Genomic DNA, 57671 nt, shown 5'->3' on the forward strand with positions numbered 1-57671 from the left:
GCGCCGCTCGCCGCGGCCCGGGCGGGGCTTGCGTGGGTGCCCCGCGGGGGTGGTGCCCCCGGCGCGCGCGGGGCCCCGCCCCCCCCCCGCCCCCCCCACGACCGGGTGCTGCGCGCCGAACGCCGCCGAGCACCAGAACCAGTCGGTGTCCCAGCGCCACAGATAGTCGTACGCGGTCAGCACGTCGCGGGTGCGCTGACGCAGCGACCGGTAGTAGATCGCCTGGCCGGTGTAGTCGCTGGGCGGATCGGCGGTGTCGGTGAAGGTCCCCAGCACCAGGTACGCCTCACCGGGGCTGAACATCACGCCGTCCAGCACGTCGACCGGCTGGCCGGCCCACGACCGGGTGGCGCTCACCTCGGCGATCGCGTCGGTGAGCGCCTCCAGTTGGGTGAACCGGATGTTGCGCAACGCCACGTACCGGCCGATCGGCTGCAACTCGATGCGCAGCCTCGTCGCGTAGCCGAGGCTGCCCAGCGAGTTGGGGAACGCGCGGAACAGGTCGGCGTGCTCGGAGTCCGGACGGGCGGTGACGATCGCGCCGGAGCCGGTGAGGATGTCCATCTCGCGTACCGACTCGTGGGGCAGTCCGTTGCGGAAGGACGTCGACTCGATCCCGAGGCCGGTCACCGCGCCGCCCAGGGTGATGGTGCGCAGTTGCGGCACCACCAGCGGCATCAGCCCGTGCGGCAGCGTCGCGTCGACCAGGTCCTCGTACGTGCACATGCCCTGCACGTCGGCCGTACGCCCGGCCGGATCGACCGAGAGCACCCCGTTCAGGCCACTCACGTCGAGGCCCGGGGTGCGGGGAGCGGATCGGGGGCGGAACAGGTTGGAGGTGCGTTTGGCCAGCCGGACAGGCTCGCCCGTGGGCACCGCGGCGTACGACCGCCGCAACGTGTCCACCGCTTGATCATGGTCAATTGGGTGATCCACACGCTCAGCGCGCATGTGATCACCTTACGCCTGCACCCGGGAAATCGTGGGATGTCCTCGCCTGCCGTTTCCCGTCCGACAGCAGGCCGGGCGGTTACCGTGGCGGACATGCCGTCGCCCGCGATCGCCGCCCTGGACTCCGCCGGACTGCCGTACCGGTTGGTCAGTCACGGCGCGGTCGGCAGCCTCGCGGAGGCCGCCGCCGCCCGTGGTGTGGCCATCCCGGACGTGGTCAAGACGATCGTCGTCCGCCGTGGCGCGGACGACCACCTGTTCGTGCTCACCCCTGGTGACCGGGTCATCTCCTGGCCCAAGCTGCGCGCCCTGCTCGGGGTGCAGCGGATCTCCATGCCGGACGCGGCGGGCGCGCTGACCGCCACCGGGTACGAGCGCGGCACCATCACCCCGTTCGGCGCGAGCACGGCCTGGCCGGTGATCGCCGACGAGCGGCTACGGGGCCGGCAGATCACCCTGGGCGCGGGCGAGCGGGGTCTCGCCGTGGCGGTCGACGCCGACGCCGCGATCGCCGCCCTCGACGCCACTGTGGCCGACGTCACCGACCCGCAGCCCACCCGCTGAAACTCCGCCGCTGCCGTCGTCCGGCTGGCTCCGGCCCGCCGCCGTGGGTGAGGATGGCGGCTATGCCCGCCCCCGAGGAACGCCCCGACCCCGTCGGCACCGTCTACGGCGGCCGACGCCGAGCCAACTCGGGCCCGCTGGCCGACCCGCTGCTGCGGGTGGCGTTGGCGGTCGGGCTGGTGGGCGTACTCCTCGGTGTGGTCTTCGCCACCGGTCTGCTCGACGGGGACGACGAGCCGGTGGTGCCGGCGGCCGTCGGCACGCCGTCCAGCGCCGCCGAGCCGACCACCCCGGCGGCCGAGCCGACCCCGACGCCCTCGGTCGAGCCGTCGCCGACCCCGTCGGCCACCCCGGCCGTTCCCACCAGCGGCGCCCACGTGCTGCGGTCGCCCACCGGGCTCTGCCTCGGGCTCGACGGCGACGACGAGAAGGCCGAGGCCGAACTGGCCGCCTGCACCGGCGGCCCGGAGCAGCAGTGGATGGTCAACCCGGTAGCGACGGGAGCGGTGACGATGACCAACGCCGCCCACGGGCAGTGCCTCGATGTCGAGGGCGGCAGCGGTGACGACGGCGCGCGGTTGCAACAGTTCCCGTGCCACGGTCAGGCCAACCAGCAGTGGCGGCTGACCCCCACCGGCGCCGGCCCCGTGCTGCTGGTCGCGGTGCACAGCGGTAAGTGCGCGCAGGCCGACGACGACGGCGTCGAGGCCGGCAACGACATCCGGCAGCGGCCCTGCGACGGCCGGCCCGCCCAACAGTGGACGGTCGGCTAACCGCGGTAGCTCCAGGCGCGGGGTGCGGTCGCGGCGACGAGGACGGCCTCCGGCACCGGTCGACCCGGCCGTCGGCGCAGCAGCAGCGACAGCCCTGCCGCGCCGATCGACAGCGCACCGGCCACGTACCAGGCCACCGCGTAGTCGCCGAGTCGGTCGCGGACCAGCCCCGCGCCGGTGGCCGCGAGCGCCGCCCCGAACTGGTGGGCGGCGAACACCCAGCCGAACACGACCGCGCCCGCGCCACCGAAGTACTCCCGGCACAGCGCAACGGTCGGCGGCACGGTGGCCACCCAGTCCAGGCCGTAGAAGACGATGAACACCAGCATGCTCGGCTCGGCGGTACCCGCGAACAGGCTGGGCAGCACCAGCAGCGACAGCCCGCGCAGCGCGTAGTAGGCACCGAGCAGCAGCCGGCTGTCCACCCGGTCGGTCAGCCAGCCGGAGGCGATCGTGCCGACGATGTCGAAGAGCCCCACCAGCGCGAGCAGTCCCGCCGCCGTGGTCTCGGCCATGCCGTGGTCGTGCGCGGCCGGCACGAAGTGCGTACCGACGAGGCCGTTCGTGGTCGCTCCGCAGATCGCGAACCCGCCGGCCAGCAGCCAGAACGGCCGCGTCCGGGCCGCGGCGGCCAACGCGCCGAGCGCCCGCGTCGCCGCGCCGCCGGCCGGCGGCGGCGCCGCGACGACCTCGGTCGCGCCGTAGGCGGGCAGGTCGAGATCCGCCGGGTGTTCGCGCAGCAGCCACACCACCAGGGGTACGACAGCCAGGGCGGCACCGGCCACGACGAGTGCCGCCGTGCGCCAGCCGTGGTCGCGTACCAGCACGGCGATCAGCGGCAGGAAGATCAGTTGCCCGGCGGCCCCGCCCGCGGTCAGCACGCCGGTGACCAGGCCCCGACGACGGACGAACCAGCGCCCGGTGACGGTCGCCACGAAGGCGAGCGCCATCGAGCCGGTGCCCAGGCCGACGAGGACGCCCCAGCACAGCAGTAACTGCCAGCTCGCGGTCATGAACACCGTCAGACCGCTGCCGGCGGCGACCAGCAGCAGCGCCACCGAGACGACCCGGCGGATGCCGAACCGGTCCATCAGCGCAGCGGCGAACGGCGCGGTGAGCCCGTAGAGGAGCAGGTTGACCGAGACGGCCGCGGAGATGGTGGCCAGCGGCCAGCCGAACTCCGCGTGCAGCGGGTGCAGCAGCACCGACGGCGTGGCGCGGAACCCGGCCGCGCCGACGAGCGCCACGAAGGCGACACCGGCCACGAGCCAGGCGGGGTGCAGGCGACGATTCTTGCTCACGCGACCAGTCTGGGCCGCGCCTCCGGCTAGGACGAGTGGCCGGAAAGCCATCGTACGCAATAATCGGGCCATGAGTAGTGGCCCGCACCGGATCGCCGTCCTCGCCCTCGACCAGGTCGTCGGCCTCGACCTCGGCACCCCGTCCCAGGTCTTCAGCACCGCCCGGGGCGCCGACGACGCGTACCGCTACGACGTCCGGGTGTGCACCCCGGGCGGCCGGCCGGTCCGCAGCACCGCCGGCTTCCAGGTGCTCCCGGACCACGGGTTGGAGCTGCTCGACACCGCCGACACGGTGATCGTCCCGGGCATCCACGCCGGCGCGGCGCTCACCTCGGGCACCGTCGAGCCGGAGGTGGCCGAGGCGCTGCGGTCGGCGTACCAACGGGGCGCCCGGATCATGTCGATCTGCACCGGCGCGTTCGTGCTGGCCGCGGCCGGCCTGCTGGACGGACGCCGGGCGACGACCCACTGGGCGTACGCCGAGCGGTTCCGCCGCCTGCACCCCCGGGTGGACCTCGACCCGGACGTGCTCTTCATCGTCGACGACCGGGTGCTCACCTCGGCCGGAGTGGCCGCCGGCATCGATCTCTGCCTGCACGTCATCCGCCTCGACCACGGCAGCGACATCGCCAACCGGGCGGCCCGACGCTGTGTCATGCCGCCGTGGCGCGACGGCGGGCAGGCGCAGTACATCGAACAGCCGGTCCCCCGGGCCACCGATGCGAGCACCGCCGCCACCCGCGAGTGGGCCCGACAGCGCCTGCACGAGCCGATCGCCCTGCGCGACCTCGCCGAGCAGGCCCGGATGAGCGTCCGCACCTTCACCCGACGTTTCCGGCTGGAGACGGGACTGAGCCCCGCGCAGTGGCTACTGCGGCAACGGACCGACCACGCCCGACTCCTCCTGGAGACGACCGACCTCACCGTCGACCAGATCGCCCGCCGCTGCGGCTTCGGCACGACGGCAGCCCTACGTCAACAACTGCACCAACGCATCGGCGTGGCCCCGTCCACCTACCGCCGCACCTTCCACCCCCGCGAGGAGCTGACCCGCGCCTAACCCCCCGCGATCTTGCACTTGCTGTCGTCGAGATGCCCGTTACACATGCCTTTGTCGCCGCAGAAAGTGCAAGATCGACGAGGGTCGTGGGGGGCGGTCAGGTCCGGAGCAGGTGGAGCTGGGCCTGGTGTTTGGGGAGGTGGACCCTCGCGTGCAGGTCCAGCGTGCGGGACCAGGGCAGCGGCTCGTCGACGATCAGGTCGAAGCCCTCGCGGAGGTGGGTCTCCACCGGCGCCTCCGCCGCCAGGCCGAGTTGGTCGACCAGTCCGCACAGCCGTTCGCTGGTGCCGTGCAGCAACGCCGCCAGGCCGCGCAGACCGCCCTGCTCGGCGACCAACGCGTCGAGCTGCGGACGGTGGATGTCCTCCTCCAGCTCGTAGTAGGCGAACGGCGACCCCGCGAGCAACGCCTCGCTGGCCTGGATCATCAGTTCGTCGTTCGCCACCAGGTGCGCCACGATCTGCTCGGCGCTCAACTGCCCCCGAGGGGCAGCCCCAAAAGAAACCCCGTCGATCTCGGCAAACACCGAGTCATAAGCCCGCCGCAACCCGCCACTCGCCACCACCACACCCCCACCCCACCGCCCCACCCCGTCGATCATGGCGTTGTGGTGCCCGATTCACCCGGACGAGCGGCATTTGCCACCCACCACAACTCCATGATCGACGGGGTGGTCCGTTCAGCGGCGGGACTGGCGGGAGCGGAGGTAGTCCGACACCACGTACTCGCCCAGGTCGTCGGTGTCGGGGGTGAACATGCGGCCACGGCTGCGTCTCGCCACCGCGTCGATGAAGCGGCGCAGGCCCTCGTCATCGCCGAGCATGAACAGGTTGAGGGTCGCACCGTAGCGGCTGAGCCGGTCCACCTCGCGGACCGTCGCCTCGATCGTCTCCGGCAGCGGCGGCCAGTGGAACAGCGCCTCCCCGTCGTCCGGGTCGAGGTGGGCGGTCGGCTCCCCGTCGGTGACCACCAGCACCACCGGCTCGGCATCCGGATGGCGGCGCAGGTGCCGAGCGGCCAACCGCAGCGCGTGTTGCAGGTTCGTCCCCTGTTGCAGGTCCGGCTCCACGGCCGCCAACTCCTGCTGGGTGAGCGTCGTCGCCTCCCGACCGAAGCCCACGATCTGCAGGGCGTCCTGTGGAAAACGGGTCTCCATCAGGTGCGCCAACGCCAGCGCCGTCTGCTTCATCGGCCCCCAACGACCCTGCGAGATCATCGAGTACGACAGGTCCACGCAGAGCACCACCGCCGCCGAGGCACGCTTCTCGGTCTCCACCACCTCGAAGTCGTCCGCTTCGAGTTGCAGCGGAACCGTCGGCCCGGCCCGGCGCACCGCCCGGGTGAGCGTACGAACCACGTCCAGCGGTTGCTCGTCGCCGTACTCCCACGGGCGGGACGCCCCGCTGACCTCGCCGGCCGCACCCGCCGAACGCAGGTCGTGCTGACCGCGCGGACCGGCCGTCAGGTCGGCGAAGACCCGCCGCAGCGCCGTGCCGCCGAGCCGGCGCAGGGCCTTCGGGCTGAGCGTGAGCCCGTCCGCGTCCCGGCCCACCCAGCCCTGCCGGCGCAGCTCGCGTTCCAGCTCGCGCAGCCGGCGGACGTCGTCGGCCGCGTCCCGGCCCAGCGTCCGGGCCACCGCGTCGACGTCCACGTCGTCAAGCGTGGCCCCGGGGTGTTCCTGGTCGAGCTGATCCAGCAGGTCGTCCAGCTCGCCGATCTCGCCGAGCGCGCCGGCCGCGTCGGCGTAGTCCAACGGCTGGTCGCCCCGGACCCGCTCGCCGCGCCCCCAGCGCAGATCCGGCCGCAGCGCCCGCAGGTTCGCGTCGAGCGCCGACAGCTCACCGGCGAGCCGGTCGCCGAGGGACTGCTGCATCAGACCGGCCAGCTCGGCGCGCTGCCGCTCGGACAGCGAGTTCATCAGCCGCTCACCGGCCGCCGAACGGCGGGCCAGCACGTCGATCAGCTCGTCGACCGTCTCCGGCTGCTCCGGGAAGAAGTCGCCGTGCCGGCGCATGAACTCGGCGAACGCGTCGGTGGTGTCCTCCGCGCGGCCGTGCCGGGCCAGCAGGTCGTTCAGGTCCCGCATCATCTCGGCGAGCCGCTGCTGCGCGGCCGGATCGGCGGACGCGCGCACCGCGTCCCGCAGGCCCGCGAACCGCTGACCGAGCACGTCGTCCCGGAGCTGGTCGAGAATCTGCTGGTACGAACGACGGGCGTCCTCGCTGGCCCACTGGTAGCCGGCCAGCTCCTCGACCGCACGGGCCGTGGAGCGGGGCAGATTGTCCAGCACCGACTCGGCGAACCGCGCGTCGTCGTCGTCGCGGCTCCGCAGCTCGTCACGTTCGGCGGCGAGAGCCTGGTCGAGCAGGGCCTGTGCGCGGGTCACCGCGCCGTCGAGGTCGCCGCGACGAAGCGCCTCGCGGCGCAGCCGTCGCGCCCGAGCCGCCAGGTCGTCCAGCCCGCCCCGCCCCTGCGGGCCACGGCGCAGCAGATCGCGCAGCGCCTGCCGCAGGCTGCCGCCGGCCAGCACCTCGGCGCCGACCGCGTCCACCGCCTCACGCACGTCGTACGGGGGTGCCAGCGGATCGGGCCCGCCGTTCCACTGGCCGTACCGGAACCGGTTGCCGGCCACAGTCAGCCCCGGCCGCCGTAGACGGTGCGCCCGGACTCGGTGACGTCCTTGCCGAGCCGGCGGGTCAGGTGCAGCCCCTCCAGCACGAACTCCACGGCCGCGGCGGCCTCCTCCGGGGTGGGCGCGTCGCCCAGGCCGAGCCGGTCGAGCACCTTGGCCAGACCGGGCACCGTGCCCACCTGGCGCAGCAGCTCGGCGGAGCCGACCAGCTCGCCGGTCTCGATCGCCGTCCCGTCCTCGACGAGAGCGGTGAACCCGGACAGGTCGAGGCCGGCCAGGTGGGCGCGGAACGTCTCGGCGGTCGCGGTCCGCAGCAGGTGCGCCAGGATCTCGACCTCCCGTCCCTCCTCGCCGCTCTCGAACTCCACCTTGCCGCGCAGCGTGCTGGTCACCGACACCGCGTCACCAACGCGGGCCACCGCCGCCTCCGGTGCAAGGAAGGGCACCTTGTTATCGCTTGCGGTTGTAGAGGGGGCCCCTCCTAACACGTCGGCGGAGGCGGCGAGCAAGCCGGCACGACGCAGCGCGGCACCGGCCACCGTCTCGGCGGCGGCGATCGCGAACCGGGCGGAGACTCCGGAGCGCGGGTCCACCGACGGGGATTCCCGCACCGCGCGGGCGAAGCGGGCCAGCACTTCCAGCACGTGCTCGGGGACGGCCGCGACCAGATCCGCCTCCTGGCGGATCAACGCCAGCTCCAACTCCAGGTCGACCGGGTAGTGGGTACGGATCTCCGCGCCGAACCGGTCCTTGAGCGGCGTGATGATGCGACCCCGGTTGGTGTAGTCCTCAGGGTTGGCGCTGGCCACCAGGAGCAGGTCCAGCGGTAGCCGGAGTTGGTAGCCGCGGACCTGGATGTCGCGCTCCTCCAACACGTTGAGCAGCGCCACCTGGATGCGCTCGGCCAGGTCGGGCAGCTCGTTGACGGCGAAGATGCCACGGTTGGTACGCGGCACCAGCCCGAAGTGGATGGTCTCCGGGTCGCCGAGGGTGCGGCCCTGGGCGATCCGGATCGGGTCGACGTCACCGATCAGGTCGCCGACGCTGGTATCCGGGGTGGCGAGCTTCTCGCCGTAGCGCATCGAGCGGTGCAGCCAGCCGATCGGCAGGTCGTCGCCGGCCTCGGCGACCTGGGCGACCGAGGCGGGGGTGAGCGGGCGCATCGGGTGTTCGTTGAGGACCGAGCCCGTGATGACGGGGGTCCACTCGTCGAGCAGCGAGCCCAGGGCGCGGATCAGTCGGGTCTTGCCCTGGCCGCGCTCGCCGAGCAGCACCATGTCGTGCCCGGCGAGCAGAGCACGCTCGACCTCGGGCAGGACGGTGTCGTCGTAGCCGACGATGCCGGGGAAACGGGTCTCGCCGGAGCGCATCCGGGCGAGGAGGTTGTCGCGGAGTTCCTGCTTGACGGTGCGGTACTGGTGACCGGCCGCCCGTAGCGCGCCGAGCGTGCCGGGCAGGTCGGCCGGTGGAACCGGGATTACCGGGGTAGGCGCAGTCACCCGAGTAACGCTAGCTCACATTTTCGGGGGCGCCTCCGGCTTCGGGTGGCACCCCCACGGCCACCCTCAGCCCTGGCCGCAGCGCCGGCAGGCGCCCCGGCGGCGCAGGTGGTACGCGTACGTGGCCGCGCCGAGCGCCACGCCCCACAGCGGCCAGAGCAGCATGGGCGCCCCGGTCAGGCTGGTCCCGCCGGTGAGCTCCCAGAACTGGGGGTTGCTGAGCAGGCCGAGGCTCGCCGCGGTGACGGAGATGGCGACCAGGGTCGCCGGCACCACGGCCAGCTTCACCGGCACCCGACGACCGGCGAGCCCGACCATCCAGCGGGGGAACGTTTCACCCCAACGCTGCACCAGCCCGAGGGTGAGGATCGCGCCGGCGGTGGCGAAGGCGGCCAGCCCGAACCCGGCCCAGACCAGCCCGCTGTCCTGCATCTCGGTCAGGAACTCCCGGGAGATGCCCAGCGGGATGCCCGCCGTCCAGGCGAACCGGATCGCCGCGTACGTCAACGGGATGATCGCCGCGATGCCGGCGGCCCACCGACCCCAGCGGGCGGCGGCGGCCGGGGTGGTCCAGCCACGGTCGGTGCCGTCCCGCCCGCAGGAGACGCAGCTTGCGGCGGTACGGCGTTGCCAGGCGAGCACCGCCCCGGCCAGCAGCAGCCCGCCGAGCAGCGCGGCGAAGCGGCCGAACAGGGCCCAGTTGAAGATGTCGGAGTAGTCGACCGGCGGCCAGCCGAACGGCGCGCCGACGATCAGGATCGGCAGGTAGCCGAGGATGACCAGCACGCGGACGTCCGGCACGACCACGGCGAGCAGGAACACGACCGCCCAGCCGTAGCCGGCGAGCAGTGCCCGCAGCGGGCCGGGTGGCCGGACCGCTGGCCGGCTCATGGCGAGGGCGGCCACGGCGGCGGTCAGCAGGACTCCGGCGAAGAGCGGGGTGGCCACGTCCACCGGCACCAGGCGCAGCAGGCTGACGTCACCGCCGTGGAGGTCGTTCGGGCCGAACGGGTAGCCGGCGCCGGTGAGCGTGCCGAGCAGGGCGAGTACGCCCCACAGGCCGAGCCAACCGGCGGCGAGCGGGGCGAGCCGGTCGGGCCAGCGGGATTCGGTACGGGCTCGAAGGTCATTGATCGTCGTCATGCTCTCAGCCTCGACCGATCGGCGACCGGTTCCCTCCCGGGCGGCGGTGAACCCGCTCCCCCGGCCGAGGGATCAGCCGGGAGCCCCTCGGCCGGGGGAACGGCCGGGAGCCCTCGGCCGGGGGATCAGCCGGACGGGGTGACGAAGCCGGACTCGTACGCGGCGATGACCGCCTGGGTACGGTCGCGGACGCCCAGCTTGGCCAGCACGTTGCCGACGTGCGTCTTGACCGTCTCCACCCCGACGACCAGGTGCGCGGCGATCTCCGGGTTGGACCGGCCGGTCGCCATCAGCCGCAGCACCTCGGCCTCCCGCTCGGTGAGGCGGGCGGCCTGCAGGCGGTCCCCGCCCACCGGCCCGTACGCTCCGACGAGCTGGCGGATCGCCGCCGGGAACAGCAGCGACTCCCCGGCCGCCACGACGCGGACCGCCTCGATGACCTCCGCCGGGCGGGCCCGCTTCAGCAGGAAGCCGGACGCGCCGGCGCGCAGCGCCTCGTAGACGTACTCGTCGTTGGCGAACGTGGTGATCACCAGCACCCGGGGCGGGTCGGCGGAGGTGGCCAGCAGGTGGCGGGTGGCCTGGATGCCGTCGATGCCGGGCATCCGCACGTCCATCAGCACCACGTCCGGGCGGTGCCGGGCGACCAGGGGCGGCACCTCGGCCCCGTCGGCGGCCTCGGCGAGCACTCGCAGGTCCGGTTGCGCGTCGATGATGGCTCGCAGGCCGACCCGGATCAGCTCGTCGTCGTCGACGATCAGCACGCCGGTGGTCATCGGGCGTCCTCGTACGGCAGGCGGGCTCGGACGAGCCACCGGTCGCCGTCCGGGCCGACGGTGAGCCGGCCGCCGAGCAGCAGCACCCGTTCCCGGATGCCGTCCAGGCCCCGCCCGCCCCGACCCGGATCGGAGCGGCGCTGTCGGCCGAGGGCATTTTCCATCTCCAACTCCAGGGCATCGCGGTGCAGGTCGAGCCGCAGCGTCACCGGCCCGTGGCCGTGGCGGGCGGCGTTGGTCAGTCCCTCCTGGACGATGCGGTAGCCCTCCCGGGAGACGACCGCGGGCACCGCCGCGGGATCGCCGGCGCGGCTGTCGTAGACCGTCAGCCCGGCCGCGCGGGCGTCGGTGACCAGCCGGTCCAGGTCGGCGAGCGTACGCTGTGGCGCCACCGAGGGCCGGCCGCCGCCGGTCTCGCGGAGCAGCCCCAGCACGTGGTCCAGCTCGTCCATCGCGGTCCGGCCGGCGTCCTCGATGGCGGTCAGCGCGCGCCGGACGAACTCCGGGTCGGTGTCCAGCACCTCACGGGCGGCGCCGGCCTGGAGGGTCGCCACGGTCAACGCGTGACCGACGGAGTCGTGCAGTTCGCGGGCCAGCCGGTTGCGTTCGGCGAGCCGGGTGGCCCGCGCCTCCAGGGCGGCGATCCGCTCGGCCTGGGCGGGGCCGAGCAGCACCGGGGCCATCGAGACGGCGAGCGCGCCGAGCCCGGCCACGGCGTAGCCGAGGCCCACCAGCAGGGCGACCCCGGCGAGGGTGAGCCAGCCGCTGTCCCGCCCGTCCAGCGGCCCGAACCGTTCCCGGCTGGTCAGCTCGTCGCCCACACCAAACTGCTGCGCGATGAACGCGAGCGCCATCGGCAGGGCGCTGAACAGCGCGGTCATCACCAGCGCGCCGACGATGAGGTGCGTGGCGATCCAGAGCGCGCTGCGCAGGCGGCTCTCCCGATCGCCCCGGTGTCCCGGCGCCGGGTCGGGCAGGTCGACGCCGAGCAGCGCCCGTACGGCCGCGATCTCCAGGGCCCGGCTGCCGTCCAGCAGCAGCGGCACCACGGCGATCAGCGCCGCGACCACCAGCAGGACGTACACCAGCGGGCGGGGGATCTCCGAGTCGGTGAGCATCTGCGCGAAGGTCACCGCGAGGACCCCGTACGGCAGGGCCAGCACGCCGCCGAGCAGCAGGTACACGCCGCGTCGCCAGGTGCTGCCGGCGACCAGCGGGGCCAGCGCCGCGCGGAGGGTCATCCGGTCATTCTGCTGGCGTGGACCGGGTGCGCGACTCCCCCGCAGCGGGGAGATCTCAGCGGTGGTCGGCCACGTACCCCTGCGGGTCCTTGTCGCGGAACGGCAGGTCACGGCCGTTCTTGTGCTCGCCGTAGAAGGTCAGCCAGCGCTGGCCCAGCTCGGCGCGCAGCTCGAAGCCGGCGTGCCGGCGGAAGTCGGGCAGCGCCTCGTCCTCCTCCTCGGCCAGGTGTTCACTGTTCTCCCGCCGGGCCGTGCCGACCGCCTCCCACCAGGGCTTCGAACCGACCGGGTGCAGTTTGGACTCGGCGATGGCGTCCCGGATCTTGTTGTGGTCGCCGATCGCGTCGGCGGTCTCGTCCTCGCCGTCGTCGCCGTGCTTGACCAGGTGCGGGTAGAGGATCGCCTCCTCCGCCTCGGCATGGATGTCCAGGTGCAGGGCGAGGGCGTCCCAGATGGCCAGCAGTTCCTGCTCGTCGCGGGCGTCGTCGAGGCGGGCGAAGCCGCGCCGGAAGGCGGCGTGGTCGTCCAGGATCAGTGCGGTGATGTCGTCCACGTCGCTCACTTTCCGCGGTGCTGGGCCGGTCGTCGGGTCGAAACTACCCCGATGTCCGGCTTTCCACGCCCGATCTCGGGCACGCCGGACCGGGGCTAGGCTCATGATCGTGACCTACCTCGCCGCGGAAGACCGCTACGACACCATGACCTACCGGCGCAGCGGACGCAGTGGCCTGCGGCTGCCCGCCGTCTCTCTCGGCCTGTGGCACAACTTCGGCCCGGACCGCCCGTACGAGCGCCAGCGGGACATCGTCCGGCGCGCGTTCGACCTCGGCGTCACCCACTTCGACCTGGCGAACAACTACGGCCCGCCGCCCGGCTCGGCGGAGGAGAACTTCGGCCGGATGCTCGCCACCGACCTGAAGCCGTACCGGGACGAGCTGGTCATCTCCAGCAAGGCCGGATATCTGATGTGGCCCGGCCCGTACGGCGAGTGGGGCTCGCGTAAGAACCTGATCTCGTCGTTGGACCAGTCGCTGGGCCGGATGGGCCTCGACTACGTCGACATCTTCTACTCGCACCGGTTCGACCCGGACACCCCGCTGGAGGAGACGATGGGCGCGCTGGACGCCATCGTCCGCTCCGGCAAGGCCCTCTACGTGGGCATCTCCAACTACAACTCGGAGCAGACCACGAGGGCCGCGGCGATCCTGCGCGACCTGGGCACGCCGCTGCTGATCAACCAGCCGTCGTACTCGATGCTCAACCGCTGGACCGAGGACGACGGCCTGCTCGACACGCTGGAGCAGGTCGGCGCCGGCTGCATCGCGTACAGCCCGCTCGCGCAGGGCCTGCTGACGGACCGCTACCTCAAGGGCATCCCGGCCGACTCGCGGGTGCGGACCAGCGTCTTTCTCAACGAGAGCGACCTCGGCGACGAGAAGATGGCCACCATCCGGGGGCTCGGCGCGGTCGCCGAGCGGCGCGGTCAGTCCCTGGCCCAGCTCGCGCTGGCCTGGGCGCTGCGCGATGCGCGGATGACCAGCCTCATCATCGGGGCGAGCAGCGTCGAGCAGTTGGAGACCAACGTCGCCGCCGTGCACAACCTCGACCTGGGCACCGAGGACCTGGCCGAGATCGACCGCCTGTTGGGCTGACCGCCGGATCGCGGGCGGGCCGGGTCACCAGATCCGGCGCCGCCCGGCCCGGTGGTTGCGCACCTCGCACCGTGGTCCCGTCGGCGCGACGGGGTCGCGTCGCCGCCGACCCACGCCGACCAGTACCGCCAGGACCAGCACGACGGCCGCGCCGGCCAGCACCGGCCACCGGCCGTCGAGGTCGCGCACCGACGCCACCGGCACGCCCGGGTCGGCCGCCGCCGCCACCGCCGACTCGCTGGCGACCGGCCGGCTCGCGGGGGTACGCGCCGACGCCTTCGCCGACGCGCGCGTCCCGGTCCCGCCCGCGGCGGCGAAGACCACGTCGGAGCAGGAGTAGTAGGTGTCCGGGGTGTTGGAGTTCTGCCAGATCGTGTAGATCAGGTGACGGCCGGTACGCCCCGTGGGCAGCCGACCGGCCAGTTGGTACGCGCCGGCCCGCACCGGCGGGTCGGTCCGCGTCAGGAACGGCCGCAGCTCCAGATCTGCCCAGGTCAGCCGTTTACGCGGGTCGTAGTCGGGCGTGGTGACGTAGAGCCGGAAGGTGCCCCGGTGCTCGATGGTGGTCCGGTACCGGAAGGTGAACGTCGCGCCGGTGGTCAACCGGGTGCTCGGCCAGTCGGTCCGGGGCAGGTCCAGCCCCTGGTACGCGGAGAGCCCTCCGCTGCACAGCTCCCCGTCCGGGATTCGTTCCCGGTCCCGACCGTTGATGGCCGCGACGCGTACGTTGTCCCATTCGCGCACCGCCGCGCCGGCCGCCACGGCCGCCCGGCAGGCGCTGGTCGACGCGTACCGGCCCTCGGGCCCACAGGCCGCCGCCCGGCTGACCGGGTCGGTGGGGGCGCCGTGCGCCCAGCCGGGCGCCGCGCCCAGCGGTGCCGCCGCCATGACGACGAGCACCACGACGAGCATCCGACGCACCCTCATGGCTTGAACCTCCCGCCACTGGTACGGGCGCGGGAGGTCAAAGGTTCGACGCCCGGGGCCTGGGAATCACGCGGCGGGCAACGGCGTTCCGATAACCGGTACGGATTTCAGGCCAGACCCCCAGGCCGAGGAGGCAGAGATGAAGGTACGTAGCTCGTTGCGTGCGCTCAAGCAGAAGCCCGGTTCGGTGGTGGTCCGTCGTCGCGGCCGGGTGGTCGTGGTGAACCGCGCGAACCCGCAGTGGAAGAGCCGCCAGGGCTGATACGCCTCTTAGCGGACATACAGTCGAGAACGCCCCGACCGGGACCATCCGGTCGGGGCGTTTCGCGTAGCCGTTCTCGACGAGCGGTGCGCGTGACTCGATGGCATCATCCCTCCTGATCAAGCATGTTCATCGATCGAGGGGGCGACGGTGCACGGACCAGACAGAACAGCGACCCGACGGCGTACACGACAGTTCACCGCCGGCGTGGTCGGCGTGTTGGCGGCCCTGGCGGCCGTGCCGGCACCCGCGTGGGCGGCCACCTGGTCGCCGATCCAGGTCGTGTCGGAGCCCGGCTGGAGCGGGCTGGACCAGCCCTTCGTGGCGGTCGACCGGCAGGGCGACTCGCTGCTCGCCTGGGCGGGCTGCGACAACAACGCGAGTAGCTGCAACGACCAGGTGAAGGCGCAGCTCGTCTCGGTCGACGGCACAGCCGGCCCGGTCCAGACGCTCTCGCCGCTCGGCGCGTCCGCCTTCTGGCCCAAGGTCGCGTCCGACGACGACGGCGACTCGGCCGTGGTGTGGACGCAGGACGGCCTCGTGGCCGGCCGGCGGGTGTCCGCCACCGGCGAGCTGGGTCCGCTGCAGATGATCGCCACGTGGCACGGGGTGAGTCCGGCCGTCGCGGTCGACCCGTCAGGGCTGGCGCTGGTCACCTGGACCGAGATCCGCGACGGCGCGTACACGACGAAGGCCCGCTACTTCGGCGCGGACAGCTCCCTCGGCCCCGAGCTGACCCTCGGTGTCGGCGTGGACCAGCCGGTAGTGGGCGTCGACCGCGCCGGGACCGCCGTCGTCGCCTGGACGGAGAGCTACGAGCGCGTCGTCGCGCGTCGGGTCCGCCCGGAGGGGGTCGCGCCGCTGCGCGTCATCGCCGGACGGGCCACCGATGTTAGGTACGCCAGCGTCTCGCTCGCCGTGGACCGGGACGGCGATGCGGTGATCAGCTACCGGTGGTCCAAGGCGGGTGAGCCGCCCCGCCTGCGGGCCCGGCACTACAGCCACGCCGACACGTTGGGCAGCGTCCTCAGCGTCTCGCCGGCCGCCCACGAGCTGAGCCTCTTCGACGAACTCGCCGGCGATCTCGACGGCGACGCGGTGCTGACCTGGGGCCGCTGGACTCCCGAGGGTATCCAGGTCTTCGCCCGCTCGATCTCCTCCACCGGAGTGCTCGGCACGGTCACCCGGCTCGGCGTCGGCGACTGGCCGAAGGTCGCCCTGGACGACGACGGCGACGGCCTGGTCACCTGGCAGGCTTGGGGTCCGGACGTCTCCACCACGCAGGTGCACGCCCGGACGATCGGCCAGGACGGCACGTTCGGGGCGGACGAGATCATCGCCCCCGACGGGCGGTACGCGCAGCCGGCGTCCAGCCCGACCGGCCGCTTCTCGGTGATCTGGCAGAAGGCGTCCTACGAGTACGACATCCGGGCGCGCTTCGGCCAGTAGCCCGACGGCGAGACGCCCTGACCGCCGCCTCGGTCAGGGCGTCTCGCGCAACTCCGCTACCGGAGCTGTCGGAGTTGACTCTTGTCGGGTTTGCCGCTGGCGGCGAGCGGGACCCGGTCGATGACCGTGACGGTGCGCGGCACCGCGAGGTCGCCCACCTGTGCGGCCACGAGCTTGCGCAGCAGGTCCGGATCGGGTGTCCTCCCGGCCGCCGGCACCACGAACGCGTGCACGGCCTCGCCGGTCGCCTCGTCCGAATCGCCGACGACGTACGCCTCGGCGATCGTGGGGTCAGCGGCGAGCGCCCGCTCCACCGCTCCGGCATGGACCAACTGCGCGTTGATGATGATCACGTCCCGGGTGCGCCCGAGCAGCCGCAGGTAACCGTCGGCGTCGAGTTCACCCAGGTCACGGGTCCGCACCCAGCCGTCCACGAACACCTCGGCCGACTCGTCCGGGTCCTGCCAGTACGACGATGCCTGCGCGGGTGTGCGGACGTAGATCTCCCCGTCGCGAAGAGCGACCTCCACGGCCGGGCGGCCGACCGTGGCGAGGGTGGCGGGGTCGGTCAGCATCTCGGCGGGGGTCACCATCGCGATCATCGACGTCTCGGTCTGGCCGTAGCCGTGGAAGAGCACCGGACCCAGCACGTCGAGCGCCTCGGCCAGTCGGCCCGGCGCGAGGGGCGAGCCGGAGACCATCAGCGCCCGCAGGTGACGCAGGTCCACCGGGTGGGAGCGCTGGTCCCGGATCAACTGGTGCAGCTTGCCGACCGTGATCACGCTCGCCGTGGCCCGGTGTTCGACCAGGGCGTCCGGGAAGACCGGCCGGGGCGCCACGACGAGGGTGCCGCCCGCCACGAGGGAGAGGATGCCGTACTCCAGCATCACCTGACTGGCCAGCGAGCCGAAGACCAGGTAGCGCTGCATCCGGGTGGCCAGTTCGGCGACGGCCGGGGGCCACCGGTCCGGGTACGGGACCCAGGACGCCGACATGGCGGCGTAGGTCTGGACCACGCCCTTCGGTGTTCCCGTGCTCCCACTGGTCCAGATGATCCGTGCGGGATCCTCGGCCCGTCCCGCCGCGACGAGTGCCAGCCCGTCGTCAGGCTGCTCGGTGAACGAGGCCAGCCGAGTCGGGTCGACCACGAGGGAGCCGGACAGTTGTGCCGGGCTCAGGTCCGCACGCCACCCGGACACCCGCGCGCCCACGGCGAAGGCGGCAACCGTGGCGGCGAAGGCCGCGGCGGTGACCGGCAGGTCGAGCGTGACACCCACGCCCGGCCCCGCGCCGCACGAGCGCAGCCCGGCCGCGATACGCCGGATCAGCCCCGCCATCTCCGACGCGGTCGTGACGACCGGCCCGTCCTCGAAGACCGGCCGGTCCCCGCCGGCGCTCAGGAGGTCCAGGACTGGTTGCGGCCAGACGTCAGCGGGCATCGGCGAGGACACCCTTGACGAAGACCTCAAGGGGCTGCTGATGCACGGTCGGCAGGTCCCAGGTGTTCTCCAGGTTCTCCGCCAGGTGGTGCTCGGCGACGACCTGCCCGTCGCGCCACACCCGCACCACCGGGTGGAGGTAGGTGGCGTCCTGGGCGGCCGTCGCGTCGTTCTCGGCCGGGCGCGGCACGGTGATGTCGAACGGGTCGACGTGGTCGTGGTCGGGGCCGTACTCGAGGGTGATCACGAGCGCGAACACGTCCGGCTCCGCGTCCCGCAGATAGGCGACCGGCACCTCCTGCCGGTAGCGGGCGGCCTCGCCCTCGACCGTGATCACGTCGCCGAGCACCGAGAACTGCTGCCACAGCGCCGAGGTCACGTTGATCCGGGCGATGATCGAGGCGGCGATCGCCTCCGGCGTCAGCGCGACCTGCCGGGACGGCCAGGGCTCACCGTGGTGCCGCTCGCGGATGATGTGGTGCAGTGCCCGGGTGGCGTAGCGGAAGCCGTGGATGAAGCCGTTCGTGGACTTCTTGAAGTCACGCTGCTGACTGAGGGTGCCGGCGAAGTAGAGGCCGGGAACGTTCACCGACTCGAAGGCCGGGGTCTGCGCCGGGAACCGATCGTTGATGACCAACTCCGGCCGGGCCGACTCGGCGAAGAGGGACGCGTCGAAGCGGAACCCGGTGCAGAGGATGATCCGGTCGTACTCGAGTTCGCGCAGATTCTCGACCGTCCGGGCGTACCGGAAGAGCACCCGGTACCCGCCGCCCTCCCGCTGACTGATCCGCTCCACCGTGCCGTCCAGGACGGCGTTCTGCGACTTCAACTGATAGGTGTCCAGGAAGTTGTTGTTCACCGCGCGCAGGTGACCGACGTAATGGGTCTGCCAGGCCAGCCTGATGGAGTGCGGTCCGGCGACATGAATCGTCGCGGCGGTCTCGATCAGCGCGTCAGCGGTCTCGAATGCCGAGTTTCCCTTACCGACGATCAACACCCGCTGGTTGACGAAATCGGCGGGGTCGACGCTCACCGTGTCGTAGCGTTCGACCAGTTCCACGCCCTCGATCGGCGGCACGTAGAGCTGGGAGACGCCGGTGGCGACGACGACTCTGCGGGCCTTGAAGACCTGGTCGCCGGCCTGCACCGTGAACACGTCACCGGTCTTCGACACCGCCGTTACCCGGGTGTCGTAACGGACGCGCAGACCTCGCGCGAAGTCGGCGAGATAACGCACCAGATCCTCAGCGGCGGGGAAGTAACGCGTGCTGTAGTTCTTGAACAGCAGCGCCGGATCGTCGGACAGCAGCGAGTTCCAGTCCGACCGTAGATTGAACTCGGGGTCCGCCGAGCCGGTCCACACCTTGTTGATCGAGATCAACTGGCGGTGCCGGGGATAGGTCTCGAAGAACATGCCCGGACGGGGGCCGCCCTCCAGCACCACATAGTCGTGACCGTCGCGCTCGAGCAGGGCCGCGAGCTGCAAACCCGCCGGTCCGGCTCCGATGATCAGGCAATCGTGCGTCATGCGGCGAAATGTACTGAGGCGATTTCAGAGCGCTCTGAGAAACTGTTTCTAGCATCCGGTTCCATGACGATTCAGGTGGATCTGGCAGCACCGCTGCGCCCCGCCGACCTGCGCCTCGCGGCCGGCCCGGTCACGCTCGTGATCAGCGACGAGGTGCGCGGCCGGGTGACGAGCGGCCGGACGTTCCTCGGCAAGGCACTCGGCGACGACCGGGCCATCTACGGCGCCACCACCGGCTTCGGGGCGCTGGTGGGGTACGCGGGCCGAGCCGACCAACGCGACCAGGCCGACAACACCCTCGCCCACCTCGGCGCGGGTCAGGGACCCGACCTCGCCCCGGATGTCGTACGCGCGACGCTGCTGGTCCGCGCCTGGTCCCTGGCCCGGGGCGCGTCCGGGGTCTCGCCGCACGTGATCGACGCGCTCGCGGCCATGCTCGGCACGACGTTCACGCCGGCGATGCCCCGGCTCGGCTCGGTGGGCGCCAGCGGCGATCTGATCCCGCTCGGTGCCGCCGCCCAGGCGCTGCGCGGCCGTGGACACGCCTATGTGGACGGCGTCCGGATGCCTGCCGGGGACGCGCTGACGAAGGCCGGGCTGGAGCCGCTGCCGCTCGACGGCCGGGACGCGCTCGCGCTCGTCAACGGCACGTCGCTGACCACCGCGGCGCTGACCCTCGCCCTGGCCCGGGTCCGCACCGCGCACCGTGTGGTCCAGACGCTGACGTGCCTCCTCGCGGACCTGCTCGGCAGCGACCCGCAGTTCCTCGACCCCGCCCTGCTGGCCGCCTACGGCCACTCCGGCGCCATCGACGTCGGCGCCGCGATGCGGGCGACCTGTGCCGGGCTGCGGCCGTCCGGCAGCAGACCCCTGCAGGAGCCGTACAGCATCCGCTGCGCGCCGCAGTTGCTCGGAGCGGCCGAGGACGCCCTGCGCTACGTGGACGGCGTCGTGGCGGCCGACCTCGGCGGGGTGAGCGACAACCCGCTGTTCTTTCCGGACGACGACAAGGTCGTGCACGGCGGTAACTTCTTCGGTCAGCCCGCCGCCTTCGCCGCCGACGTCCTGTCCATGGTGATCGCCCAGATCGGCAACCTCGCGGAGCGCCAGCTCGACCTGCTGGTGGATCCGGGTCGCAACGGCGGGCTGCCGCCGATGCTCGCGGCGGGGCCGGGGCAGCAGCACGGGTTACAGGGCGTCCAGCTCGCGTCGACGGCGCTCATCACCGAGATCAGACGGGACACCGTGCCCGCGAGCGCGCAGAGCCTCCCCACCAACCTGCACAACCAGGACGTCATCCCGCTCGGCACCCAGGCCGCGCTCCGCGCCCTGGACCAGGCGGAACTCCTGCGCCTGATCACCGGTTCGCTCGGACTGGGTCTGCGCCAGGCGGTGCATGTCGGAGCGCGCCGCCCGACGGCGGTGGGCTGCGACCGTGCTCTGCGGGCCCTGGAGGAGGCGATACCCCCGGTCGACCCGGACCGACCACTCGACGGGGACGTACGAACGGCGGTCGCGATTCTGGAAGAGCTTGAAAAATCTCTGATTTCCGACTCGTACGGTGAGCGCCGTGATGCTTGATTACCTGATCATCGGGGCCGGTCCGGCCGGTCTTCAGCTCGCCGCCCTGCTCGAAGCCGACGGCACGCGCGACTATCTGGTGCTGGAGGGCGCCGACGGGCCGGGGGCATTCTTCGCCACCTATCCGCGGCACCGGACACTCATCTCGATCAACAAGCCGCACACCGGCACGGACGATCCTGAGCTGAATCTGCGGCTCGACTGGAACTCCCTGCTCACCGACGATCCGGCGCTGCTGTTCACGCAGTACACCGAGCGGTACTTCCCGGATGCCGACGTGATGGTGCGCTACCTCGCGGACTTCGCCGCGAAGACGGGCGTCAAGGTCAGGTACGGCACCCGGGTGACCCGGGTGTCCAAGCACGACGACGTCTTCACGGTCGAGGCCGGCGAGCGGCGCTGGGAGGCCCGCGCGGTGATCGTCGCCACCGGCGTCTCGAAGACCTACGAGCCGGACATCGCCGGATTCGAGCTGGCCGAGGGGTACGACGTGATGAGCGTCGAGCCGCGTGACTATCTCGACCAGAAGGTTCTCATCATCGGCAAGGGCAACTCCGCCTTCGAGACCGCCGACAGCCTCATGGAGACCACGACACTGATCCACGTCGCAGGGCCCAGCTCGGTCCGGATGGCGTGGCGTACCCACTACGTCGGGCACCTGCGCGCGGTGAACAACAACTTCCTGGACACCTATCAGCTCAAGTCCGCGAACGCGATCCTCGACGGCACGATCAAGAGCATCGAGCGCGACGGTACGGGGTACAAAGTCACGTTCAGCTTCTCCCGGGCCAACGAGGTCGTGAAGGAACTGCACTACGACCGGGTGCTGGCGTGTACCGGATTCCGGTTCGATGCCTCGATCTTCGATTCCTCGGCCCGACCCCAGCTCGCCATCAGGGACCGATTCCCGGCCCAGACCGAAGCGTGGGAGTCGGTGAACGTGCCGGGGCTGTTCTTCGCCGGGACGATCTCGCAGGTACGCGACTTCAAGAAGTCCACGAGCGGTTTCGTGCACGGCTTCCGCTACGCCGTACGCGCTCTGCACCGGATCCTCTCCCGCCGGTACGACGCCACGGACTGGCCGTCGGACAGGCTCGCCGCCGAGCCGGCGGCCATGACCGCGGCCGTCATCGCAAGGGTCAACCGCAGCTCGGCCCTGTGGCAGCAGTTCGGGTTCCTCGCCGACGTGCTCACCGTCGCCGGAGACGAGGCCCGGTACCACGAGGAGGTGCCGGTGGACTACCTCGTGTCGACGGGCCTGCACACCGCCGACCACGAGTACGACCAGGCATTCGTCGTCACGCTGGAGTACGGGCCCGACCACGACCAGGTCGACCCGTTCGACATCACCGTGTCCCGGGTCGCCCAGGATGTCGTGGGGCAGGCGCACGACGCGGCGTACCTGCACCCGGTGGTCCGTTACCACCGCGATGGCCAGTTGATCAGCACCCACCACCTTGCCGAGAACCTGGAGAACCGGTGGGATCGGCCGGACGTCCACGTTGGGCCACTCGAGGAGTTCCTCCGCCGTTGCCTGTCCGGTGCCGAGGGCTGACATGGACCCCGTCCACCAGGACTTCTTCGAGGGCGGCGCCGGGCGGGAGCGCACCCTGGCCGGCAACGAGGAGGCCTTCGCGCGACGGTGGCTCGTGCCCCGGGTGCTCCGGGCGACCGGCGAGCGCGACCTGCGGACCACGGTGGCCGGTACGTCGCTGGCCGCACCGGTGCTGGTCGCTCCGACGGCCTTCCATCGGCTCGCGCATCCCGAGGGCGAGGTGGCCACCGCGCGGGGGGCTGCGGCGGCCGGCACGGCGATGGTGGTGAGCATGGCCGCCACCCAACCGGTCGAGAAGATCGCGGCGGCCGGCGGGACGCTGTGGTTCCAGCTGTACCCGCAACCCGACCTCGACTTCACGGAGTACGTGGTCAAGCGCGCCGAATCGGCGGGCTGCCAGGCGCTGGTGGTGACCGTGGACTCTCCGGTGTTCGGAAGGCGCGAGCGTGACCAACGCAACGGCTTCACGGACCTGCCGCCCGGCTACGCCTGCGAGAACATGCGCGACGCGACAGGGCGGGTGCGTTCGATCGCGATGGACGCGACGGCGGGGTGGGACCGGATCGGGTGGCTGCGCGGTGTCACGGGACTACCGATCCTGCTCAAAGGAATCCTGCATCCCGCGGACGCCCGCCTCGCGGTCCAGCACGGTGCCGCCGGTGTGATCGTGTCCAACCACGGCGGACGACAGCTCGACGGGACGGTTCCCACGCTCGACGCGCTGCCCGCGGTGGTGGCAGCCGTGCAGGGGCAGCTTCCGGTGCTGCTCGACGGGGGTGTGCGCGGCGGCACCGACGTGGTGGTCGCGCTGGCGCTCGGAGCGCGGGCGGTGCTGGTGGGGCGGCCGGTGGTGCGGGGGCTCGCGGCGGCCGGGTCGGTGGGCGTACGGGAGGTGCTCGAACGGATCACAGGCGAGCTGGATCATGCCCTCGCCCTGGCCGGAGCGCGGCGACCGGCCGACCTGACGCCGGATGTGGTGGTGACCCGGTGAAGGCCGTGGTCGACCTCCGAGAGTGGATCTTCCAACGGGTCAATGGGACCGAGGGCGTTCCCATCCCCGGGCCGCTGGTGGGGCCGGAGGACTTCGAGCGGGTCTACAGCGACCCGGCCGCCGACGGGCGCAGCCGCGGGGCGGGCCTGTCGGACCTGTTCTGGTACTGGCTCGCGCCCGGCCCGCACATGCATCAGGAGCACCTTGAGCCCGGTGAGCGGTACAAGACGGTCGCGCGGACGACACGTCAGGTGCTGGCCGTCCCCCACCCGCGCTCCGACGAACTGGCGACGGCCGCGACCCGGCGGATCCTCGACGCTCTTCCGACCGACCGGATCAGCCACGTACGGCTCCGGGACCTGATGATGCCGATCTGGGCCGAGGTCTCGTACGAGCTGGTGTTCGGCGCGGCCTGCCCGCGCGAGGTGCGGGACCTCGTCGTGGCGAACGCGGACGACGTGGTCACCGCGCTGAAGGGGATGGGTCTGCGGCACATGTCCCGGCGGGATCGGCTGACCCGCTACCTGCTGGACCGGATCGACGCGGGGACGTGCCCGGTCGTGCTGCCGCCGCCCTTCACCGCCCTGGAGACCGCCTGGTACCTGCAGGGCGCGTTCTTCAACACGGCCGTGGTGCAGATGTCGGAGGCCATGACACACATCCTGCTGTGCGCCCGGTCCGTCGAGGACACGTCGGACGACTCCCTCGACCGGATCATCGACGAGACGCTCCGCGTGTATCCGCTGTTCGGTATCGCACACCGGATCACCTCCGGACCGATCACCGTGGGAGATCACGCCCTCCCCACCGGGTCGGTGCTGCTCTTCAACTACCCGGCGTACCAACGCACCGGTCCCGCCGCCGACGACGAGTTCGACCCGGACCGCTGGCTGTCGTTGCGTCGGCAGGACGCGCACTTCATCCCGTACGGCGTGAACGCCAACCGGGCCTGTCCAGCGCGCGGCGCGGCACCGGTCCAGCTCCGCGCGGCGACCCGGGAGGTGCTACGGCGCTTCTCGGTCAGCTCGTCGGCAGCGCACACCCGGTCGCTGCCCAGTCGCGGTCCGGCGTACCTGACGCCCCGGGGCCTTCCGGGGCCCGGCCGCAAGCGGCTCGCTCTCATGCGGCAGCGCGACCGGCTCTTCGACGTGGGCCGCTCGGTGAAGCAACTGGTCTGCGGGACGTGGATGGTCGTCGACGCCCGACGACAGAAATTGTGCACCCGATTCTTCGAGGAGGTCGGCTCGTGACGCCCACTCAACTCGCCCCGCGGTTCTTCATCGCGGTCGCGGTCATCCTGCTCTTCTGCAAGCTGGTCGCCTGGCTCCTCGGCAAGGTGGGCCAGCCCGCCGTCGTGAGCGAGATGCTCGCCGGGGTGCTGCTCGGCCCGTCGCTGCTCGGCCTGCTCTGGCCGGGCGCGCAGGCCGCGCTCTTTCCCGCGCCGCTGCTGCCGATCCTGTACGTGGTCGGCCAGGTCGGCCTGGTGCTGTTCATGTTCCAGGCCGGATACGCCTTCACCTCCCACCGGCTGAACAATCTCGCCGGCACGGCGGGAGCGGTGTCGCTCGCGGGTGTCACCGCGCCGCTGGTGTTGGGCATCCTGCTGGTCCTGGGCGTGGCGGGCTTCGTACCGATCCGTGCGGACGACGTGTCGCTCGGCGTGTCCGCGGCGTTCGTCGGCGTGGCACTGGCGATCACGGCCTTTCCGATGCTTGCCCGGATAATCACCGAGCGCGGCCAGACCGGTACCCGGCATGGGATGCTCGCCCTGGCGAGCGGCGCGATCGACGACATGGTCGCGTGGATCATGCTGGCGGTGGTGCTGGCGTTCGCCTCGGGCGAAGCCGGCCCGGCCCTGGTCACCGCGGGTGGCGCGGTGCTGTTCGGGGTGGCGCTGTGGCTGGGTGGGCGGCGGGTGACCGGCTACGTGATGGGGTTCCCGGGCGACCGCGCGCGGCTGCTCGGCACGGTGGCGCTGCTCTTCCTGGTCGCCTGGTACACCGACGAGATCGGGCTCTACGCGGTCTTCGGCGCCTTCGCGGTCGGCGTGGTGATGCCGCGCTCCGAGCAGACCGACAAGGTGGTCGACACGCTGTCGCCGATCGCCGCGACGGTGTTCCTGCCGCTGTTCTTCACCTACTCCGGGCTGCGCACCGAGTTCGCGCTGCTGGGCAATCCCGCCGTCCTCGGATTCGCCGCCGCGTGTGTGGCCGTGGCGATTGCCGGCAAGTACGGCGCCTGCTGGGCCGCGGCCCGGATGCGCGGTGAGCCGAACGGGGTCGCCCTGCGCGTCGGCGCCCTGATGAACGCCCGTGGCCTGATGCAGCTGATCGCGCTCAACGTGGGTCTGGAGGCGGGCATCGTCAACCCGTCGCTCTTCACGGTGTTGGTGCTGGTCGCGCTCATCACGACGCTGATGACGACACCGCTGCTGAGCTGGATCGAGCGGCGCGAGGCCCGCACTCGCGCCGCTGCGCCCTCGCTCGTCACCGCCGGAACCCCGTAGATTGTTGTTTGCGACGACAAGTTTTCCGAGACATAGAGACATCTCGATCTGCCGGTGTCACTATCTATACATGAATCGACTCCTGCTCGTCGAGGACGACTCGGAGCTACGCGGGATGGTGGCCGAGACGCTGACCGGCGAGGGATACGTCGTCGACCAGGCCCCCGACGGCCAGCGCGGTCTGCACCTGGGGCTCACCCGGCCGTACGACGTGATGGTGATCGACCGACGCCTACCCGCCCTCGACGGGCTGGACCTGGTCGTGCGGCTGCGCTCCCGGGCGGTGGCCGCCCGGGCGCTGCTGCTGACCGCGCTCGGCACCATCGAGGACCGGGTCGCCGGCCTCGACGCGGGCGCCGACGACTACCTCACGAAGCCCTTCGACCTGGACGAGCTGAGCGCCCGAATCCGGGCACTCTGCCGCCGGACCACCGACTCCACCGAGGTGCTGCGATTCGGGTCGGGCCAGCTCGACCTCTCCGCCCGCGACGCCGTCCTGCCCGACGGCACCCGGGTCGCCCTCTCCGCACGCGAGTTCGAGTTGCTCCGGGTGCTCGCGGCCCGGCCGCTCACCGTCCACTCCCGCTCCGAGTTGCGCAGCCGGGTCTTCGACGAGGCCGCCGCGGCGTCCCTGGTCGACACGTACGTCTACTACCTGCGCCGCAAGCTCGGCCGCTCGGTGATCCGGACCGTCCACGGTCTCGGCTACAAGCTGGGGACCCTGTGAGTTTCGAGGACACCATGCTGCGCCGGGCCAGGGCTCGGGTCAGCCTGCTCGTCGGACTCACGATGACGGCGCTACTCGCCCTGGGCGCCGCCATCTCCTACGTCGCTCTGCTGCACAACCAGCACGAACAGATCGAACGCGAGCTCAGCTACGGCGTGGTCCACGGCACCATCAACGGACCGCCGGCCTGCAGCTGGATCATCCTGTCCGACGGCGGCCGCATCGACCTGGGCCGGAACCCGCCCCCGCCGGGCTTCCCCCTGCGGTCCGCCATCGACGCGGCGGCCCTCGACGGCCAGGTCCACAGCGACAAGGTCGACCGCAACGGCACGACCTACTACGTCCGCACCCAGCCCCGCGGCACGGGAGTCGTGCAAGCGGTGTTCGACGCGCGTTTCCAGCTCTCCGACCGGCGTCACCTGCTCGCCGCCTTCCTCCTCGCCGCGATCGTCGGCCTCGCCGCGGCAGCGCTCACGGGCATCGCCGTGGGCCGCCGAGCCGTGGCGCCGCTCGCCGAGGCGCTCGGCCGACAACGCCGGTTCGTCGCCGACGCCAGCCACGAGTTGCGCACCCCCATCGCTCAGGTACACACCCGCGCCCAGATCCTGGCCCGCCGCGCCGACGCCGACCGTGCCGACTACGACCGCCTGATCGAGACCACCGGCCGGCTCGGTGAGATCGTCGACGAGCTCCTACTCTCTGCCCGCCTCGCCGCCACCCCGGTCGACCGGCACCCCGCCGAGCCCGTCAACCTGGCCCTCCTCACCGCCCAGGCCGTCGACTGCGAGGCCGACCGCGCCGGGGAGCAGGGCGTCCAGCTGCACATGACCGTCCCGGACACCCCGGTTCTCGTCTGCGGCATCGCCTCGGCCCTGCGCCGCGTGGTCGGCGAACTGCTCGCCAACGCCCTCACCCACACCCCGACCGGCGGTCGCATCGACGTCGCACTGCACACCTCGCGCCGGAGCGCGGACCTGGTGGTCATGGACAGCGGAGCCGGCTTCGACCCCGCCGACGCGTCACACCTCTTCGACCGTTTCCACCGCGGCGCCGGGGCCGCGGACCGCCGCTTCGGTCTGGGCCTGGCCCTGGTGAAGGAGGTGGTCACCAGCCACGGCGGGACGATCTCCACCGACAGCCGGCCCGGCGCCGGGGCGACCTTCATCGTCCGGCTACCGACAGTTCCGCCGCAGACTCCCCTGAGCGCCCCGATCGGGCGAGGTACCACGCGAAACAGCTCAGCGGCCTGATCGGTATCCCCGACCAAGCCGCTGAGCTGCACAAACAAGGGTGGAGCCGAGGGGACTCGAACCCCTGACCCCCACACTGCCAGTGTGGTGCGCTACCAGCTGCGCCACGGCCCCTTGCCTCGCCCCGGTCGCCCGGGCACTGGGAAACTATACACAGACCCGCCCGCATGGTCATCTCGCGGGGTCCCCACCGGGGCCGGGTCAGTTCAGCGCCACGTCCGGCGGAAAGTGGGCGACGGCGGCCATCATCCCGCCCTGCCGGCGCAGCACCATCGGCCACAGGTCGTCGGGGCGGTCGACGAAGGCGTCGCCGGGCAGGGCGTCCAGCACGAACCAGGACCCGTCGGCGATCTCCTGCTCCAACTGGCCGCTGCCCCAGCCGGAGTAGCCGGCGAACACCCGGATGCCTCCGATGCTCTCGCGCAGCTTCTCCGGGTCGACGGAGAGGTCGATCGTGCCGACCGCCCCGGACACCTGGTGGAAGCCCTTGAGTCGCCGTAGCGGCTGCCGCATCCGGGCCAGGCAGATCGCCGAGTCGGGTTGCACCGGGCCGCCCTCGAAGAGCACCGCCGGGTGGCGAGCCAGGTCGCTCCAGTCGCCCAGCACCTCGGCCACCGGCACCTCGGTCGCCCGGTTCAGGACGACGCCGAGCGCGCCGCCCGGCTCGTGGGCGACCAGCAGCACCACCGTACGGTCGAAGTTCGGGTCCTTGAGCGCCGGAGTCGCGACCAGCAGCCGCCCGGTCATCAACTCCATCGCTCGTCCGCCGATCGCCTGGCCCTCTCCCTGCATCCCACCTACCCGTCAGCCGTGAGCCCGCACCCGGGATCCGTCATCCGCCGCCTCCGCACGGTGCATCGGTATCAGCCGCGCTGTCAACGCCATGCCTGGCACCATAGCCTGCGTCCCGGGCGCTGGCTAAGGTCTGAGCGGCGGGTGATCGGACAGTTGCGACGGAGGTTCTATGGCACCGACGGCGGACCTCGCGGTGATCGGCGGCTCGGGGCTGTACGCGCTCCTCGACGGCACCCCCCATGAGCTGGGCACCCCTTACGGCCCACCGTCGGACGCGGTGACCATCGCGGAGGTGGCCGGGCGACGGGTCGCGTTCCTGCCCCGGCACGGTTCCGACCACCGGTTCCCACCGCACCGAATCCCGTACCGGGCCAACCTGTGGGCGCTGCGCTCGCTCGGCGTACGACAGGTGTTGGCGCCGTGCGCGGTCGGCGGGCTACGCCCGGAGCTGGGCCCGGGCACGTTCGTGGTGCCGGACCAACTCGTCGACCGCACCAGCGGACGGGTGCAGACCTACTACGACGAGGGCGCGGTGCACGTGCCGTTCGCCGACCCGTACTGCCCGAAGGGCCGGCACGCCCTGCTCACGGCGGCGGCCGGGCGGGACGTCACGGCGGTGGACGGCGGGACCGTGGTGGTGGTCGAGGGCCCCCGGTTCTCCACCCGTGCCGAGTCCCGCTGGTACGCGTCGATCGGCGGCACTGTCGTCAACATGACTGGCCACCCGGAGGCGGTGCTCGCCCGGGAGATGGCGCTCTGTTACTCCTCCATCGCGCTGATCACCGACCTGGACGCCGGGGTGCAGGCGGGCGAGACGGTGACCCAGGAGGAGGTGTTCCGGGTGTTCGCGGCCAACACCGACCGGCTGCGGGACGTGCTGCTGGACGCGTTGGCCGCGCTCCCCGCCGAGCAGGACTGCGCGTGTGGTCGGGCGTTGGACGGCATCAAACTGCCCTTCACGCTCCCCTGAGCGCTCCCGGACGACCTCCCCGGACGCCGGAAAAGCCCGAAAGGTCTGTCACATCCCGATAGATTCGGCTGATCGGGAGGGCGGCCCACGGTCGCCCCTGCGCGCGAGCGGAGGCAGGCGACGATGGCAACGGTCCGGGACGCGACGTACGACGTGCTCCGCACCCTGGGCATGACCACCGTCTTCGGCAACCCCGGCTCCACCGAGGAGCCGTTCCTGCAGGACTTCCCGGCCGACTTCCACTACGTCCACGCGCTGCACGAGGCCACGGCCGTGGCGATGGCCGACGGGTACGCCCAGGCCGCCGGCCGGCCCGCGCACGTCAACCTGCACACCGCGCCGGGCATGGGCAACGGGATGGGCAACCTGGTGACCGCCTGGCACAACAAGACGCCACTGATCGTCACCGCCGGTCAACAGACCCGGGAGATGCTGCTGCTGGAGCCCCGGCTGACCAACCGACGGGCCGTCGAGCTGCCCGAGCCGTACGTCAAGTGGAGCTACGAGCCGGTCCGCGCGCAGGACATCCCGGCGGCGCTGCTGCGGGCGTACGCGACCGCCGTACAGCCCCCGGTCGGTCCGGTCTTCCTCTCCCTGCCGATGGACGACTGGGCCAAGCCCGCCGAGACGCCGCCCGCGGCGCGCTCGGTGGCGACCCGCTTCGGGCCGGACCCGCAGCGGTTGGAGATGTTCGCCCGGGTGCTGGCCGACAGCCGCGACCCGGTCCTGGTGTTCGGCCCCGGCGTGGACCGCTCCGGCAGTTGGCCGGCGGCCGTCGCGCTGGCCGAGCGACTTGCCGCACCGGTCTGGTCGGCACCGGCACCGGAGCGGGGCGTCTTCCCGGAGGACCACCCACAGTTCCGGGGCGTCCTGCCGTTCGCCATCGGGCCGCTCGCCGAGGCGCTGCACGGGCACGACACCGTCCTGGTCGTCGGCGCCCCGGTGTTCCGCTACTACCCGCACGTGCCGGGCAACCACCTGCCGGAGGGCGCCCGGCTGCTGCACGTCACGGACGACCCGGACGAGGCCGCCCGAGCCCCGGTCGGGGACAGCCTGCTCAGCGACCCCGGACTGGCCCTCACCGCCCTGCTCGACCTGGTGCCGGCCGCCGGCCGGCAGCCGCCGGCACCCCGGTCCGTCCCGCCGCCGCCGGCGGTCACCGTGCCGCTGAGCGCCGACGCGATGTTCGCCGCGCTGGCCGCGCACTGGCCGGCCGACGGCGTGCTGGTCCAGGAGTCACCGTCCAACCTGGCCGCGCTGCGCCGCAACCTGCGCATCACCCGACCGGCGTCGTACTTCACGATGGCCAGCGGCGGCCTCGGCTACGGCCTGCCGGCCGCGATCGGGGTGGCCCTGGCCGAACGGGACACCGGGCGCGGCCGGCCGGTGGTCGCGGTGATCGGCGACGGCTCGTTCCACTACTCCGTACAGGCGCTCTGGACCGCCGCGCGCCTGTCCCTGCCCGTCGTGGTCGTCGTGCCGATCAATCAGCAGTACGCGATCCTCAAGGCGTTCGCCGAGCTGAAGGACACACCGGGGGTGCCCGGGCTGGACCTGCCGGGCTTGGACGTCACGGCCATCGCGGCCGGCTACGGCTGCGCCACCGAGGTGGTGCGAACCCCCGACGAGTTCGGCGCGGCCCTCGCGGCCGGGCTGCGCGCCGGGGGTCCCACCGTACTGCCGGTGCCGATCAGCACCGACGTGCCCACGATCCTCTGACCGGCGTACGGGGCGTCGTCACCGCGGGGCGATCGACAGCGGAGCGCCGTTGACGACATCCAGCACGGGCCGTGCCCCCAGCGGCGCGTCCAGGGTGACGGTGACCGGCTGCAGCTTGAGCATGGCGTTGCAGACGCCGGTGGAGCGGGTGACCGTGCCGCCGACCACCACCACGTCCGGCCGTTCCGACACCAGCGGGCTGATGCCCGTGTCACAGGAGCCGACGCCCAGGCGGACGGTCAGTCGTGCGCCGTCCACCGCCACGAGGTCCTGTGCGGCGACCACGCCGTCCGGTGGCGGCTGCGTCGGTGGGGACACCGAGGGGACCGGTGTGACCGCCGTCGGCGCGACGGCGAGCTGGGCCACCGGGGTGGCCAACTCCTCCACCGTGAACAGCCACGCCGGGACCTGCGCCTCGCCCCGACTCGTACGGACGGGCACGGTGCCGAGGGTCACCCCGGTGACGGTCAGCGGGAGGCAGGCCGTCTGCGTCGTGCTGGTGGCCCAACCGTCCGGCCCGGGCTCGACCGTGGGACCGCCGGGGGTCGGTAGTCCGGGCCGCTTCGGCCGACCCGGGCAGGGCAGCGGGTCGCCCTGGGCGAGCTGCCGGTACGCCTCGGCGGCGCTGATGAGCGGCAGGGTCAACCGGCCGTCCGGAAAACGGATCTCGCCACTGACACCGGTCGACGGGATGGCGACCTGCGCGCGGTACCAGCCGGATCGGAAGGCCGTCTCGGTGTCCGGGGTGAAACGCGGATCGCCGGTGAGCACGGTCGGGGCCTGGAGAGGGACGTACCCGTCAATCCAACCGGGACCGGGCCGCCAGGCCGCAGCGACCGCGGCGGCCCGGTCGTCGAACGCACGGTGGGTCGACGCGGTGGGGCCGACGGCGGAATCGGCGGCGGGGCCGAGGCCGGGCGTGGCGCAGGCCACCATGGACAGCAGGGGCAGAACGAGCAGCAGGACCGGTCGACGCATGCCGGGTTCGACGGTGCCGCCGCGGCGTCGGTTCCGGCGTCGGCTCAGGTCTCGCCACCCAGATCCGTCTGGTACGCCTGCCACAGCAGGTTCGCGCCACGACGCCGGTGCCGGGCGAGCGCCCCCAGCAGGTGACCCGTGAAGTGGCGTAGCTCGTCGGGGCTGGCCTCGGGCCGTTCCGCGACCCGCTGCACGGCCAGGATCGCGGCGACGATCGCGGCGTGCTCCCGGGTCAGCAGCCGGATGCCGTGGTCGAGGCGGGGCGAGTGGGTGAGCAGTTCCCGATAGAGGCCGGCCGACCCCTCGGTGACCCGCACGTGCTCGGCGAAGTCCCGCCGGACCGGACGCAGGCGCAGGCGCACGGTATCGCGCCAACGAGGTTCGGTCGTCACGACGGCAACGGCCCGGTCAGGGCGTGCAGGTCGGCGGCGAGCCCGGCGGAAATCGGCCCGGCGGCGAGGTCGGACGGATGCGGACGGGTCGCGCCCGACGGCTGCTGGACTCCACCGGTGACCATGGCACCTCCCGCGCCGCTACCCCATACCGTGATGGTGAACCCGCCCGTTCGCCCTGTCCAGGGTCCTTCTGGTGCTCATCCACCTCATCAGTCACAAGGCCCACTCGTGGCCCAGGGGTCGCGGATGTCGCAGCGCCGGCACCGGTCGCGGCAGCTCAGGCGTCCGCCAGTCGGCACAGTTGGGCGGCGACGGCGCGAGCGTCGGGTGCAGCCTCGGGCCCACCCGCGACGAACGCGTCAGCCAGCGCGCGCAGCTCGGGCGGCGGCAGGACCGGCAGACCCATGCCCCGAAGCGGGATCGTAGCCCGCTGCCCGCTGACCCGATCGGTGACGACGATAGCCGAAGGACCACCACGGCCCTCCGGGTCGCGGTACGGCCCGGGGTCGACGCGTACGTTGGCGAGATCGACGGTTCGGCTGCGCAGCGCACCTCGCACGTGCACCCGGCTCCCGTCCAACCACGCGGCCGTCCGCAGCACCCGCAGCACCAGGTAGACACCGAGCAGGACGAACGGGAGCCCACACAGCCCGAGGAACAGCCCCCGCCCCGACCCGCCTCCGGATTCCCGCAGCGCGGGCGGCAGCATGCCGGGCGGCAGATCGCGGGCCTCCTCGTAGGTGGCGAACCCGTCCCCGGGGCCGGTGAGGCGACGCAGCAGCCCGCCGGCGATCACCGGCCCCAGCACGAATGCCACCCCGACCGCCGCGACGAGCACCCCCGTCACCACCGCGAGCGTGCGTTGACCGGCTGACGCGCCGACCGACAGACGCAGTCCCTGGTTCGCCACAGCCGCAGCGTAGGCGGCGAAGCCCCACTCGTCACATACGACGATGCGCCCCGGCCGGTGGGCCGGGGCGCATCGTTTCGAGGTGGTGGAGGTGCCGGGAATCGAACCCGGGTCCTTCGCCGGTTTGTCAGGGCTTCTCCGAGCGCAGCTCGCTGTGCCTCTACTCGGCCCCACCGCTCACGCGAGCAAGTTGGTGTGACGGGCCCAGTCGCTGATTGATCTCGCCGCACGGACCCCGCGACCGGGTCCGATTGGCCAGCCTTCTAGCTGATGCCGGCTACTGGGACGAAGGCGTTCCCAGGCCGACAGACTTAGCTACTCGCCTCAGGCGGCGAGAGCGAAGTCAGCGCGAGTGTTCTTGGCGCTTATAAGTTTCCGACGACCGATTCTCGAGACGACGTCGGCTTCCTCGGCTCGCTTCCCCTGTCGCTGCGTACGAAGTCGAAACCAGTCACCCCCTCGACAGGCCACCGATGTGGTGGCACTGACAAGCCTAACGCCTGCCGCAACCGCTTTCATCCCGAGCCCCGGGGCGGCACGCCGACCCGGACAAACAGGATGAACTAGTCGTCCATTCCCTTGCCGCGTCGACCGGACACCCGGGCGATCTCCCGGTCCGCGTCCCGCTTGGCGAGGTCCTGCCGCTTGTCGTACGACTTCTTGCCCTTGGCCAGGGCGATCTCCACCTTGGCCCAACCGTCGGAGAAGTAGACCTGCAACGGGACGATGGTCAGACCGCCCTCCCGGGTCTTGCCGACCAGCTTGTCGATCTCGCCACGGTTGAGCAGCAGCTTGCGGGTACGCCGGGGCTCGTGGTTGGTCCAGGTGCCCTGGGTGTACTCCGGGATGTGCATCGCGTGCAGGTACAGCTCGCCGTCGCGCTCCTGGGCGAACGCGTCGACCAGCGACGCCCGCCCGGCCCGCAGCGACTTGACCTCGGTGCCGGTCAACGCCATGCCCGCCTCGTACGTGTCGAGGATCGCGTAGTCGTGGCGCGCCTTCTTGTTGGAGGCGACCACCTTGCGCCCCTTCTCCCGTGGCATCGGCGCCACCCCCTTCCCTGGTTCGTCCGACCGCGGGTCACCCCGGCCGGACAACCGATCATGCTACCGGAGTAACAAGGACCCTCCCGCGCCGTTTATTTCCGGCCGCGGGAGGGTCCTTGTCAGACGACGAACCCGACTAGGTCCTGTTTCATAAGGGCGGTCGAGCCGAGGCGGAGTCCGGGCGGCGATCCGGCAAGGCGCGGTGGCGTCCGGATACCGGTGTTGTATCCGGACACCACCGCAACGCCGCCGGTCGTCGTCCGGGCCCGCCGCAGGCCGACCAGTTCTTGTGAAACAGGACCTAGACCCGCAGGTAGAAGCGCAGGGTGATCCAGGCGGTGGCGGCGCTGACCAGGCCACCGACGAAGGCCATCAGCGGGAAGATGACCAGGATGTCGCCCCAGCTGATCGGCGACAGCAGACCCTGCAACGCCTTGAGTGACCCGTCGAAGAGCAGATATTTCGCTGCCACCAGCGCCACCAGACCGAGCAGTGCGCCGATCAGACCGGCTACCACGGCCTCCAACACGAACGGCGCCTGGATGAACCAGTTGGACGCGCCGACCAGCTTCATGACCGCCACCTCGCGCCGCTTGCTGTACGCGGCGACCTGGATGGTGTTGGCCACCAGGAGCAGCGCGGCGATCGCCATCACGACCGCGGCGGCCAGGGCGATGTTCTGGATCGCGGTGAGCACGTCGAAGATCTTGTCCAGGAGCCGGCTCTGGTCGACGATCTCGTCGACGCCCTCGGTCTCCTTGTACTGGTCGTAGATGTTCTTGTACTGCTCCGGGTTCTTCAGCTTGAGCCGGAACGACTCCGGAAGCTGATCCGGCTTGACCGCGTTCACCAGGTCCGGCGCGTCCTGGTACATCTCCTGGAACTTCTTGTACGCCTCGTCCTTGTTGACGTAGATGACGTCCTTGACCAGGGGGTCGTTCTTCAGCTTGTCGTTCAGGTCGGTGCGCTGCTGCTCGCTCACCTCCTGGGTCAGGAAGATCGAGACCTCGATGTTCTTGTAGTAGAGGTCCTTCATGTCGTCAACCTGGCGGTACATCAGACCGCTGGCACCGAGCATGGTCAGCGAGACCGCCATCGTGATGATCATCGCGACGGTCATGGTCACGTTGCGCCACAGTCCGACCAGTACCTCGGACAGGACGTATTTCACGCGCATCGGGATTTCCTCCGGGTCTCCGGCATGAGGTGTTCGTCGTCAGGCTGCGAAAGGGGTGAAGCGCCGGCTCACCCGTAGACGCCGCGGGCCTGGTCACGCACGATGCGGCCGCTCTCGATCTCGATGACGCGGCGGCGCATCTGGTTCACGATGTTGGAGTCGTGCGTGACCATCACGACGGTCGTGCCGGTGCGGTTGATCCGGTCCAGCAGACGCATGATCTCGATCGAGGTGTCCGGGTCCAGGTTTCCGGTCGGCTCGTCCGCCAGCAGGATCAGCGGACGGTTCACGAACGCCCGGGCGACGGCGACCCGCTGCTGCTCACCACCGGAGAGCTCGTGCGGATAGCGATGCTCCTTGCCACCGAGCCCGACCAGCTCCAGCACCTCCGGCACGACCCGGCGGGCGACCGCCTTGGTCTTGCCGATCACCTCGAGAGCGAACGCCACGTTCTCGTAGGCGGTGCGGTTCGGCAGCAGCCGGAAGTCCTGGAAGACGCAGCCGATCGAACGCCGGAAGTGGGGTCGCTTCCAGGAGCGCATCGACGTGACGTCCTTGCTGTTGACGATGACGCGTCCCTTGTTGGGGGTCACCTCGTGCAGCAGCATCTTGATGATGGTGGACTTGCCGGAGCCGGATGGACCGATGAAGAAGACGAACTCGCCCTTCTCGATCGAGACGGACACGTTGTCGAGCGAAGGCCGGGACGCCTTCGGGTACGTCTTCGTCACTTGCTCAAGCTGAATCACGGGTGGTGAGTCTACGCGGTGTAACAACTGAGCCAAGCCCCACGCCCCGCAGTTGGGGCGCGCGTCGTCGAATCAGGCTCTCACCTGGAGATCGATGACGCGCTCCGCCCACGCATCGTTACGCACTGTCGCTGGCGAGCTGCCGCTGCTTACGCCAACGGATACCGGCCTCGATGAAACCGTCCAGCTCGCCATCGAAGACGGCGCTCGGATTGCCGGTCTCCTGCTCGGTTCGGAGATCCTTCACCATCTGATACGGGTGCAGGACGTACGAGCGCATCTGGTCGCCCCACGAGCCGGCGGCGTTCTCCTTGAGGCCCTCCAGCTTGGCCTGTTCCTCCTGGCGCTTGCGCTCCAGCAGCCGTGCCTGGAGGACCCGCAGCGCGGAGGCCTTGTTCTGCAGCTGGGACTTCTCGTTCTGGCAGGTCACCACGATGCCGGTGGGGATGTGGGTGAGTCGGACCGCCGAGTCGGTGGTGTTGACGCTCTGCCCACCGGGGCCCGAGGAGCGGTAGACGTCGGTCCGGACCTCGTTCTCCGGGATGTCGATGTGGTCGGTCTGCTCGGTGACCGGCAGCACCTCGACGCCCGCGAAGCTGGTCTGCCGGCGGCCCTGGTTGTCGAACGGGCTGATCCGGACCAGCCGGTGGGTGCCCGACTCGACGCTGAGCGTGCCGTAGGCGTAGGGCACCTTGACGGCGAAGGTGGCCGACTTCAGGCCCGCCTCCTCGGCGTACGAGGTCTCGTAGACCTCCGTCGGGTAGCCGTGCCGCTCGGCCCAGCGCAGGTACATCCGCAGCAGCATCTCGGCGAAGTCCGCCGCGTCCACACCGCCCGCGCCGGCCCGGATGGCGACCAGCGCCTCCCGGGAGTCGTACTCGCCGGAGAGCAGGGTGCGGACCTCCATCTCCTGGATGGATTTGGTCAGGCCGGTGATCTCCGCCTCGACCTCGGTCAGCACGCCGGGGTCGGACTCGGCCTCGGCCAACTCCAGCAGCACCCGGGCGTCGTCGAGCTGGGAGCGCAGACTGCCCAGCTTGCTGATCTCGCCGTTGACGTACGACAGCTGCGAGGTCACCTGCTGAGCCTTGGCCTGGTCGTCCCACAGGTCGGGGGCGGACGCCTCCTGCTCCAGGCGGGCCTTGTCCTCGTGCAGCCGGTCCAGATTGAGGACGGCCTCGATGTTGCGCAGGGTCGCGTCGAGTTCCTTGAGCTGTTCGGCGTAATCGGCAGCGGTCACGACAGACAAGCGTACTGCGCGGACGAGGAGTGAGCTTGCGAGCCCCGCAGGTCCGCGCCAAATAAACTCCGCGCGGACGAGGAGTGAGCTTGCGAGCCCCGCAGGTCCGCGCCAAATAAACTCCGCGTTCCGGAAGCCGTAGCCCGTTCCGTGTCCGTGAAACCGCCGACGGTCACCCGGCGGGGGCGGACTTCAGCCAGGACAGGGCCGCCCGGTGGTAGGCGACGGCGAACTCCAGCGCGCTGGCGTCGTACGTCTCGCCGTCCCGTTTGGCGTTCTTGACCTGCTCCCGCACCTGGGCGAGGGCCTCGGTGTGGTATTCGTTGGCCGAGGCGTACAGGCTCTTGAGCTGGCTGGACGAGTGGAGGTTGCCGAAGGCCATCCGGAGCGCGATCGGGTTGCGGATGGTGTCCCGCCCCGGGTTCTCCGCCAGCCAACGGGAGAACGTCCGTTTCCCGCTGGCGGTGAGCGCGTACGGCTGGCTCATTCGGGGGCCCGGCTTGCCGAGCCGTACGTAGCCCCGCTCGGCCAGGACCGGCAACTCGCGGTAGACCTGACTACGGGTCATCGACCAGTAGGGCGCCAGCCGGCGCTCTGCGGCGGCCATCAACTGGCCGCCTGTCATGGGACCCTCGTGGAGCAGCCCGAGAAGGGCCGCCGCCGTGGGGTTGACTCCGGATTCCGCCATGCCCGTTACGCTGCCACTTTGCGCTGCCGGCGTCCAGGATTTGGCGGTTTGCCACCCAAGAAGGACTTCCTAAGTGCACTGTCGGCGACAGACTGTCCGTAGAGGACTATCGATGGACCACCGGTGAAAGGAAGGGCCCCTTGTTATGCACCAGGCGTTAACAAGGGGCCCTTCCTTTCAGCCCATGTGGGGGTACGTGTGGTCGGTCGGCGGCACGAAGGTCTCCTTGATCGTGCGCGGCGACACCCAGCGCACCAGGTTGAGCCAGGAGCCCGCCTTGTCGTTGGTACCGCTGGCACGGGCCCCACCGAAGGGCTGCTGCCCGACGACCGCGCCGGTCGGCTTGTCGTTGATGTAGAAGTTGCCGGCCGCGTACCGCATGCGCTCGCCGACCGCGTCGACGACCCGGCGGTCGGTGGCGAACACCGACCCGGTCAGCGCGTACGGGGCGATCGACTCGGCCTGCGCGACCACCTCGTCGAAGCGGGCGTCGTCGAACACGTGGACGCCGAGGATCGGCCCGAAGTACTCGGTGGTGAACGTCTCGTGCGCGGCGTCGGAGCACTCGAAGAGCGTCGGCCGGACGAAGTAGCCGACCGAGTCGTCCGCCGTGCCACCGGCCAGCACCCGGCAGCTGTCGTCACCGTTGATCAGCTCCAGCGCCGCAGTGTGCCGGGCGAACGCCTTGTCGTCGATCACCGCGCCACCGAAGTTGCCGAAGTCGGCCACGTCGCCGTAGGTCAGCGATTCGGCGGTCGCGGCCAGACGGTCACGCAGGCCACCTTCCCAGATCGAGCGCGGCACGTACGCCCGCGAGGCGGCCGAGCACTTCTGACCCTGGTACTCGTACGCGCCGCGGATCAGCGCGGTGTGCAGGGCGTCCACGTCGGCGCTGGTGTGCGCGACCACGAAGTCCTTGCCGCCGGTCTCGCCGACCAACCGCGGGTAGCCCCGGTAGCGCGCGATGTTGTCGCCGACGGTCTTCCACAGGTGCTGGAACACCTTCGTCGAACCGGTGAAGTGGATACCGGCCAGGTCCGGGTCGGCGAGCACGACATCGGACACCTCCTCGCCCCGGCCGGTCACCATGTTGATCACGCCGGGCGGCAGGCCGGCGGCCTCGAAGAGCCGCATGGTGAAGTGCGCGGCGAACTGCTGAGTCGGGCCCGGCTTCCAGATCACGGTGTTACCCAGCAGCGCCGGCGCGGAAGGCAGGTTGCCGGCGATGGCGGTGAAGTTGAACGGGGTGACCGCGTAGACGAAGCCCTCCAGGGGCCGGTGGTCGAAGCGGTTCCACACGCCGGGCGACGACGCCGGCTGCTCCTCGAGCAGACGCCGTGCGAAGTGCACGTTGAAGCGCAGGAAGTCGATGAACTCGCAGGCCGAGTCGATCTCCGCCTGGATCGCGGTCTTCGACTGGCCGAGCATGGTGGCGGCGTTGAGGGTGTCCCGCCACGGGCCGGCGAGCAGTTCGGCGGCGCGCAGGAAGATCGCGGCGCGCTCCTCGAACGGCAGCGCCCGCCACATCGGCGCGGCGTCCTTGGCCGCCTTGATCGCGGCTCGGGCGTCGTCGTGCGAGGCGTGTGCGGTCACGCCCAGCACGTGCGCGTGCTTGTGCGGCTGCACCACGTTGATCGGGTCGCCCGCCGCCATCCGCTGCTGCCCGCCGATGGTCATCGGCAGGTCGATGCGCTCGGCGGCCAGCTCGGTCAGCCGCCGCCGCAGCCGCTCCCGGTCTGCGCTGCCCGGCTCGTAGTTGCGGACCGGCTCGTTGCGCGGCTCGGGAACGGAGAACACGGCATCCATCAAGGCTCCTGGCGATCTCGACAGCGGTGGCGAAACCGGACCCGCGGGCACCGACCGGATAGTCGGACACCGGACGCCGCGCGGGGTAGCCGAGCAGCGGCGGGACCTCCCGCGATTGTTTCACGCGTCGGTGCTGGCCCTGCCGCCGCCGTCACTGCCTGGCTCAGGACCGACTGGCCCTTCTCTCCTTACCGGTCGCGGCTCGCTGTGCGGCTCGCCGTGCGGCTCGCCGTGGTGGGGCTGGGGCGACCGTCCCCGGCTCCGGGCGGTCAGGCTTGATCCCTCCGCCGGGGACGCTCGCCCCAGCCCCGACGTTGGTTGCCGTCCGCGCGCCCGTCGCTGTTCTTCGGGGGTACGCCTTGACGCGCCCTGGGGTACGCCTTGACGAGCCCTGGGGTACGCCTTGACGCGCTGCCCATCCTGCGAATTCGACGCGCCGCCCGTCCTGCGGAGCTGCAGCCGTGCCCTAACCCTGGGGCGTTCGACGGCGCTCGACTTGTCCTGATGGCTCGACTGGTCCCAATGGTCGGCTGTGGCGGGCCGGCGTACCCCGGGGGGTGTGGCTCGTTCTCTGCGGGGCGTGGGGGTCCGCGTACCCTGAATGGTCGGTGACCTGGCGCCTCGAAGGGGAGACGATGACCAAGCAGCCCGGCCGCGACTCAGCCGCGGAGTCGGACCAGCCGGCGGTCGACGCGACCAGCCCGACCGGCCGGTCCCTCCCGGCGCCCGGAGCGGCGGTCCTCGCGCTGCTGGCGCTCGGCTGGCTGGCCGCCATGCTCTGGTCGACCCGGCAGGCCATCACCTCGGCGGCGGCCGGCATCACCGCGATAAGCCTGTCCGCGTTCGCCCTGCCCGGCGTGATCTCGGCCGCGCTCGTGGCCGGCGCGGCCACCGCGCTGGCCTTCGGCAACCTGCTGTCCCGCCGGTACGGCGACGGGACCACGCTGCGTTTCGTCGGCGCGATCGGGGCCGGGATGGTGGTCGGGCTGCTCGCCGCGGTGGCGATCAACCTCACCTACTTCGACACCTCGACCACGAACGTGATCGCCGGCACCACCGCGGCCGCCGCGATCATCGGCGGGGCGATCGCGGGCGCCCGGACCGCCCCGGCGGTCGGTGCGGTGGTGACCGCCGCGCTGGGCACGCTGGTCTTCGTAGTGGCGTTCAGCCGTGCCCGGGACCCGCTGTTCGACCTCTTCGGCGCGGGCGACACCCAGCAGTCGCTCGTCGGCGCGGCCAAGTGGGTGTCCCGCACCGAGTCGCTCCTCGGCGGCCTGGTCGCCGGACTACTCGCCTTCGGTTACCTCACCTGGGCGCGGCGTCGAGCCCTGCGGCGTGATCCGCAGACGCGCGCGCTGCGCTGGCCGGCGTACCTGCTCGCGGGCGCCGGACCGGGCCTGCTCCTGCTGCTCGCCGAAGTGATCATCCGGATCGGCGGCCGCTCACTGCTCGACCTGGCCAGCGCGCTCAGCGAGGCGGACGCGGTGGCGCAGACGTCGCTGGGCACCTCGCGGGTGGACAACGGCATCTGGGTGCTGTTCGTGGGGGCGCTGACCGCGCTCGTCGCGTTCGGCCGAACGCTCGGCCCAGCACAGATCGACGACGAGCCGGCCCCGACCGGCCGACCCGGCACCGGGCCGGCGACCACCGCGAGCGCCACCGGCGACGTCGACGAGGACGAGCCGGACACGGCGGTCCGGGAGGCGGACGCCGACCCGGCCCGCTGAGACGCGTGCGGCTGCTCAGCCGGCGGCGCGCAGCAGGATGTCCAACTCCGTCACGTCGTACCACTCAAGCTCGTGATCCTCGGCGCCGTCGACGGTGAACTGCGCGTCCGGGTCACCGGCGGCGGCCTCGGTCACCACGTCGGCCGCTGCGGCGACCTCTTCGACGGCGTCCGTGCCGTCCACGTGGATCGCCGCGACAGCCCCCACCGGCACGGTGTCGGTCAACGTCACCAGGCTGGAGCCCAGCTCGCCGTCGCCACGACCGAGCGCGGCGGGCGACAGATCGACCGAGACGACCACGCGGCGGCGTGGCGCGGCCGGATCCTCCCGGAGCAGGTGCAGCGCGTCCTGGGCGGCCCGGGTGAACGCGACGTACTCCAACTCCTCCTCGTCGCCCTCGGCGTACCACTCGCGCAGCGCGGGCGTCACCGCGTGCGCGGTGTCGGCGGTCAGCCCCTGCTCGCGCAGGCGGGCCAGCATGGGTACGGTCGCCGGCACGTACACCCGGACAAGCTCGTCGGTCACCGGTCGTCTCCCCGCTCGATTCCGTGCCGGCGGTAGCCGGCACGGGCGCAGATCATGCCGCACGCCGTGACCGTCATACACCTCGCCTCCGGCCGGTGGAAGTTTCCCGCCGGTGTGTCCGCCACCGATGGCCGCGGCGATGTTGGGTGGTGAGCCCTGTCGGTGGCAAACTGAGGCAAACGACGTCAACCCCGGGAGTTCCTGTGGAGCCGAGGTTCCTGCTGCTCTCCGACGTGGCCGCCGAGCTGAACGTGTCGGACTCGCAGGTCTACCACATGGTCCGCAGCGGGGAGCTGCCGGCGATCAAGGTCGGTGGGCGCGGTCAGTGGCGGGTCGAGCGGGCCCGACTGGAGGAGTACATCGCGCAGAAGTACGCCGAGACCGCCGACTGGGTACGCGAGAATCCCCTCGTCGACCGCGACCCCGAGTAGCCACGCCCGGCCCTCCGCTCGGTGATCCACTCCAGATCACCGATGTCGCGCCGTTCGATCGGCCCGGATACCACCACCTCCGCGAACCCGAGTCGATCATGCAGATGCGCGGCCCATTCGCCGCAGGCGCCATTGACCGGGGCCACTCCATGTCCGAGAATCTAGTTAGTCGGAGGCAAACGAAGGCAAACGCAAGATCACGGGAGGCAGCGATGAGCGAGCGGCGACCCGGAGTCTCCCGACCACCCGTGCGCCTGCGTCCCGTCCCGCCCATCGACCCGCCGTACCAGGACGAGACGTACTGGCCGGGGCCGACCCACGGTCAGCTCGCCCTCGACCTCTTCGCCTCGACACGACCGGATCCCGTCCGGCCCGCGGTGCGCCGCACGGCCCCACGCCGTACGCCCGCGCATCCGGCCAACCAGCCGGGCACTCCCCTGCCCCCGACGACGGCGCCCGAGGCCACCCGGGCCGCGCACCGCTTCGTCGGCACCTGCCTTGAGGTGGTCAACGGCTACCGCTCGCCGGCACAGGTACGCCCTCTGCTCGACCCGGGCCGGGCGACCGACCTGCTCACCGAACTCGCTCGGGCCAGCGGGCGGGCCGGGCCGGCGCGGCGTCGGGCGACCCGGCCGGCACTGCGGCTCACCCGGCTGCGGGTCTGCGAACCTCGCGAGGCAGCCGTGGAGGCAGCCGCCGTGGTGAGTGGCCCTGGTGGCCGCAGCTGGGCCATGGCGGTACGCCTGGAGCACCGGCGGGGCCGCTGGCTGTGCACCGCCCTGCAGGTCCTCTGACCGCGTTGATCAGCTCGACGTCCAGGAAAGCGCGGCATCAACCGGCCGTTGACACACCGACTTCCCGGAAGCGGAGTCGATCTCACTCCCGGGCCAGACGCCGACCGGGGCCGGAGACGCCGATGGGCCCCGGCCTTGTCGGCCGGGGCCCATCGGGACGCGGTGTCGGTCAGTTGCCGCCGTTGGGTGCGCCGTGGCAGCGCTTGTACTTGCGACCCGAACCGCACGGGCACGGCGCGTTGCGGGACGGGCCGTTGCCGGCGTCGGCCTGGTTGGCGGCCGGACGCCGGGACCCCGCCGACGGGAGCGTCGGGCCGCGCAGCCCCGAGGCCGGCCGCTGCGGGGCGGACGGTGCGCCCTGCCCGGGTGCCGCCGGAGCGCCCTGGGCCGGGCGGCCCACGCCGAGCGCCGGCGCCTGCTGCTGCTCCTGTTCGAAGGCGACAGCACCGGGGCTGGCCTCGCCGTCGATGGTCGGAGCGGAGTACTGCAGACCCTGCCGCTGCGGCGCACGGTTCAGACCCTTGGCCCGGATCTCCACCGGCTTGTCGAGCAGCGTGACCTCTTCCGAGTCGGCTTCGGGCTCCGGCTCGGTGACCTGGACGTCCACGTTGTAGAGGAAACCGACGGTCTCCTCCTTGATGCCTTCCATCATGGTGGCGAACATGTCGAAGCCCTCGCGCTGGTACTCCACCACCGGGTCGCGCTGGGCGTACGCCCGGAGGTTGATGCCCTCCTGGAGGTAGTCCATCTCGTACAGGTGCTCGCGCCACTTGCGGTCGATCACCTGGAGCAGCACCATCCGCTCGAGCTGGCGCACCCCTTCGGTGCCGAGCTGCTCCTCGCGGCGGTCGTACGCGGCGTTGGCGTCATCCTTGAGGCGGGCGACGAGGAAGTCGGCGTCCATGCCGGCCCGCGAGCCGCCGGCCTCCTCCTCCAACTCCTCGATCGTCACGCCGACCGGGTAGAGCTGCTTGAGGCTGGACCAGAGCTGCTCAAGGTCCCAGTCCTCGCCGTAGCCGTCCGAGGTGGCACCCCGCACGTACGCCTCGACGGTGTCGTCGATCATGTTGCGGACCTGGTCGGACAGGTCCTCGCCGTTGAGCACCCGCAGCCGCTCGGCGTAGACGACCTGGCGCTGCTTGTTGAGCACCTCGTCGTACTTCAGAACGTTCTTGCGGATCTCGGCGTTCTGGCCCTCGATCTGGGCCTGGGCGCTCTTGATCTGGCGGGTGACCATCTTCGACTCGATGGGCACGTCCTCCGGGATGTTGAAGCGCTCCATCACGGCCTCGACCGCGCCGGCCCGGAAGCGGCGCATCAGCTCGTCCTGCAGGGACAGGTAGAACCGGGACTCGCCCGGGTCGCCCTGCCGGCCGGCACGACCGCGCAGCTGGTTGTCGATCCGCCGGGACTCGTGCCGCTCGGTGCCCAGCACGTACAGGCCACCGGCGGCGGCGACCTCGTCCGCCTCGGCGTCGCAGGCCTGCTTCCAGGTAGGCAGGACCTCCTCCATCGCCTTGGCGTAGTCCTCCTCGTTCTCCAGCGGGTCGAGACCGCGCTGGCGCAGCTCGTTGGCCGCCAGGAACTCGGGGTTGCCGCCGAGCAGGATGTCGGTGCCGCGGCCGGCCATGTTGGTGGCGACGGTGACCGCGCCCTTGCGCCCGGCCTGGGCGACGATCTCCGCCTCGCGGGCGTGGAACTTGGCGTTCAGCACGTTGTGCGGGATGCCCCGGCGGCGCAGCAGCTGGGAGAGGATCTCCGAGTTTTCCACCGAGACGGTGCCGACCAGCACCGGCTGGCCCATCTGGTGCCGCTCGGCGATGTCCTCGATGACGGCGTTGAACTTGGCCTTCTCCGTCTTGTAGATGACGTCCGGCCGGTCCTCACGGACCATCGGGCGGTGCGTCGGAATGCTCACGACGCCGACCTTGTAGACCTTGTTGAACTCGCTCGCCTCGGTCTGCGCCGTACCGGTCATCCCGGACAGCTTGTTGTAGAGGCGGAAGTAGTTCTGGAGGGTGATGGTGGCCAGGGTCTGGTTCTCCTGCTTGATCTCCACCCCCTCCTTGGCCTCGATCGCCTGGTGCATGCCCTCGTTGTACCGACGGCCGTGCAGGATGCGACCGGTGAACTCGTCGACGATCAGGACCTCACCGTCGCTGACGATGTAGTCCTTGTCGCGCTTGTAGAGCTCCTTGGCCTTGATGGCGTTGTTGAGGTAGCCGACCAGCGGGGTGTTCACCGACTCGTACAGGTTGTCGATGCCGAGCCGGTCCTCGACCTTGGCGACGCCGCGCTCGGTGACCGCGATGGTGCGCTTGGAGTGGTCGACCTCGTAGTCGCCCTCGCCATCCGTGCCGGGCTGGAGCCGGGCCACCACGCCCGCGAACTCGCCGTACCAGCGGGCCGAGTGCTCGGCCGGGCCGGAGATGATCAGCGGGGTGCGCGCCTCGTCGATCAGGATCGAGTCGACCTCGTCGACGACCGCGAAGTTGTGGCCCCGCTGCACCAGCTCGTCCTTCGACCAGGCCATGTTGTCGCGCAGGTAGTCGAAGCCGAACTCGTTGTTGGTGCCGTAGGTGATGTCGCACTCGTAGGCGGCCTTGTGCTCGGCGGCCGGCCGGTTGGGCAGCACGACGCCGACGGTCAGCCCGAGGAACTCGTGCACGCGACCCATCCAGGCCGCGTCGCGCTGGGCGAGGTAGTCGTTGACGGTGACCACGTGCACACCGTCGCCGGAGAGCGCGTTGAGGTAGACGGCCATGACCGAGGTCAGCGTCTTACCCTCACCGGTCTTCATCTCGGCGATGTTGCCGAAGTGCAGCGCCGCGCCGCCCATCACCTGGACGTCGTACGGCCGCTGGCCGAGCACCCGGGCGGCCGCCTCACGGGCCACCGCGAACGCCTCCGGCAGCAGGTCGTCGAGGGTTTCACCGTCGGCGAGCCGCTCGCGGAACTGCTCGGTCATGCCGCGCAGCTCCTCGTCGGTGAGGTTGACGTAGTCGTCCTCGATCGAGCTGACGGCGGCGGCGATGGCCTTGAGCCGGCGCACCATGCGGCCCTCGCCCGCGTTAAGGACCTTTTCCAGAATCGACACGGATCAACGCTCCCCTAGACAGTCTCGAACCATCGTAGGCGCAACATCGGCGCGATGGTCACTGGTGGCGGTGGTCCGCTCCGCCGAACCCGACATAACACGCGCACGGGCCGCGCCCGGGACGTTATCCGGTTACGCCCAGGGCGAACGTTCCGGCACGATGCACGGGTGGAGCCTGTGGAGATCATCGAGGACGGCGTCCTGCTGCGGCCCTGGCGGGAGGCGGACGCCGACGACGTGTACCGCGCCTGCCAGGACCGGGACATTCAGCGTTGGACCACCGTACCGCGCCCGTACCTTCGCGAACACGCCCACGATTTCGTCACGCGGCTGAGCCCGCGAGCATGGGCGGACGGCATCAGGGCGCCGTTCGCCGTCTGCGACGCGGCCAACGGCGACCTGCTCGGCTCGTGCGGGCTGATCTCCATCGACGACGCCGGCACCGGCGAGATCGGCTACTGGACGGCCCCGTGGGCGCGCGGCCGGGGGGTGACCGTGCGGGCCACCCGGGCGGTGTCCCGCTGGTCCTTCGAGAAGCTGGGGCTGCGCCGGCTGCTGTGGCAGGCGGAGGTGGGCAACCACGCCTCCCGGCTGGTCGCGCTGCGGGCCGGGTTCCGGATCGACGGCCGGGTACGGCGGGCGAACCCGGCGCCGGAGGGCGGCGTGGACGGCTGGATCGGCACACTGCTGCCCGGCGAGGTACCCGAAGCAGGGTCGACCGGGCCGGCCGCCCGAGGCACCCTGGCGGCACGCCGGGCCGCTGTCTTCGGTCGCCCACAGCCGACGCTGTTCGCCACCTCGGCCGGCAACGAGCTACGACTCCGACCGATGGAGGAGCGCGATCTCGACGCCGTGGTGCAGACCTGCCGGGACCCGGAGACGATCCGATGGACCACGGTCCCGGACCCGTACGACCTCTCCGACGCGCAGGGCTACCGGGGTTACGCCCAGGATGCCTGGGCACGGGGAGATTCCGCCTGCTTCGTGATCGCCGACCCGGACGACACCTACGTCGGCACTCTGGACCTGCGGCTCTCCCCCGCCGACCCGCTACTCGGGGACGTGGGCTTCATGGTCGCCCCGGCGGCACGCGGGCGGGGGTACCTGCCGGCCGCGCTCCTCGCGCTCAGCGCCTGGGGCTTCACGGCCCTCGGCCTGGCGCGCATCGAATGGAAGGCGAACGTGGGCAACACCTCCTCCCGGCGGGCCGCCGAAAAGGCGGGCTTCACCTTCGAGGGGACCGCCCGGGGCGGGGTCCAGCACCGAGGTGAACGAATCGACGCCTGGGTGGCCGCGCTGCTCGCCGAGGACCTGACGTGACGGTCCCGCCGCCGATCGTCGAGGCACACGGGGTACGGCTGCGGCCGTTCCGCGCCGACGACATCGCGGACCTGGTCGACGGGTGTGCGGACCCGCTCAGCCAGCGGTTCGTGTCCACCATGCCGTCCCCGTACACCGAGGTCGACGCCCGCTCGTGGGTGAAGGCCGGCGCGCCGGCGGTCTGGGCCGGCGGCGGCGCCGCGTACGCCATCGCGGACCCGGCCACCGACCGGCTGCTCGGCGCTACCGGGTTGAGCAACCCGATGCCCGCCCGGAGTCAGGCGGACATCGGCTACTGGCTGCGGCCGGCCGCGCGGGGACGCGGACTGGCCGTCGCCGCGACCCGCGCGCTGAGCGAGCACGCCTTCGACACCGGAACGCGGCGGCTGGAGCTGCACACCGAGCCGGAGAACGCGGCCAGCCAGCGCGTCGCGCTGGCCGCCGGCTTCCGCTACGAGGGCCTGCGGCGGTCCGCCGGTCAGGACCGGAACGGCAGACGGTACGACCTGCTGACGTGGGTACGCCTCGCCGAGGATCCGCCCGGCCCGACCCCTCGGCTGCTGCCGGACCTGCCCGACGGGATGCTCACCGACCAGGTGGTGGCGCTGCGCCGGCTCGCGCCGCAGGACGCGGAGATGATGTACGGGCTGCACAGCCGGTCGGAGGTGGTCGCCAACCAGGCGCCGCCGGTGCCGCCGACGCGGGAGTCGATCGAGCGGCGCTGCCGGCTGGCCGAGAGCGCGTGGCTGACCGGCGACATCGCCCGGCTCCTCATCGTCGACGTGGCCACCGGCGAACCGGCGGGCAGCTGCGGACTGTCGTACACCGAGGTGACCAGCGGGGAGGGGTCGATCGGCTACGCGCTGCTCCCCCGGTGGCGGGGGCACGGCTACGCCACCCGGGCGGTCCGGCTGCTCGCGGCCTGGGCGTTCGGGCCGGCCGGCCTCGCCCGGCTGACGGCCGGCACGGTGCCGGAGAACACCGCCTCGCACCGCGTGCTGGAGCGGGTCGGCTTCCAGCGCGAGGGCCTGCAACGGGGGCGTCTGCCCGGCCTGGCGGGCACTCGCCTCGACGACCTGACCTTCGCCCTGCTCCCCGCCGACCTGGGCTGACGGAGCACGGGGGCCGTGACGGACGACCGCCACGACCCCCGCGCTCGACGGGTCGAACCGCCTCAGGTGTCGAGGGAGATGATGCCGTAGTCGTAGGCGTGACGTCGGTAGACGACGCTGGGGCGGCCGGTCTCCTTGTCCTGGAAGAGGTAGAAGTCGTGGCCGACGAGTTCCATCTGGAACAACGCGTCGTCGATGGTCATGGGCTCGGCCGGGTGAACCTTCTCCCGGGCGAGGTGCCACGGCTGGTCGTACTCCTCCTCGACGCGCTCCGCGACGGCGGTGCCGGCGCGGGCGTTCGACGCGGACAGCGGGGCGGCCACCAGGTCGGTGACCGGCAGGTCGGCGGTGGCGGCGGCCACGGAGATCGGCGCGTGCCGACCACGGTGTACGCGCCGGCGGTCCGCCGCGCGGCGTAGCCGGGTGTCGAGTTTCGCGATGGCGGCGTCGAGCGCGCTGTAGAAGTCGTTCGTGCAGGCCTCGGCCCGGATTACCGGACCACGCGAGACGCAGGTGATCTCCACCCGCTGGCAGTGGTCGGCCTGGCGCGGATTGCGCTCGTGAAACAGCTCGACATCGATGCGAATAATCTTGTGGTCGTAACGTTCGACCTTTGCGAGTTTCTCGGCTACGTGTACCCGGTAATGGTCCGGCACTTCGACGTTGCGGCCCTTGACCACGATGTCCACGTGACCTCCTTTGTTCGGACGTCTTCGATCCGGTTTCTCCCGGTCGTGCGCCTCAGGAAGACCCGCTGGCGTCGACCGGTCAGTACGGCTACGCCTCCTCTCACCGCCCGGGGCGGGATGGAACGACCTCCTACCCCCGACAGCGAAACGCTAACTCCTGTTCGCCCGGCAGTCACCCCTTGTTGCCAAGACCGCCCGGTATTTTTCGCACCTCATACACCAACGGGTGAAACGGAAACACGGTCTGTTACAAACGGAGTCTTTTCTCGGTTGCGGCGAGAACCGCGGCGACACCCGGTCGCCATCCGGTCGCGGTCAGCACCCGGGCCGCCGCGGCCAGTGTCACGCCGGTCGTGACGATGTCGTCGAGCAGCACCACGACGGGTTCGCCGCCCGGGTGGCCGGGCTTGGCGGACGCGCCGGAACGGGGGCGGAACGCCGCCTCGGCGGCCGCCGCACGGCCCGCGCTGTCCAGGGTCACCGAGTCGGGCCGGGGCAGGGCACGCAACGGCCGGTGCACCCGTACGGGCCAGCCGCACCGGCCCAGCCGGGCCGCGCAGTGCCGGGCCAGCCGGTCCAGGTGGTCGCCGTAGCGGCCACGCGCCGCAGCCGCGGTGTCCGGCACCGGCACCAGCGCCAGCGGACGCACCTCGCCGACCGCCGCCGCGACCACCTCGGCCAGCAGCGCGCCGAGCGGACGGGCCAGACCGTGCCGGCCGTGTTCCTTGTACGCCAGCAGCGCCTCCCGTAGCGGACCGTCGTACGGGCCGAGGGCGACGCAGCGCGGCAGGCCGGCCGGGGCGGGGGTGGGGCGGGTCACCCGGGGACGCAGCGCGCTCAGCGCCGCGACGCAGGAGGGGCAGACCCCCTGCCGCATCCGTTGGCGACGCTCCCGGCAGCCGGCGCAGTCAGCGGGGAGGACCAGGTCGGCGAGGTCCGCCCAGAGCCCGCGCACGACGTCAGTAGAGGAAGAACGGAGCCGACGGGTTGCTCGGGCGGACTCCGGCCGGCGGCGTGGGGACATCGCGGACCTGCTCGGGCGCGATCCGTTCGAACGGGCTGCTGCGGTACGCGACCTTGTTGGCCTCGTACATGTACGACCCGGTGGGCACGCGCACACTGCGGTTGGTGGGGTACGCCGTCAAATGGTTGACCTTGGCGCCGACATCGGTGCGCAGCGGCGTCTCCAGGGCGCCGTCCACGCTGATCTCGTAGATCGCCGGCTGGCCCGCCGAGCCGGCCACCACCAGCCGGTCCTCCCCGATCCAGTCCACCGCGGTCAGGTTCGTCAACGAGGTGACCAGCGCCCGGGGCGGGCCGATCGACACCCCGCTGCCGGAGCCGTCGAGGTTCAGCGCCGCGACGTAGAGCCGCCCACCGGCGATCAACGCGACCCGCTGACCGTCCAGCGCGGAGGCGACCGCGGTGACCTCCGGCGAGGGCAGGTTGAGCGGCACCTCGGCCATCCCGGCGGCCTCGTCGAAGCGGTAGAGGCGACCGTCGGCCACCACCAGCCCCTGCGCGGGACGCGTGTCGACGGTACGCAGCCAGACCGGGCGCCCGATCGAGGCGTACTCCCCGGCGCTGCGGCCGAGGGTGGCCACCGTGTCCGCCCCCGTGCCCACCGCGAGTCGCTGCCGGTCCTTGCCCCCGGTCACCACCAGCGCGGCGAGCACCCGGTTGACGCCCCGCGCGAGACCGGCCGACACGATGCCGCGGTTGACCTCCGGCGTGAGGGGCACCGCGCCGCTGGGCTCGCCGGCGAAGTCGAGCGGGCGGATCGCGCCCTCGTAGACGCCGTACCGCTGCGGCTCCTCCCGGACGGGGTAGAGCTGCTGGGCCGTCCGAAGCTCGTCGAGGTCCCGCACGGGCTGGGAGTTGTTCCTGATCTTCAGCTCCAGCTCGCCCGGCAGGTCACCCAGCGACCAGGCGAGCTGCGTCATCACCTGGTCGATCCGGCTCTGGTCGTCGCCGGACATGTCCAGGTTGACTTCCCACCGGTTGTTCGCGCCGGTGGCGTTGTTGATCAGCTCGGTGCCGTCCGGCAGACCGACGACACCCGGCCGCAGCCAGTCGGACGGGCCGCCGACCAGCCACCGCACGACCTCGTTGACACGGCGCTCGTCTGGCACCGCGTACGGCAGGTAGCGCTGGTCGGGCACGAGCCGGGTGCGGTCGGAGCTCCAGAAGTAGATCGACTCGTCCTGGTAGTACTGCTGGAGGGCGACGTCGCTGAGCAGCAGCACGCTCGGCGGGTCGAGCAGGTACTGGCCGGCGCGCTCGTCGCTGCCGGCGCCGCCGAGGGCCGCGCTGCGCAGCCGGAACTCGTACTGGGTCTCGGTCGCGACCGGGGGCGCCAGGGTGCCGTTGGTCCGCAGCACGCCGATCTGCTGCACCGTGATCTTGACGGTCGTGGTGGAGTCGCTGTTGAAGGTGAAGACGGTCTCGCGCAGCCGCACCACGTTTAGCGCGACCTCGCTGCCCTTCTTGTCCTGCAGGCGGGGCCGGTGTTCGGGGGCGATGAACGCCTTCACCCGCTCGTACGCCCGGTCCGGCTCGCCAGCGGCGGCGGACAGGAAGTTGCGCACGAAGGCCGCGTTGTCGCTGCCGCTGGCGGCCCGCGACGGGGGCTCGCTGCTGCGGCCGTTGCTCGATCCGGCCTCGGTCGCGGTGCCGGCCTTGCCGTCGACCCGCACGTCGGAAGAGGCCGGGATGCCGCAACCGGCACTGAGGAGCAGCGCCGCGCCGAAAGCGCCGAGCAGTGGTCGAGCCCTCACGATCGCACCTCCTCCCGCTCGCCGCTGTCGGTCGGCGCCGGGCCGATCGCCAACGCTCCGCCGCTGCCCGGTCCGATGGCCAGGGGGCCGCCGTCGCGTGGGCCGCCGAACGGCAGCGCCGCGTCGGCGGGCACCAGCCGCAGCGGCGAGGTGGTGAGCCGGTCGCCGGCGCGGGCCGGCAGGGTGAGCCGGAACTGGGCGCCCTGACCGGGCGCTCCCCAGGCCTCCAGCCAACCACCGTGCAGACGGGCGTCCTCCAAGCTGATCGACAGGCCCAGCCCGGTGCCGCCGGTCTGGCGGGCCCGCGACGGGTCCGCCCGCCAGAACCGGTTGAACACCAGCTTCTCCTCGCCCACCTTCAGCCCCACCCCGTGGTCGCGGACGGTGATCGCCACGGCGGTCTCGTCGATGCCGAGGGTGATCAGCACCGGCCGGGCCTCGCCGTGCTCGACGGCGTTGCCGACCAGGTTGCGCAGCACCCGCTCCACCCGGCGGGGGTCGACCTCGGCGATCACCGGGGTGCTGGGCAGGTCCAGCTCGATCTCCACGCCCACCCGCTCGGCCAGCCCGGCCAACCGGTCGACGACCCGGTGCACCACCGGCACCAGGTCGGTCGGCTCGGCGTCCAGCATGGCGAAGCCCGCGTCGAACCGGCTGATCTCCAACAGGTCGGTGAGCAGTTCCTCGAAACGGTCCAACTCGGCCTGGAGCAGCTCGGCGCTGCGCGCCACCGCGGGATCGAACTCGTCGCGCTCCGCGAAGATCAGGTCGGCAGCCATCCGGACCGTGGTCAACGGGGTCCGCAGCTCGTGCGACACGTCGGAGGTGAAGCGGCGCTGCAACCGGGACATCTCCTCCAGGCGCAGGATCTGCCGTTGCAGGTTCGTCGCCATCTGGTTGAACGAGGCCGCCAGCAACGCGAGGTCGTCCTCGCCGTTGACCACCATCCGCTGGTCGAGGAGGCCGGCGGAGAGCCGCTGGGCGGTCCGCGCGGCGACCCGGACCGGGTTGACCACCAGCCGGGTGACCAGTGCGGCGAGCAGCCCCAGCAGGATCACCAGGGCGATGCCGGTGCCGACCACGGTCGCCCGGGCGTCGGCGGCGGTGTCGTCCTGACGGGTCAGCGGCACCAGGTAGTAGAGCTCGATCTGCCCGAAGCGGGTCGGCACCGGCGAGCCGTAGACCAGGTACTTCGTCGGCTCGCCGGTGAGCCGCCCGGTCTGGATCTGGCTGGCCACCTTGCCGCTGGCGACCGCGGCCCGCAACTCCTTGCTGATCAGGGGCTGGACGTTGGCCGCCGGCGCGGTGCGGGTCTGGATCATCGTCGGGTAGTCGGCGGCGGTGATGGCCACCACCACGCCACTGGTCTGCTGGGGGTCACCCCCGGCCAGGTAGTTGACCGTGCCCTCGATGGTCTCCTGGAGCTGCGCCTCCTGCGGCTGGCCGTAGAGGGAGACCTGCTTGGCCGCGTACCCGGCGCCGCCCTTGAGACGCAGCTGGACGTCGGTGCGCGCGTTGTCGAGCAGGATCGTCGTGATCTTGTCAGCGATCAGGTACGCGAATCCGCCCACCAGCAGGCTGGAGGCGACCAACGTGATGGTGACCACCCGGACCTGGAGTGAACGCCGCCAGGTCTGGTGCGCCCGGGCCAGCAGCCGCGCGACCCGGCCGCTCAGCACACGCCAGACCTCCCGACCGGCAGCGAGCCGGCGGGCTGTGGTGTTCTGCGGGGGCGGCGAGGTCGACACAGTGCGACCAGGCTATCCGGTGCCCGCCTTGTAGCCCACGCCCCGCACGGTGAGGATGATTTCCGGCCGCTCCGGATCTGGTTCGATCTTGGCGCGCAGCCGCTGCACGTGCACGTTGACCAGTCGGGTGTCGGCCGCGTGCCGGTAGCCCCAGACCTGCTCCAGCAGCACCTCGCGGGTGAAGACCTGACGCGGCTTGCGGGCGAGCGCGACCAGCAGGTCGAACTCCAGCGGCGTCAGCTTCACCTCCTCGTCGTTGCGGCTGACGGTGTGGGCGGGCACGTCGATGCTGATCTGGTTGCCGGGCGGCCCGATGGTCAGCATCTCCGGTGCGACGTCCTCGCCACGGCGCAGCCGGGCCCGCATCCGGGCCACCAGCTCCTTGGGCTTGAACGGCTTGACCACGTAGTCGTCGGCGCCGGATTCGAGCCCGAGGACGACGTCCACGGTGTCGCTCTTGGCGGTCAGCATCACGATCGGCACGCCGGACTCGGCACGAATCGACCGGGCCACGTCGATACCACTCATTCCGGGCAACATGAGGTCGAGCAGGACGATGTCCGGACGACTGTCACGAAACGCGGCCAACGCCCGCTCGCCGTCGGCCACGAACGAGGGCAGGAAACCCTCACTGCGCAGCACGATGCCGAGCATCTCGGCGAGTGCGGGGTCGTCGTCGACCACCAGGACCCGGGCTCTCATGGGATTAATATTGCATCCCCGTTCAGTTCGGTGGGACCGGCGTCACCCGGCACGGACAGCCTCATGATCCCCCCTCGACGCGGTCCGCCGCCACCACAGCTCGGACGGGTCGCGTCGCCGGTCAGCCGAAGAGCACCCGGCCCCAGTGGTCGCCACCGTCGCGTACGCCGGGCGGGCAGGCGAACAGGCCGCTGGAGACGTGCCGCAGGTACTCGTTCATCACGTCGTGGCGGGCCAACTGGGTCTGGATCGGCACGAACTGCTTGCGCGGGTCCCGCTGGTACGCGATGAAGAAGAGACCGGCGTCGAGCCGGCCGAGACCGTCCGAGCCGTCGACGAAGTTGTAGCCCCGGCGCAGCAGGTGCGCGCCGTTGTTGCGGCTCGGATGGGCGAGGGCGACGTGGGCGTGCTCGGCGATCAGCGGCTTGCCGTCGTCACCGCGCGCCGCGAAGTCCGGCTCGTCGAACTCCTTGCTGCGCCCCAGCGGGGCGCCGCTGCCCTTGGTCCGGCCGACGATCTCCTCCTGCTCGACCAGGGAGGTCCGGTCCCAGGTCTCCACGAGCATCCGGATCTTGCGGGTGACCAGGTACGACCCGCCCGTCATCCAGTCCGGCCCGTCGCCGGGCTGCACCCACAACTGGTCGCGCAGCAGGTCGGTCTCCTCGGCCTTGAGGTTGGCCGTGCCGTCCTTGAAGCCGAACAGGTTGCGCGCGGTCGCCTGGTCGCGGGAGGTCGACGACGTACGACCGAAGCCGAGCTGCGACCAGCGGACGCTGACCACACCCATGCCGATCCGCGCGAGGTTGCGGATCGCGTGCACCGCCACCTGGGGATCGTTGGCGCACGCCTGCACACACAGGTCGCCGCCGGAGATCGGGGCCTGCAACGCGTCGCCGGGGAACTTCGGCAGCTCCGCCAGCGCGGCCGGGCGGCGGTCGGCGATACCGAACCGGTCCCGCCCGTCCGCGTCGCGGAACAGCGTGGGCCCGAAGCCGATGGTCAGGGTGAGCTGCGACGGCGGGAGGCCGAGCGCTTCGCCGGTGTCGTCCGGCGGGGCCTCGGGCATCCCGCCGACCGCCCCGAGGACACCGGCGTCCCGGCCGGCGGTCATCCGGGCGGCGGCGGCCGTCCACTCTTCGAGCATCGCGACCAGGCGGGCCCGGTCCTTCGTGATGACGTCGAAGGCGACGAAGTGCAGCCGATCCTGCGCGGGGGTGACGATGCCGGCCTGGTGCTCGCCGAAGAACGGCACCGCGCCCGCCGGGTGGTCGCTGGCCGCCGCCGGACCACGCGAGTCGCCGACCAGCGCGCCCGCGCCGGCGGCGACGCCCGCGACTCCGGCCACCCCGGCGCCGGCGAGCGTGATAGCCCGCCGACGGGTCAACCTGCGTACGCTCATCGACTCGACTCCCCCTGCGTCCCGGTCACTTCGCGACGACTGCGGCGACCTTGCTGATCGGCTCGGCGAGCGCGTTAATGCCGTCCGAGAGTTCCTTGAGCTCGGCCTTGCTCAACGCGGTGTGCAGCTTCCACCCGTCGCCGTCGCGGTGCTTGCCGAGCTGCGCCTCGACGTTCGCGAACTCGGTGTCGAGCTGCTTGACCAGCTCCGGCGAACGCTGCTCCAGCGCGGGCCGAAGGGCCGAAAGGGCCGCCTTGGAACCTTCCAGGTTGGCGGCGAAGTCCCACAGGTCGGTGTGCGAGTAGCGGTCCTCCTCGCCAGTGATCTTGCCGCTGGCAACCTCGTCGAGCAGCTCCTTCGCGCCGTTGGCGAGCTGCAACGGGGAGAGCTTCTCGGCGTTGGCCTTCGCCACGATCTCCTTGACGTCGGCCAGCAGCCGGTCGGCGATCGGACCGTCCTTGCTGATGTCGCCGGACTGCCAGAGGTCCTTCTCGATCCGGTGGAAGCCGGTGAACTCCATCCCCTCCTCGATGACCTCCTCGCGGCCGTCGATCTTGGGGTCGAGGTCGCCGAAGATCTCCGCCACCGGCTCGATCCGCTCCCAGTAGGTGCGCGCGACCGGGTACAGCGTCTTGGCCTTCGCCACGTCGCCGGCCTTCACGGCGGCGACGAAATCCTCGGTCTTCTCCAGCAGCGCCCCGGTCTGGCTCTTGACGTAGCGCTGGTAGTTGTCGGTGGCGCCGGCCAGGGCGGCGTCGGCGGTAAGCGGCTGCGCGGACCCGCTGACCTTGAGCGCGCCCCGGATGCCCTTGCCGCTCATGCCCGGCTTGCAGGCCGTCTCGTACGTGCCGGCGGGCAGCTCGACGTGCAGCTCACGGCTCAACCCGGGCGCGATGTTCTCCACCTCGCCCATGACCCGGTCGCCGGAGGCGTACACGTAGAACTCGGTGACCTTCGCGCCCGAGTTGGTGATCTTGAAGGTGGCCGTTCCGGCGCCGAGGTCGGTCGTGGCGACGTCGCAGGCCGTGTCGGTGGCCTTGACCACGATCGGGCCGCCCGCCGCGTCCGAC

Annotated in this window: 52 protein-coding genes, 1 tRNA gene and 1 other RNA gene (1 of these 54 running past the window's edge); 20 read left to right on the forward strand and 34 right to left on the reverse strand. The window is 71.5% G+C overall.

Annotated features, from left to right (window positions below):
- Nucleotides 1–951, reverse strand: a 951-nt coding sequence (locus AB0J36_RS05470; RefSeq protein WP_363660134.1) for an FAD-binding oxidoreductase, incomplete at its 3' end; no start/stop codon positions are given.
- A 93-nt stretch (nt 952–1044) separates the two neighbouring features.
- On the opposite strand from AB0J36_RS05470, the gene AB0J36_RS05475 reads away from it, so the two are divergent.
- Both AB0J36_RS05475 and AB0J36_RS05480 read left to right on the forward strand, forming a co-directional pair.
- Entirely contained in the window at nt 1045–1515 is a 471-nt protein-coding gene (locus AB0J36_RS05475) for a YbaK/EbsC family protein (protein ID WP_357127927.1), read from the forward strand.
- A 62-nt stretch (nt 1516–1577) separates the two neighbouring features.
- On the forward strand, nt 1578–2288 hold the full coding sequence (locus tag AB0J36_RS05480) for an RICIN domain-containing protein (RefSeq protein WP_357127929.1): 711 nt from the start codon (nt 1578–1580) through the stop codon (nt 2286–2288).
- Here the strand turns inward: AB0J36_RS05480 and AB0J36_RS05485 are convergent.
- On the reverse strand, nt 2285–3640 hold the full coding sequence (locus AB0J36_RS05485) for an MFS transporter (protein ID WP_357127932.1): 1356 nt from the start codon (nt 3638–3640) through the stop codon (nt 2285–2287). The two genes, AB0J36_RS05480 and AB0J36_RS05485, sit on opposite strands and share 4 nt — an antisense overlap.
- Nucleotides 3641–3659: 19 nt before the next feature.
- Between AB0J36_RS05485 and AB0J36_RS05490 the strand changes: the two genes are divergently transcribed.
- Nucleotides 3660–4649: a DJ-1/PfpI family protein gene (locus AB0J36_RS05490; RefSeq protein ID WP_357172856.1), complete on the forward strand. Its 990-nt coding sequence runs from the start codon at nt 3660–3662 to the stop codon at nt 4647–4649.
- Between the two features lie 97 nt (nt 4650–4746).
- Here AB0J36_RS05490 and AB0J36_RS05495 read toward each other — a convergent pair whose 3' ends face one another.
- The 7 genes from AB0J36_RS05495 to AB0J36_RS05525 all read right to left on the reverse strand — a co-directional run bounded on the left by AB0J36_RS05495 (nt 4747) and on the right by AB0J36_RS05525 (nt 12493).
- Nucleotides 4747–5211: a hypothetical protein gene (locus AB0J36_RS05495; protein ID WP_357128041.1), complete on the reverse strand. Its 465-nt coding sequence runs from the start codon at nt 5209–5211 to the stop codon at nt 4747–4749.
- 117 nt (nt 5212–5328) lie between these two features.
- Nucleotides 5329–7281 carry a VWA domain-containing protein gene (locus AB0J36_RS05500; RefSeq protein ID WP_357127939.1) on the reverse strand — a complete coding sequence of 651 codons (1953 nt, stop codon included), beginning with the start codon at nt 7279–7281 and terminating at the stop codon, nt 5329–5331.
- 2 nt (nt 7282–7283) lie between these two features.
- Nucleotides 7284–8780, reverse strand: a complete 1497-nt coding sequence (locus AB0J36_RS05505) for a sigma 54-interacting transcriptional regulator (RefSeq protein ID WP_357172853.1) — start codon at nt 8778–8780, stop codon at nt 7284–7286.
- 66 nt (nt 8781–8846) lie between these two features.
- Nucleotides 8847–9923, reverse strand: a complete 1077-nt coding sequence (locus AB0J36_RS05510) for a hypothetical protein (protein WP_357127945.1) — start codon at nt 9921–9923, stop codon at nt 8847–8849.
- A 125-nt stretch (nt 9924–10048) separates the two neighbouring features.
- Nucleotides 10049–10699 (reverse strand): response regulator transcription factor, encoded by a 651-nt coding sequence (locus AB0J36_RS05515; RefSeq protein WP_357172851.1) that lies wholly within the window; start codon nt 10697–10699, stop codon nt 10049–10051.
- Entirely contained in the window at nt 10696–11940 is a 1245-nt protein-coding gene (locus tag AB0J36_RS05520; RefSeq protein ID WP_357127951.1) for a histidine kinase, read from the reverse strand. The genes AB0J36_RS05515 and AB0J36_RS05520 overlap by 4 nt, the downstream gene beginning before the upstream one ends.
- A 55-nt stretch (nt 11941–11995) precedes the next feature.
- Nucleotides 11996–12493 (reverse strand): hemerythrin domain-containing protein, encoded by a 498-nt coding sequence (locus tag AB0J36_RS05525; protein ID WP_357127954.1) that lies wholly within the window; start codon nt 12491–12493, stop codon nt 11996–11998.
- Between the two features lie 103 nt (nt 12494–12596).
- Here AB0J36_RS05525 and mgrA point away from each other — a divergent pair, with 103 nt between their 5' ends.
- A complete protein-coding gene (gene mgrA, locus AB0J36_RS05530) occupies nt 12597–13592 on the forward strand; it encodes an L-glyceraldehyde 3-phosphate reductase (RefSeq protein ID WP_357172842.1) in 996 nt (331 codons plus the stop codon).
- Nucleotides 13593–13616: 24 nt separating this feature from the next.
- Here mgrA and AB0J36_RS05535 read toward each other — a convergent pair whose 3' ends face one another.
- A complete protein-coding gene (locus AB0J36_RS05535) occupies nt 13617–14519 on the reverse strand; it encodes a lytic polysaccharide monooxygenase (RefSeq protein WP_363660135.1) in 903 nt (300 codons plus the stop codon).
- A 139-nt stretch (nt 14520–14658) separates the two neighbouring features.
- Between AB0J36_RS05535 and AB0J36_RS05540 the strand changes: the two genes are divergently transcribed.
- Together AB0J36_RS05540 and AB0J36_RS05545 are read left to right on the forward strand one after the other, a co-directional pair.
- Complete coding sequence (locus tag AB0J36_RS05540) at nt 14659–14781, forward strand: 50S ribosomal protein L36 (protein WP_030490864.1); 123 nt, start codon at nt 14659–14661, stop codon at nt 14779–14781.
- A 150-nt stretch (nt 14782–14931) separates the two neighbouring features.
- Nucleotides 14932–16230 carry a hypothetical protein gene (locus AB0J36_RS05545; RefSeq protein WP_357172836.1) on the forward strand — a complete coding sequence of 433 codons (1299 nt, stop codon included), beginning with the start codon at nt 14932–14934 and terminating at the stop codon, nt 16228–16230.
- A gap of 56 nt (nt 16231–16286) precedes the next feature.
- Here AB0J36_RS05545 and AB0J36_RS05550 read toward each other — a convergent pair whose 3' ends face one another.
- Both AB0J36_RS05550 and AB0J36_RS05555 read right to left on the reverse strand, forming a co-directional pair.
- Nucleotides 16287–17669, reverse strand: coding sequence for a fatty acid--CoA ligase family protein (locus tag AB0J36_RS05550; protein WP_357172833.1), 1383 nt, complete (start codon nt 17667–17669; stop codon nt 16287–16289).
- Nucleotides 17659–19197 (reverse strand): NAD(P)-binding domain-containing protein, encoded by a 1539-nt coding sequence (locus AB0J36_RS05555; protein ID WP_357172830.1) that lies wholly within the window; start codon nt 19195–19197, stop codon nt 17659–17661. The genes AB0J36_RS05550 and AB0J36_RS05555 overlap by 11 nt, the downstream gene beginning before the upstream one ends.
- Before the next feature lie 63 nt (nt 19198–19260).
- Between AB0J36_RS05555 and AB0J36_RS05560 the strand changes: the two genes are divergently transcribed.
- From AB0J36_RS05560 to AB0J36_RS05590, 7 genes are all read left to right on the forward strand, one after another.
- A complete protein-coding gene (locus AB0J36_RS05560; RefSeq protein WP_357127973.1) occupies nt 19261–20778 on the forward strand; it encodes an aromatic amino acid ammonia-lyase in 1518 nt (505 codons plus the stop codon).
- Complete coding sequence (locus AB0J36_RS05565; RefSeq protein WP_357128044.1) at nt 20771–22333, forward strand: FAD-dependent oxidoreductase; 1563 nt, start codon at nt 20771–20773, stop codon at nt 22331–22333. The genes AB0J36_RS05560 and AB0J36_RS05565 overlap by 8 nt, the downstream gene beginning before the upstream one ends.
- Nucleotide 22334: 1 nt before the next feature.
- On the forward strand, nt 22335–23324 hold the full coding sequence (locus AB0J36_RS05570) for an alpha-hydroxy acid oxidase (protein WP_357127976.1): 990 nt from the start codon (nt 22335–22337) through the stop codon (nt 23322–23324).
- A complete protein-coding gene (locus AB0J36_RS05575; RefSeq protein ID WP_363660136.1) occupies nt 23321–24574 on the forward strand; it encodes a cytochrome P450 in 1254 nt (417 codons plus the stop codon). The genes AB0J36_RS05570 and AB0J36_RS05575 overlap by 4 nt, the downstream gene beginning before the upstream one ends.
- Nucleotides 24571–25830, forward strand: a complete 1260-nt coding sequence (locus AB0J36_RS05580; protein WP_357127982.1) for a cation:proton antiporter — start codon at nt 24571–24573, stop codon at nt 25828–25830. Before AB0J36_RS05575 ends, AB0J36_RS05580 begins: the two co-directional genes overlap by 4 nt.
- Before the next feature lie 70 nt (nt 25831–25900).
- Nucleotides 25901–26557, forward strand: coding sequence for a response regulator transcription factor (locus tag AB0J36_RS05585; protein ID WP_357127985.1), 657 nt, complete (start codon nt 25901–25903; stop codon nt 26555–26557).
- Nucleotides 26554–27807, forward strand: coding sequence for a HAMP domain-containing sensor histidine kinase (locus AB0J36_RS05590; protein ID WP_363660137.1), 1254 nt, complete (start codon nt 26554–26556; stop codon nt 27805–27807). Before AB0J36_RS05585 ends, AB0J36_RS05590 begins: the two co-directional genes overlap by 4 nt.
- A 41-nt stretch (nt 27808–27848) precedes the next feature.
- Here the strand turns inward: AB0J36_RS05590 and AB0J36_RS05595 are convergent.
- Nucleotides 27849–27921, reverse strand: a tRNA-Ala gene (locus AB0J36_RS05595).
- Between the two features lie 87 nt (nt 27922–28008).
- Nucleotides 28009–28599: a YqgE/AlgH family protein gene (locus AB0J36_RS05600; RefSeq protein ID WP_357127995.1), complete on the reverse strand. Its 591-nt coding sequence runs from the start codon at nt 28597–28599 to the stop codon at nt 28009–28011.
- A 172-nt stretch (nt 28600–28771) separates the two neighbouring features.
- Between AB0J36_RS05600 and AB0J36_RS05605 the strand changes: the two genes are divergently transcribed.
- Nucleotides 28772–29572, forward strand: coding sequence for an S-methyl-5'-thioadenosine phosphorylase (locus AB0J36_RS05605; protein ID WP_357127998.1), 801 nt, complete (start codon nt 28772–28774; stop codon nt 29570–29572).
- A 123-nt stretch (nt 29573–29695) separates the two neighbouring features.
- Entirely contained in the window at nt 29696–31291 is a 1596-nt protein-coding gene (mdlC, locus tag AB0J36_RS05610; RefSeq protein WP_357396069.1) for a benzoylformate decarboxylase, read from the forward strand.
- An 18-nt stretch (nt 31292–31309) separates the two neighbouring features.
- Here mdlC and AB0J36_RS05615 read toward each other — a convergent pair whose 3' ends face one another.
- The 11 genes from AB0J36_RS05615 to pruA all read right to left on the reverse strand — a co-directional run bounded on the left by AB0J36_RS05615 (nt 31310) and on the right by pruA (nt 40280).
- Entirely contained in the window at nt 31310–32269 is a 960-nt protein-coding gene (locus tag AB0J36_RS05615; RefSeq protein ID WP_357128004.1) for a hypothetical protein, read from the reverse strand.
- Between the two features lie 44 nt (nt 32270–32313).
- Nucleotides 32314–32661, reverse strand: a complete 348-nt coding sequence (locus AB0J36_RS05620; protein WP_363660138.1) for a hypothetical protein — start codon at nt 32659–32661, stop codon at nt 32314–32316.
- A complete protein-coding gene (locus AB0J36_RS05625) occupies nt 32658–32786 on the reverse strand; it encodes a hypothetical protein (RefSeq protein WP_363660139.1) in 129 nt (42 codons plus the stop codon). The genes AB0J36_RS05620 and AB0J36_RS05625 overlap by 4 nt, the downstream gene beginning before the upstream one ends.
- A 155-nt stretch (nt 32787–32941) precedes the next feature.
- The gene (locus AB0J36_RS05630) at nt 32942–33574 is read right to left on the reverse strand and encodes a hypothetical protein (RefSeq protein ID WP_357172819.1); all 633 of its coding nucleotides are present in this window, start codon (nt 33572–33574) and stop codon (nt 32942–32944) included.
- A gap of 83 nt (nt 33575–33657) precedes the next feature.
- Nucleotides 33658–34033: a transfer-messenger RNA gene (ssrA, locus tag AB0J36_RS05635) on the reverse strand.
- Nucleotides 34034–34137: 104 nt separating this feature from the next.
- Nucleotides 34138–34617: an SsrA-binding protein SmpB gene (gene smpB, locus AB0J36_RS05640; protein WP_124775313.1), complete on the reverse strand. Its 480-nt coding sequence runs from the start codon at nt 34615–34617 to the stop codon at nt 34138–34140.
- A 304-nt stretch (nt 34618–34921) separates the two neighbouring features.
- Nucleotides 34922–35797 (reverse strand): permease-like cell division protein FtsX, encoded by an 876-nt coding sequence (ftsX, locus tag AB0J36_RS05645; RefSeq protein WP_355052001.1) that lies wholly within the window; start codon nt 35795–35797, stop codon nt 34922–34924.
- Nucleotides 35798–35865: 68 nt separating this feature from the next.
- Entirely contained in the window at nt 35866–36546 is a 681-nt protein-coding gene (ftsE, locus tag AB0J36_RS05650; protein ID WP_007455859.1) for a cell division ATP-binding protein FtsE, read from the reverse strand.
- Between the two features lie 118 nt (nt 36547–36664).
- Nucleotides 36665–37786 carry a peptide chain release factor 2 gene (gene prfB / locus AB0J36_RS05655; RefSeq protein ID WP_357134759.1) on the reverse strand — a complete coding sequence of 374 codons (1122 nt, stop codon included), beginning with the start codon at nt 37784–37786 and terminating at the stop codon, nt 36665–36667.
- Nucleotides 37787–37958: 172 nt separating this feature from the next.
- Nucleotides 37959–38474: a PadR family transcriptional regulator gene (locus AB0J36_RS05660; RefSeq protein ID WP_266249116.1), complete on the reverse strand. Its 516-nt coding sequence runs from the start codon at nt 38472–38474 to the stop codon at nt 37959–37961.
- A gap of 177 nt (nt 38475–38651) precedes the next feature.
- The gene (gene pruA, locus AB0J36_RS05665; RefSeq protein ID WP_363660140.1) at nt 38652–40280 is read right to left on the reverse strand and encodes an L-glutamate gamma-semialdehyde dehydrogenase; all 1629 of its coding nucleotides are present in this window, start codon (nt 40278–40280) and stop codon (nt 38652–38654) included.
- Nucleotides 40281–40915: 635 nt separating this feature from the next.
- Here pruA and AB0J36_RS05670 point away from each other — a divergent pair.
- Nucleotides 40916–42007: a hypothetical protein gene (locus tag AB0J36_RS05670; RefSeq protein ID WP_357172816.1), complete on the forward strand. Its 1092-nt coding sequence runs from the start codon at nt 40916–40918 to the stop codon at nt 42005–42007.
- A 15-nt stretch (nt 42008–42022) separates the two neighbouring features.
- On the opposite strand, the gene AB0J36_RS05675 is transcribed toward AB0J36_RS05670, so the two are convergent.
- Entirely contained in the window at nt 42023–42532 is a 510-nt protein-coding gene (locus AB0J36_RS05675; RefSeq protein ID WP_357172813.1) for a hypothetical protein, read from the reverse strand.
- Nucleotides 42533–42735: 203 nt separating this feature from the next.
- Between AB0J36_RS05675 and AB0J36_RS05680 the strand changes: the two genes are divergently transcribed.
- A complete protein-coding gene (locus AB0J36_RS05680) occupies nt 42736–42963 on the forward strand; it encodes a helix-turn-helix domain-containing protein (RefSeq protein WP_357134753.1) in 228 nt (75 codons plus the stop codon).
- Nucleotides 42964–43175: 212 nt separating this feature from the next.
- Nucleotides 43176–43757, forward strand: a complete 582-nt coding sequence (locus AB0J36_RS05685) for an Rv3235 family protein (RefSeq protein WP_357134751.1) — start codon at nt 43176–43178, stop codon at nt 43755–43757.
- A 169-nt stretch (nt 43758–43926) separates the two neighbouring features.
- Here the strand turns inward: AB0J36_RS05685 and secA are convergent, their stop codons facing one another.
- Nucleotides 43927–46854, reverse strand: coding sequence for a preprotein translocase subunit SecA (secA, locus tag AB0J36_RS05690; RefSeq protein ID WP_357134749.1), 2928 nt, complete (start codon nt 46852–46854; stop codon nt 43927–43929).
- A gap of 168 nt (nt 46855–47022) precedes the next feature.
- Here secA and AB0J36_RS05695 point away from each other — a divergent pair, with 168 nt between their 5' ends.
- Both AB0J36_RS05695 and AB0J36_RS05700 read left to right on the forward strand, forming a co-directional pair.
- A complete protein-coding gene (locus tag AB0J36_RS05695) occupies nt 47023–48174 on the forward strand; it encodes a GNAT family N-acetyltransferase (protein ID WP_357134747.1) in 1152 nt (383 codons plus the stop codon).
- Nucleotides 48171–49286, forward strand: coding sequence for a GNAT family protein (locus AB0J36_RS05700; protein ID WP_363660141.1), 1116 nt, complete (start codon nt 48171–48173; stop codon nt 49284–49286). The genes AB0J36_RS05695 and AB0J36_RS05700 overlap by 4 nt, the downstream gene beginning before the upstream one ends.
- A 62-nt stretch (nt 49287–49348) precedes the next feature.
- Here the strand turns inward: AB0J36_RS05700 and raiA are convergent, their stop codons facing one another.
- The 7 genes from raiA to efeO all read right to left on the reverse strand — a co-directional run.
- Complete coding sequence (gene raiA / locus AB0J36_RS05705) at nt 49349–49975, reverse strand: ribosome-associated translation inhibitor RaiA (RefSeq protein ID WP_357134743.1); 627 nt, start codon at nt 49973–49975, stop codon at nt 49349–49351.
- A gap of 247 nt (nt 49976–50222) precedes the next feature.
- Nucleotides 50223–50930, reverse strand: a complete 708-nt coding sequence (locus AB0J36_RS05710) for a ComF family protein (protein ID WP_363660142.1) — start codon at nt 50928–50930, stop codon at nt 50223–50225.
- Nucleotides 50931–50934: 4 nt separating this feature from the next.
- The gene (locus AB0J36_RS05715) at nt 50935–52752 is read right to left on the reverse strand and encodes an LpqB family beta-propeller domain-containing protein (protein ID WP_357134739.1); all 1818 of its coding nucleotides are present in this window, start codon (nt 52750–52752) and stop codon (nt 50935–50937) included.
- Entirely contained in the window at nt 52749–54500 is a 1752-nt protein-coding gene (gene mtrB / locus AB0J36_RS05720) for an MtrAB system histidine kinase MtrB (RefSeq protein WP_357172807.1), read from the reverse strand. The genes AB0J36_RS05715 and mtrB overlap by 4 nt, the downstream gene beginning before the upstream one ends.
- 12 nt (nt 54501–54512) lie before the next feature.
- A complete protein-coding gene (mtrA, locus tag AB0J36_RS05725) occupies nt 54513–55202 on the reverse strand; it encodes an MtrAB system response regulator MtrA (protein WP_355052014.1) in 690 nt (229 codons plus the stop codon).
- A gap of 121 nt (nt 55203–55323) precedes the next feature.
- The gene (gene efeB, locus AB0J36_RS05730) at nt 55324–56601 is read right to left on the reverse strand and encodes an iron uptake transporter deferrochelatase/peroxidase subunit (protein WP_357172804.1); all 1278 of its coding nucleotides are present in this window, start codon (nt 56599–56601) and stop codon (nt 55324–55326) included.
- 25 nt (nt 56602–56626) lie between these two features.
- Nucleotides 56627–57671, reverse strand: the 3' portion of a protein-coding gene (gene efeO / locus AB0J36_RS05735) for an iron uptake system protein EfeO (protein ID WP_357134733.1). It continues 89 nt past the right edge of the window; only the last 1045 of its 1134 coding nucleotides appear in the window; the start codon falls outside the window, past its right edge; its stop codon occupies nt 56627–56629.

The organism is Micromonospora sp. NPDC049662 (assembly GCF_040675055.1).
Classification (GTDB): Bacteria; Actinomycetota; Actinomycetes; order Mycobacteriales; family Micromonosporaceae; genus Micromonospora.

Excerpts from the sequence above, each read along its gene's own strand:
- AB0J36_RS05475 (WP_357127927.1), top strand. The coding sequence starts at position 1,045 with ATGCCGTCGCCCGCGATCGCCGCCCTGGACTCCGCCGGACTGCCGTAC.
- AB0J36_RS05480 (WP_357127929.1), top strand. The coding sequence starts at position 1,578 with ATGCCCGCCCCCGAGGAACGCCCCGACCCCGTCGGCACCGTCTACGGC.
- AB0J36_RS05485 (WP_357127932.1), bottom strand. The coding sequence starts at position 3,640 with ATGGCTTTCCGGCCACTCGTCCTAGCCGGAGGCGCGGCCCAGACTGGT.
- AB0J36_RS05490 (WP_357172856.1), top strand. The coding sequence starts at position 3,660 with ATGAGTAGTGGCCCGCACCGGATCGCCGTCCTCGCCCTCGACCAGGTC.
- AB0J36_RS05510 (WP_357127945.1), bottom strand. The coding sequence starts at position 9,923 with ATGACGACGATCAATGACCTTCGAGCCCGTACCGAATCCCGCTGGCCC.
- AB0J36_RS05515 (WP_357172851.1), bottom strand. The coding sequence starts at position 10,699 with ATGACCACCGGCGTGCTGATCGTCGACGACGACGAGCTGATCCGGGTC.
- AB0J36_RS05520 (WP_357127951.1), bottom strand. The coding sequence starts at position 11,940 with ATGACCCTCCGCGCGGCGCTGGCCCCGCTGGTCGCCGGCAGCACCTGG.
- mgrA (WP_357172842.1), top strand. The coding sequence starts at position 12,597 with ATGATCGTGACCTACCTCGCCGCGGAAGACCGCTACGACACCATGACC.
- AB0J36_RS05535 (WP_363660135.1), bottom strand. The coding sequence starts at position 14,519 with ATGAGGGTGCGTCGGATGCTCGTCGTGGTGCTCGTCGTCATGGCGGCG.
- AB0J36_RS05540 (WP_030490864.1), top strand. The coding sequence starts at position 14,659 with ATGAAGGTACGTAGCTCGTTGCGTGCGCTCAAGCAGAAGCCCGGTTCG.
- AB0J36_RS05550 (WP_357172833.1), bottom strand. The coding sequence starts at position 17,669 with ATGCCCGCTGACGTCTGGCCGCAACCAGTCCTGGACCTCCTGAGCGCC.
- AB0J36_RS05555 (WP_357172830.1), bottom strand. The coding sequence starts at position 19,197 with ATGACGCACGATTGCCTGATCATCGGAGCCGGACCGGCGGGTTTGCAG.
- AB0J36_RS05560 (WP_357127973.1), top strand. The coding sequence starts at position 19,261 with ATGACGATTCAGGTGGATCTGGCAGCACCGCTGCGCCCCGCCGACCTG.
- AB0J36_RS05565 (WP_357128044.1), top strand. The coding sequence starts at position 20,771 with ATGCTTGATTACCTGATCATCGGGGCCGGTCCGGCCGGTCTTCAGCTC.
- AB0J36_RS05570 (WP_357127976.1), top strand. The coding sequence starts at position 22,335 with ATGGACCCCGTCCACCAGGACTTCTTCGAGGGCGGCGCCGGGCGGGAG.
- AB0J36_RS05585 (WP_357127985.1), top strand. The coding sequence starts at position 25,901 with ATGAATCGACTCCTGCTCGTCGAGGACGACTCGGAGCTACGCGGGATG.
- AB0J36_RS05600 (WP_357127995.1), bottom strand. The coding sequence starts at position 28,599 with ATGCAGGGAGAGGGCCAGGCGATCGGCGGACGAGCGATGGAGTTGATG.
- AB0J36_RS05605 (WP_357127998.1), top strand. The coding sequence starts at position 28,772 with ATGGCACCGACGGCGGACCTCGCGGTGATCGGCGGCTCGGGGCTGTAC.
- mdlC (WP_357396069.1), top strand. The coding sequence starts at position 29,696 with ATGGCAACGGTCCGGGACGCGACGTACGACGTGCTCCGCACCCTGGGC.
- AB0J36_RS05615 (WP_357128004.1), bottom strand. The coding sequence starts at position 32,269 with ATGCGTCGACCGGTCCTGCTGCTCGTTCTGCCCCTGCTGTCCATGGTG.
- AB0J36_RS05625 (WP_363660139.1), bottom strand. The coding sequence starts at position 32,786 with ATGGTCACCGGTGGAGTCCAGCAGCCGTCGGGCGCGACCCGTCCGCAT.
- smpB (WP_124775313.1), bottom strand. The coding sequence starts at position 34,617 with ATGCCACGGGAGAAGGGGCGCAAGGTGGTCGCCTCCAACAAGAAGGCG.
- ftsX (WP_355052001.1), bottom strand. The coding sequence starts at position 35,797 with ATGCGCGTGAAATACGTCCTGTCCGAGGTACTGGTCGGACTGTGGCGC.
- AB0J36_RS05660 (WP_266249116.1), bottom strand. The coding sequence starts at position 38,474 with ATGGCGGAATCCGGAGTCAACCCCACGGCGGCGGCCCTTCTCGGGCTG.
- pruA (WP_363660140.1), bottom strand. The coding sequence starts at position 40,280 with ATGGATGCCGTGTTCTCCGTTCCCGAGCCGCGCAACGAGCCGGTCCGC.
- AB0J36_RS05670 (WP_357172816.1), top strand. The coding sequence starts at position 40,916 with ATGACCAAGCAGCCCGGCCGCGACTCAGCCGCGGAGTCGGACCAGCCG.
- AB0J36_RS05685 (WP_357134751.1), top strand. The coding sequence starts at position 43,176 with ATGAGCGAGCGGCGACCCGGAGTCTCCCGACCACCCGTGCGCCTGCGT.
- mtrA (WP_355052014.1), bottom strand. The coding sequence starts at position 55,202 with ATGAGAGCCCGGGTCCTGGTGGTCGACGACGACCCCGCACTCGCCGAG.
- efeB (WP_357172804.1), bottom strand. The coding sequence starts at position 56,601 with ATGAGCGTACGCAGGTTGACCCGTCGGCGGGCTATCACGCTCGCCGGC.